Raw genomic sequence first — 57,671 nt, 5'->3', positions numbered from 1 at the left:
AGGGTTAACGGTTTCGTTATACGCATTAGGGGTTATGTTTGGGGCGCCAATTTTGACTTCCTTAACATCAAATATGTCTAGGAAGTCGTTGTTGCTTTGGATTATGGTGGTATTCATTATAGGGAATAGTGTTGCGGCTATCTCTACTTCGATCGGTGTATTATTAGTGGCGCGTGTTATATCGGCGTTTTCACATGGTGTTTTTATGTCCATAGGTTCTACTATTGCAGCAGATTTAGTTCCTGAGAATCGTCGAGCTAGCGCGATTTCCATCATGTTTACAGGTCTTACCGTAGCAACTGTAACTGGTGTACCCTTTGGAACATTTATTGGGCAACATTTTGGATGGAGAGCAGCGTTTCTAGTTATTGTCATTATTGGTATTATCGCACTAATTGCAAATAGCGTTCTCGTTCCGTCCAATTTACGTAAAGGTATGAAGGCTACGTTTGGTGACCAGCTTAAGCTGGTGAAGAATGGGCGATTATTACTTATATTTATTATTACTGCATTGGGATATGGTGGGACATTTGTAGTGTTTACCTACTTATCTCCCTTACTTCAAAATATAACGGGGTTTAAAGAAGGCTCTGTAGCGGTAATCTTATTAGTTTATGGAATTGCAATTGCCATCGGGAATATGGTTGGTGGAAAATTATCCAATCAAAATCCAACGCGTGCATTGTTTTATATGTTTATCGTACAAGCAGTTATCTTATTTATTTTACAATTTACAGCTCCATTTAAAATGGCAGGATTAATCACTATCTTGTTAATGGGTTTATTAGCGTTTATGAATGTGCCTGGGCTACAAGTGTATGTCGTGATGCTAGCAGAGAGATTGGTGCCAGGTGCAGTGGATGTAGCTTCTGCTTTAAATATTGCTGCATTAAACGCTGGAATCGCAATTGGCTCCTATGTAGGCGGACTTATTACGGATTCCATTGGTTTAATTCATACGTCATGGATTGGGGCAGTAATGGTTATCATAGCTGCTATTCTCACAGGAGTAAGTAGATTATTAGAACAAAAAGATCAAGTGAAACTAGCATCCTAAATGGGGCTAGTTTCTCAAGAAAAATTGGAGGTTTTATAGAATGGTTAAACATTTGCAAGATAGTACAACATTGCATAATGGTGTAGAAATGCCATGGCTTGGTATTGGGGTATTTAAGGTTGAGGAAGGTCCAGAGTTAGTTAATGCTGTGAAAACAGCTATTGCTCATGGGTATCGTAGTGTGGACACTGCAGCAATCTATGAAAATGAGGAAGGCGTTGGCAAAGGGATTTCGTTAGGCCTAAAAGAAGCACAAATTTCTAGAGAAGACTTGTTTGTCACGTCTAAAGTCTGGAATTCTGATTTAGGTTATGATTCTACGATAAGGGCTTATGAGAAAAGTTTGGAGAAGTTGGGCTTAGATTATTTAGACTTATATTTAATTCATTGGCCAGTTGAAGGGAAATATAAGGATGCCTGGAGAGCACTTGAAACACTTTATAAAGAAGGTCGAGTAAAGGCAATTGGTGTTAGTAATTTCCAAATTCATCATCTAGAGGAGTTAATGAAAGATGCTGAAATTAAGCCAATGGTGAATCAAGTAGAATACCATCCTCGATTAACGCAAGAGGAGTTGCGTGCATTCTGTGAGGAAAATGATATTCAGCTTGAAGCATGGTCACCTTTAATGCAGGGGCAATTACTAAATCATGAGATTTTGCAAGAGATTGCGAATAAGCATAATAAATCAGTAGCGCAAGTCATCGTACGTTGGGACCTGCAAAACGGAGTAGTAACGATTCCAAAATCGACTAAGGAGCATCGTATTGTGGAAAATGCATCTGTGTTTGATTTTGAATTGACGAAAGAGGAAATGGAAATCATTGATGGATTAAATCTTAATCATCGAGTGGGACCAGATCCGGATAATTTTGATTTTTAAGGGTAATCCTGTGCTTCGCTGATTGTATGGTAAATGTACATCACAAGATATTGCGCTCCTCATCATGTTGTTTCATTAATTTATGTTATAAAAACATGATGAGAATGCGCCTCATCATCAAAATTTACGATTTTTGCTGGAAAAACATGATGATAGCTTTCCTCATCGTGTTTTTCCGCTGATTTATGTTATAAAAACGTGATGAGGATGCGCCTCATCATCAAAATTTATGATTTTTGCTAGAAAAACATGATGATAGCTTTCCTCATCGTGTTATTCCACTAATTTATGTAATAAAAACGTGATGAGAATGCGCCTCATCATCAAAATTTACGATTTTTGCTAGAAAAACATGATGATAGCTTTCCTCATCGTGTTTTTCCACTGATTTATGTTATAAAAACGTGATGAGAATGCGCCTCATCATCAAAATTTACGATTTCTGCTGGAAAAACATGATGATAGCTTTCCTCATCGTGTTTTTCCACTAATTTATGCAAAAAAACATGATGAGAACAGTCCTCATCACTAAAAAATCCAATTTTAATTGAAAAAGCATCATGACAACGCTCTTCAGCATGTTTTCCATAGTTTGTCCTAAATAAAATTAAACCAATAGTCATTGACATTTAAATCTTGCTTCGCTATTATTTAACTAATTTAATAATTAATTCTATGACGAGAAAGAGTAGTTATGTTTATCTTATCTACAGAGAGTTGACGAAGTGCTGAAAGTCAATGTTAAGACCATAATGAAAATCCTCTCCGAGAAGCAAGGTTGAACGATATTAAACCTTGACGGCATTCTACCGATATCCAGGACACGTATGATAGTACGTAGTGTAATAATTTGATAAAAACCACTACTATGGTTTTTTTTATTTTGTTAAAGGTAGATTATATTGGTATATAAACTCGCCTCCTATGTACAGGAGGCGAGTTTTTTAATTTAAATTGAGGTGATGGTGTTGAAGGAGACTAGTGTTGAGAGAGAATGTAGAATTCGAAATCAGTGGGAAGAAGAAGGTACATTCCAACGTTCGATAGCTAATCGAGAAGGTAAACAGACGTATGTATTTTATGAAGGACCACCGACTGCTAATGGTTTACCACATGCAGGTCACGCGCTTGGAAGAACGATAAAAGACTTTGTGGCGAGATATAAAACGATGTCTGGCTATCAGGTGTTACGAAAAGCTGGTTGGGATACCCACGGATTGCCTGTGGAATTAGAAGTTGAAAAGCAGTTGAATATTCGTGGGAAGGATCAAATAGAAGAGTATGGGGTTGTAAACTTCATTGAAAAATGTAAGGAAAGTGTCTTTACGTATGAAAATGAGTGGAGGCAGTTTACAGAAGCTCTTGGTTATTGGGTAGATATGGATGATCCTTATGTTACATTAACCAATGACTATATAGAATCGGTGTGGAATATTTTATCGAACATTCATGATAAGGGTTATTTGTATAAAGGTCACCGTGTTGTTCCGTATTGTCCGCATTGTGAGACGTCTCTAAGTTCGCATGAAGTTGCGCAAGGTTATAAGGATGTATCTGATTTATCTGCGACTGTTAAGTTTCCAGTAAAGGGTAAGACAAATGAATACTTTTTAGGCTGGACGACAACGCCATGGACATTACCGGCAAACGTTGCTTTGGCAGTTAACCCCAATATGGATTACGTACGAGTGAAGCAAGGCGAAGAGGTTTTTGTTCTGGTAGAATCTTTAGCCCCTGTTGTACTAAAGGGAGATTGTGAGATTTTAGAAAGATTTAAAGGAAAGAATCTAGTTGGAATTGAGTATCTCCCGCCTTTTCCATATGTGACGGTTACCAAGGGGCATCAGGTGTTAGGGGCAGACTTTGTAACAGATACTAGCGGAACAGGGATTGTGCATATCGCACCTGCTCATGGTGAGGATGATTATAAGGCAATACAGGATCATGGATTTGATTTTATCAATGTAGTAGATTCTAAAGGTCGTTATAAGGACGTTGTTACACCTCTTGCTGGGCGGTTTGTGAAAGATTGCGATGTGGATATCATCAAAATGCTGTCTAAGGAAAATCTATTATTTGCTAAACAAAAATATGAACATAGTTATCCGCATTGCTGGCGATGTGACAGTCCACTACTTTATTATGCGATGGAAGGCTGGTTCATCCAAACAACCGCAGTCAAAGAAAAGATGCAAGCGAATAATCAAGCGGTCGAGTGGTACCCTTCTCATATGAAAGATGGGAGATTTGGGAACTTTTTAGATAATATGGTGGATTGGAATATTGGGAGAAACAGGTACTGGGGAACTCCGTTAAATGTATGGGTTTGTCAGGAATGTGGTAGTGAGATGGCCCCTAATTCGATTAAAGAATTAAGAGAGCTTTCGTTAGATGCTGTTCCAGATGATATCGAGTTGCATAAACCATATGTGGATAATATCTATTTACAGTGCTCTTGTGGCGGACGAATGGAGCGAACTAGCGAAGTAATTGATGTGTGGTTTGATAGTGGCTCCATGCTTTTTGCACAGTATCATTATCCGTTTGAGAACGAAGCTTTGTTTAAGAAACAATACCCTGCTGATGTTGTTATCGAGGGAGTCGACCAAACACGTGGTTGGTTTTATAGCTTGCTTGCAGTTTCTACGCTTTATACCGGACAATCACCGTATAAGCGTGTCCTTTCCTTAGGGCATATTTTAGATGAAGACGGGCAGAAGATGTCTAAGAGTAAGGGGAATGCATTGAACCCGACGGAATTAATACAGGAATTCGGTGCAGATGCGTTGCGTTGGGCACTTCTTGCGGATAGTTCACCTTGGAATAATAAGCGTTTTTCTAAGAAAACGGTTAGCCAGGCTAAATCAAAAGTAATCGATACGTTGTTAAATGTGTATTCCTTTTATACGATGTACGCGGACATTGATCAGTTTGATTCGAGGCGTGATTTAGGTGGGGAAAAGACAACGCTTGATAAATGGGTGTTATCTCGACTGAATTCTGTGATAAAAGAAGTAGTTCAAAGCTTGAATGACTATGATATCACACGGGGAGCAAGGGCTATTACGATTTTTATCGATGAATTAAGTAACTGGTATGTACGTCGTTCTAGACAACGCTTTTGGAGTAGTGGAATGAGTGATGATAAGCGGGCAGCATTTACTACGTTGTATGAGGTATTAACAAAGTTAGCTCAACTCATGGCTCCGTATACACCGTTTGTTTCAGAAGATATATATTCCAGTCTAGTAAAGGAAAGTGTCCATCTGTCTAACTACCCTGTCGCAGATGAAACGCTTATGGATGTATCATTAGAAAACGATATGAGTGCGGTGCTGGAGATAATTGAATTAACAAGATCAGCGAGAAATACAGCCACAATTAAAACAAAACAGCCTTTAGCTAAGCTAGTGGTTATACAAAAGGATAACTCGACTGTCTATGAGCTTGATCCATACACCTCTATCATAAAAGAGGAAATGAATGTGAAAGAGGTAGTTATGGGGGTAGATGTTCATGATTTATTACAGCTTACCTTCAATCTTAACTTTGCCGTAGCAGGACCTAAATTGGGTAAATCGTTAGGTGAAGTTAAACAGAAAGTTGAAAATCTATCCGAGGCTGAAAAGACTAAATTCGTTCGAGAAAGAGAGCTAGTACTAAAACTAAATTCTGGTGACTCAGTAACGCTAACGCCAGAAGAAGTCTCGATAGAAAAACGTGCTAAGGAAGGTTATGCATTATCGGAGGGAAATAATTTCACGATACTATTAGATACGGTCTTAACGGAAGAATTAAAGGAAGAAGGACTAGTTAGGGAATTCGTTCGTGCTGTACAAACGTATCGGAAGGAGTTGAATCTCCCTGTGGATTTACGAGTCGACCTTTATGTCGAGACAAATCCACTGGTTCAAAAAGTATTGAAGAAGTTTGAAGAATTAGTTCATAAAAACCTAATTATCAATGCCGTTCATTTTGAGAGTAAACCGACTATGAAAGACTTCCAAGTAGAGGATGATAATGTTAGATTGTACATTCAATCATAGTTATTTCTTATACTTGGTGGATCTTAAGTATTTAGGATAAGGAAAGAACCACAATAATTATTGTGGTTCTTTCCTTTTTATAATTTGCTAAAACATTCTTATTCCTGCTTTTTTCTTTTGAAAATAATGGTAGCAATTATGATGGAGACTATCATCAAAGAGCCAAACCACAATAGAGCTAGATAGGCGCTATTCCCTATTGGAGTTCCTGTTAAAATTCACGTAATGTTTCAATTAGAGGAGTCATTGGTTGATGTTCAGCGAAAGAATGTAGCCATTTCGGCATTGTCTCAGTAGGAACAAAGGCACTGCTTATATAAGGTAAAAACATGATGAAAAAGGTAAAAGCACTCGCTGATTCCACACTTTTAGCAATTAACCCAAAAACTACAGCTAGCCAGCTAATGGCAAGTAAAAATAAACTTAGATATCCTACAACACCAAGCCAATCCAAAAGTTCTGCATTTGGCTCGAATCCAATTAGTACTGCTACAACAAAGACTATAATCGCACCAATTGCATTACGAACAAAGCTACCGATAACATGACCTACTAGTAAAGAGGAGGGTTTTATCGGCATACTGCGAAGTCTTTCAAATATACCACCAACCATATCTTGAGCAACGCTTCCGGCTGTCATGGAACTAGCATATCCTACACAGGTTATAATAACACCAGGAACAACATAGTTAATATAGTCTGTGCCAGTATTAATCGCACCACCAAATACAAAAACAAACATTAACATTAGAACAACGGGTAGACCGATACTTAGAAATAAAGCGTCAGGAGATCTTAAAATGTGCATAAAACTACGTCGTGACATGGTCCATCCATCCTTTACAACCCACTTCATCTCATCCATGTTTAACTTCTCCTTCCTGTTTTTGACTAGTAATCTCCATAAAAACATCTTCCAGTGTAGGGTTACGGAAATAGATATCAATTGGCATGCTCTCGTGTTCATGTAACGTATTTAATGTACTTCTTAAATCTTCCGTAGAGTCTTTTGCTGAAAGGATAATGCTATTGTTTTCACGATCCATCTGTCCACCTAGTATGTTATGTGCCTTAATGAGGTTGGCTTGAGACTGGAACTGTAGTACTAGCTTTTCCTCGCCTATCATCCTTTTTAGTTCTTCGGCAGTACCTTCAACTACAATTTTTCCGCTATGGATAAGGGCAATTTTATCTGCTAGCTGGTCAGCTTCCTCTAAATATTGTGTTGTTAAAAAGATTGTTACACCGCTCTTAGCAAGTTCTTGAATCAATGTCCACATATTTAATCGACTTCTTGGATCTAAACCTGTTGTAGGTTCATCTAGAAAGATAATCTTTGGGTTTGCAAGTAAACTTAGTGCAATATCTAATCTTCTTCGCATTCCACCAGAGTAAGATTTCGCTTGTTTTTTAGCAGCATCTAACAAATCAAATTGTTTTAGTAAAGTGGCTGTACGCTTTTTGACAGTACTTCGGTCAAGGTGATTGAGACGTGCCATCAGCTGAAGATTTTCTTCTCCTGTTAATAGCTCATCTACTGTAGCGTATTGGCCAGTTAAACTAATAATCTTCTTAACATCGCTGGCTTCACGGTATGTGTCTAGACCGTCAATCCTAGCTATTCCTTCATCCGCCCTAATCAACGTAGATAAAATTCGAATAGTTGTTGTTTTACCCGCACCATTTTCACCTAGTAATGCAAATATCTGGCCACGTTCCACTTCAAAATTAATACCATCCAATACTTTCTGACTTCCGTAAGACTTTCTAAGATTTTTAACAGTAATAATCTGGTCACTCATCATAGTTCACTCCTTTTAATTTTATGATTGACTCATTCAGTCAAAATCAAGGTAAAAAATAACTAAATGAATTATGATTGACTCATTCAGTCAATAATATAATATGATAAACTAATAGAAGTGTCAATAAAAAATATTAGGGATTTATCGAGTGGAAAGCATTCTTAATAGAACATCAACTTTTCGTTCGATATTATGATTCCAAAAAGCAAGATCATCAGCCATTATACCGGAGATAACGTTTAGAAAAATCTCTAAAAGTTCTTGTGGATCGCCTTGGATAATTTCCCCGATTTCTTGACCTTCCATAATCCAAGGGAGTAATGACTCCAAATACACTTTTCCACTATTGAAAACGAGTTCCTGGACGTGTTCGGGCATTTTATCAGAGCTTCCTAAATGCTGTATAAGTCTAAAAATATCACTGTTACCTTCTTTTAATCCAAATGTCGCAAAAGCCTTTAACTTTTCAAGTGGGGAGAGATTGGTTTTATTCATTTCATCCAATCTTTTTTTCGTATCGGCTGTTTCCATCGCCCATTCTAAACTTTCAAACAATACTTCTTCTTTAGAACTAAAATAATGGTATACTAAGCCGTGACTAACACCAGCTTCTTTTGCAATCATACTTATTTTTGTTAACTTGACACCATTTTCAGCAAATACTTTTATAGCTGCATTCATAATTTGTTTTTTACGTTCATCCCGTATGTCTTTTAACTGTTCTTCATTTAAAGGGGCCATAGAGAAGTATCTCCTTTTATTTTGATAGTACGTCGTGTCGTTATTATACCATGTTGTTTGCGGAAATTTTAGTTTCTAGGTGCTTATAAAAGAGGATGCTATACTTATAGATAGATTGTTATAAATTACCACTATACGTAAAGCCTCCTTTAGAATCCTCAAGTAGGAACCAATAAATCCATATAAATAAAGAACATAATTAGGAGAGATTATATGTTTAAAATTATGATAGTAGAAGATGATGCGAAAATAAGGAATATCGTAAAAGATACGTTAAGCAAATGGCAATATGAAGTTGTGGAAACAGAGCGGTTTGAACAAGTATTAGATGATTTTAAACGGGCCGATCCACACTTAGTATTGCTTGATATTAATTTGCCAGTTTTTGATGGCTTTTATTGGTGCCAGCAAATACGTAGCATTTCAAAAGTACCGATTATTTTTCTATCATCTAGGAATCAAAATATGGATATTATTATGGCGATCAATATGGGAGGGGATGACTTTGTTCAAAAACCATTTGATTTGGATATCCTCTTGGCAAAGATAAATGCATTGTTACGTCGCAATTATACCTATCAGGATAACGAAGATTCAAAACGATTGGTATATCGGGATATTATATTATACTTATCGAATTCAACTTTCGAGTATAAGGGAAAGAAAACGGAATTGACTAGAAATGAGTTTATTATTTTACAATTGCTTATGCGTAATGTTGGTGAAATTGTTTCTAGAGAGGACCTAATGCAAGCTCTATGGAATGATGAGCAATTTGTTGACGATAATACATTAACAGTGAACGTTAATCGCTTGCGCCGAAAAATAACTGATTTAGGACTGAATGATTTTATAGTTACACGTAAAGGATTGGGGTATATCGTGGAATGAGATTTATTCGATTTTTAAACTATGAAAAACTGTATATATTCTTATATTTCTTAGGCTTTTTTATTGTTTGTTCCGTCTATTTCATCGATCCATATAACCAATTCAGATGGAGTACCTTTCTCTATGCGTTATTCCTTACCATCATTCCGTTAATCTTATTTTTACTCTTTCGTTTTTTTCAAAATGTCCAAGCAATACGCCATATGGATGCGGACGACCAGGAACCTTTATCGCTGGAAGCGAATGCGTATCTTAGGCGCATGGAAGAAATGGAAAAGGAACATATTCGTGCGCTAAATGACATTAGGGAAAAACAAAAGGAATACTATGACTTTATCATGTCTTGGTTTCATGAGATTAAAACACCAATATCTGTATTACGATTAATGGAACAAACCGATTTGGATAAAGATAGCGTTCGAGAGGAAGTAACTAGTATAGAGCATTACGTCGATCAAGCTTTATATTATGCTAAATTAGATAGCTTTAATCAAGACTATGAAATTCGAAATTGTGATTTAGAAAGATTAATCAAAGATATTATTAAGGACCATTCGAAAACATTTATATCCAAAAAAATCCGTATCGAATTAAACTTAGATTCTACTATTGTTCAAAGTGATTCGAAATGGTTAGGTTTCATTATAAATCAAATTGTAACCAATAGTTTAAAATACACAGAAGAATACGGACAAATTCTGATTACGACAGTTGAAACAGATAAGGACAAACAGCTTATCATTAGAGATAATGGAATAGGTATTGAAAGAAAGGATCTCCCTCGTATCTTTAATAAAGGATTTACTGGTACGAATGGAAGAATAAATACAAAATCTACTGGTATGGGGTTATATTTAGCGCAAGAGTTATCCAATAAATTAGGGCATTATATTACATGTGAATCAGAAGTGGATGTCTATACGGAATTTATCATTCACTTTCCAAAGAACCACGATCCATTTTTAAATACATATAAAAGCATAAGTGATTGATAATTCACTTATGCTCTTCTTTTACAACCTTTGATTGGCAATTTTATAGTATATGTTAGTAGAAGATAGATAAAGTAACACATATATAACAAAGTAAACAGCTATGGTTCCTAGTATAATACTTGTTAAATGCGGAAAGTCTCGAACACTATCTAATATATAATTTTCTAAAATAAACCAACTTATCAATAAGCCCAGAACTAATGGTGGGAAGAAAACAAATAGTAATTGTTTACGTATGACATTTTTCAATTTGGTTGTTCCTACTCCTATTTTTCGTAGGATAGTATAAAGTTCCTGCTGTTCTGTAGCCTCGCGTAGCTGTTTAAAATAAATTACGCTAACAAGAGCAAAGATAGCAATAACAGCGAGGAAAGCGACTGCAAATAACATTAAAGCGGAACTTTCAATTTGTTTCGAGTAGACATCAGCAAAGGATGAATAATAAACATCCGGGTTCGCTGTGACTATAGCATGAATCTCTTTAGACAAGGACTCGGCATTACCTGCGTCAGTGATATCATAAATTTCAAAAGTACGTATGGTGTTACTATTCTCTAATGAATAATATGTTTCATCGGAGATAACGAGTACCGCTTCTTTCTTTACCATCGAAGTAACAGGGTCACTTGCCCAGCCAAGTAATGCATAATCTTTCAGCTCTACTAGTTTAAATGTATGAAGAGCGTCCGTCATAACCGAGAAGTTTTGCTGATCGTCTATAGCATACCGTTTTGGAAAGTCAGAGCCTTGCGAAAGCGAAACTACCTCGTTTTCCTGTAATTCAACTTCTTGCTTATCTCCTCGATGGGCAACCATGTCATTAAATGTTTTTTCAGAAACTAATAATACAGTCTCAGTGAAGTTCTCCGGATTGTCAAATGCAATGTTCATATCGGATTCTGGTTTGGCAACGATTCCTTCTATCGTGTTATGAGATGTAATACTGTGGTTTGATTCTGAGATATGCTTTTCTATTTGCTCATTCGTGCTCTCATCGAGTGATTCAAAGGCAATATCATTTGGTAAATTTCTACCGACAGCGTCAAATTGCACGGCATAATTAACCGAAACAAACCCGATGAAAAAGATGATTGCTGCACTAAACAAAGAAATAAACGTTAAGTTTAATGTATTTCCCTTCATTTGAAAGCGAAGGGAGGATGTCCAAAGTACTTTGTCTCCTACATGATAGTTTTTGCTACTACTCATTCTTTTTAAAATCCAGCCGATAAACTGACGGAAAAATAAATACGTTCCCCCAATAATACCGATAGCAATTCCGATCATCGCTAGGGTTGAATAATCTTGCCAAACAACAGACTCTCCTCCTAGATTCATTAATACGAAAGCTAATCCTAATAAGATAATGGAAGAAATAGCTAAAAAGATAGAAGACTTAATCGGTTTATCCATCTTTTCTTTCGCATGAAACAGTTCTACTAACTGAACTCTTCGAATGGAAATATGACTTTGAATGCTAATGATAATCGCTAATAGTAAAAACAATAGAATGGTTGAAATAATAGCTGGTAGTGGTAGGGCAAACGTAATAACTTGATCATATTGCATTAAGTTCATTAACAGCATTCCAAAAAATTTTGATAACAGGCCTCCGACGAGAATACCACTAACTAATGAAATGGCTCCAATTAACAATGTTTCATAGAAAACCATTAAAGTAATTTGCCTTTCACTCATTCCAAAAAGCAAATACATCCCAAATTCTTTTTTTCGTTGCTTCATAAAGAACGTGTTGGCGTAAAGGATAAAGAAAATGATAAATAGAAATACAGCAACCGAAGCAATCGTTATCCCTTGTTGAAATCCTTCTTTATTTTCAATAGCCTTTAAAATATCCTCATTAAACATTAAGGATGAAAAGGTAAATTGTATCACAACACCAATGATCATGGAGAATAGATAAATGGAGTACAGCCTGAAATTTCGTCTAACATTCCGCCATGTTAAATCAAATAAACTCATTTCCGTTCTCCCCCTATCGCACTCTGCGTAAGAAGCAGCTTATCGAAGAAGTCTTTTTGTAATAAGTCCCCTCGAAATAGTTCATTGACGATTTTTCCATCTTTTAAGAAGACAATACGGGAACAGTGACTTGCCACATAAGGGTCATGGGTAATCATGAGAATAGTTGTTTCGAATTGTTGATTTAAGAAAACAAGCTGTTCCAACAACTGCGTGGCTGATCTCGAATCGAGTGCCCCTGTTGGTTCATCTGCAAATACAATCGATGGGTTCGTAATAATGGCACGAGCAGATGCTGCACGCTGTTTCTGTCCCCCAGAAACCTCGCTCGGGTATTTATCTAAAATCCCTTCAATGGATAATGCTTGAACAATTGGTTTTAAACGTTTCTCCATCTCTTGCGATTTTACTTTTCGTAAAGATAATGGTAATAAAATATTTTCTTTCAGTGTTAACGTGTCTAATAGGTTGTAATCTTGGAAGATAAATCCCATTCGTTCTTGGCGGAATTCTCGTAACGACTTTTTATTTAAGTCGAGTAAAGATTGTTCCTCTAACCAAATCTCTCCACCTGAGAATTTATCGATAGTAGATAAAACATTCATTAATGTTGTTTTCCCTGATCCTGATGGTCCCATAATGGCAGTGAATTCACCAGCTTTTATCGTTAAATCGATATTTTTTAGTACGGAAGTTTTCCCGTAGTTTTTCGATACATTTTTGGCTTGAATAACTGTATTCATATTAGTACCTCCTACTCTTGATAAATTCACTATAATCCGTATGTAGCTTACGAACCATCGATTTAACTGTATGTAATGTGACATTTCTGTCATGTTGGATTAAAGTAAATAAAATCCTCGTTGAAAGAGGCAAATCCTATCGCGCAGCTTTTAGGGTTTGCCTCTTTAAGTAATGGATTAGTGATTATCCGGATAACGGATTTTGATCTTGGAATTGCTTTGTTAGTAGTAAAGATACCATAAATAGAACTTCTAACACATTCATTATCGGAAAATTATTGATCCAACTAGCTAATATACCACCAGATATCATGGTGGTTGTCCCGATAAAGAGCCAAGGAAAACAAAATTTCTTCATAAGAATGAACCCGACAATACCAATGACGACCGTAATTACGACTACCATGATGGCATTACTTGAAGCTCCGTATGTCAAGACCCCATTTTTCCAGATCGGTTTAAGGTCAAGTCCAGCTATCGTGGTAAATAATTCATATAAAATCAATCCAATCGTCGAAACTGCCGCTATGACTTTCCAAATCGTTTTCTTAGCTGAAGGTAATCCAGTACGATAATAAGTACTCCAAGCAAATAAAATAAGCGTAGGGGTAAACAATGCATGTAGCCAGTAACGTACAATGCTTAAACTTTCTAATGTTGTTCCCTCTCCAATATACCTTCCCAATGCAATCATGACGTTATCATATACTAATCCAAGTAAAACAAAGAGGATGACGTTACCGATAGAAGAAAATCCATATTTTCTTGCAAGGTAAATTCCCCAAAGTAATAAAAAGAAATTTCCAAGCCCAAGTAAGAAGTAAATGATCGTATTCAAGAAGATCACATCCTTTTTTTATATGTTCCCCCATTATTGTTTAGATACCATTTTTTCATAAGAATAGTTATCAAAGACTTGGTAGAAAGTGCAAAGAGGGTTTTATAAGGTTCAGTACGTAAAAAACCATCTATATATGATCCACATATAGATGGTTTATTGATAATTTTACCTACGGTTGGCAACATAAATTGCCTTCCCCTTTTTCAAGAGCAGATTTTAAACTATCCAGGACACCTGACCATGCCACATTGTGCCAGTTAATAGCTTCATTCCATTTCGGATGATTTTTAAATCCATCATGTTCAACGAGGACCTTTGTTGAATGGTCATTGATCGACTCGAAATACACCTTAACAGTGGTTAGTTCGTTTTCGTTGTTCATTAATGCCTCAAATTCGTCTGGCCCTCTCCAAGTAAAATGTAGCTCTTTTTCATGAATAAGTTTAGTGATTGTACATCCTTTCGTGTTCATACTAGATTTATTTCCAGGTATAAAATAAAGTTCGAATGCACCACCTACTTTAGCTTCTACTATCACCTCGGGGGCAAACCATTCGGAAACTCTCTCGGAGATTGTCCAAGCAAGCCAAGCTAAGTTTAAGGATGCTTTAATTGTTATTTCTTTCTTAATAGCTTTGTTATTTGTAGTAGTTGTCATAAAAATCTCTCCTCTAGAAAAAGTAGTACAATTAAATAGTAGCATTATTAAAAAAATTATGAAACACTTAGTAAAAAGTATTTAATTTAGTAATCTTCTTCCGAGAGATAAGGTTACTAATCAAGCAGGAGGTCTATCATGTCAGTAGAAAGGAAATACCACCGAGCATTTGGGGTTTATGGGATATATGTAGAAAACAATAAGCTCTTGGTAATCAATAAAAATGGAGGACCCTATATCAATCGCTATGATCTTCCAGGAGGTAGCTTGGAAGAGGGAGAGAGCTTAATGGAAGCGATGGTTCGGGAGTTTAGAGAGGAAACAGGTATCGATATTGAGGTGGATAAAAACATAGGGATAGTGGATTTCTTCCTTCCATCGAAGTGGAAAGAGTTTACCGATGTTCATCATATTGCAGTTTTTTATCAAGTGAGGAAAGTCGGTGGGGAGATCACCGTCCCGGAAATCTTCGAAGGACAAGATTCTCTAGGTGCTGTTTGGGTAGATAGAGAAGAGATTACTAGAGGTAATGCATCCCCTCTTGTATGGAAAGCCTTCGAATGGCTCGAAACGAAAAGCCTTGGACTAGACGCGGTAAGATATACCGATTGGGAGGTTAAGAGGAGTGCTAAAAGCAGTAGTATTTGACTTAGATGGGACGTTACTGGATAGGGATGCCTCGCTCAGACGATTCTTAGAGAATCAATACTATCGGCTAATTCACCACTTAAGCCATATACCCAAAGGACAATATATTTCAAGGTTTATAGAGTTAGATTGTAAAGGGTATGTGTGGAAAGATAACGTGTATCAACAACTTGTGCAAGAATTTAAGGTACAAGGTATTTCTTGGCAAGATTTACTGGAGGACTACATAGAAGAATTTCAACATAGCTGTATCCCTTTTCCAAACTTAATAAGCATGTTAGAGAATCTAGAAAATAACTCTATAAAACTAGCTATGATCACAAATGGTAAAGGGCAATTTCAAATGGATAATATAAGGGGTTTGGGAATGGAACATTATTTTGACTGTATTCTTGTTTCGGAACAGGAAGGAATGAAGAAGCCCGATCCTGCTATTTTCCATAAAGCTCTAGAATTATTAGGAGTTTTACCTCATGAAGCAATGTATATAGGAGATCATCCGGAAAATGATGTGAAGGGTGCGAAAAGTGTAGGGATGGTAGGGGTTTGGAAGAAGAATGAGGCTTGGGAATGTGAGGATGCTGATTTTACAATAAAAGATTTAGGTGAGATTCCGTTAATTGTGTCAGGACTTCAATAAGGTGAAGTACATGAATTCCTTTAAAAAAGGCCCAAAGTACACATGCCTAGTCCTTTGCATAGAATAGGTAAGAAATTCTATGAAAGGATGGAAATAAATGTACTATGTCCCTTATCCTTATCCATACCCTGTTACTTTCTATGTCCCACAATATTACTCTGTGAGAACACAGCCTGATGTTTTTTTACCTGATGAAAGATTTTTTGGAGCTTGGCAAACACAAAAAATGAAAGCAAGGATTCCACTGAAAGATTATGGTCCGAACCCATTTGTTGTCGATATAGAAGCGGCTACGACTCAAAATAAACACTATCGAACTGCGCTTTGGACAGGCGGACATCTCCAAGTTACCGTAATGAGTATAGACGTTGGTGGAGATATTGGTCTAGAAGTGCATCCGAATACCGACCAATTTCTACGTATCGAACAAGGAAGAGGAGTTGTCCGAATGGGCAACCGTAGAGATAATTTAACTATAGAGAAAAAAGTAAAAGAGGATTCTGCTATTATGGTGCCAGCTGGTACGTGGCATAATGTCATAAACACAGGTAATGTTCCATTAAAGTTGTACTCCATATATGCTCCGCCACATCACCCACGGGGAACGGTTCATCCTACAAAGGAAGTGGCATTGGGGGAAGAAAAACCGGAATAGAGTATAGACGCTTGGATATCCAAGCGTTTTGTTTTCTCATTTTTTATTGTTTAGCTTCTGAAATAAGGTCGTCTATATATTTGGTTGCACTTTAGATCTTCATACAATACAGACGAACCTTTTCTTAGTTATGTTTCGACTTTTTATATTTTCATTCAAGTTGTTATTTTCCGTTAAAGTAAGTATGATAAAAGTAGAGATGTATGGAAAGGGGAATATAATTCTACATGTGGCAAACTCTGTAATGAAAAATAGTTAAAGTAAATAGATTGCATAAAATTCTTTTAGGGGAGTAGTGTGTCTATTTAGTTGAATTATAATCATTCCAGGGATGTGTGGTGTGGAGTTATAAATATCCATAGACTAGGCAGATTCCATTTGGGGGTCTGCTTTTGTTTTTATGAGAAGGTTCATCTCTATTAAACCTACCACATTGTCCCTAAAAATTGGGGGAATTGAAATGGGTCATCTTCAAAATAAAACGGCACTAATTACAGGAGCAAGTAGTCAAAGGGATATAGGTACCGCTATTTGTCGCAAATTAGCCTCTCAAGGGGTTAATATCTTTTTTACTCACTGGAACTCTGATAAGGATTGGGTAGAAAGTTTTCAGAAAGAAATTATCCACATGGGTGTTACCTGTAAGGAAATGGAAATTGATTTATCAGAAGCTAATGCTGCATATACCATACTAGATACCATTACTAAAGAGCTTGGTTCTCCATCCATTGTAATCAATAATGCAGCACATTCCACTAGAGATGGTTATTTGAAGTTGGATGCTCAAATACTGGATGACCATTATTTCGTAAATATGAGATCAACTTTTCTTCTTTGTGTGGAATTTGCACGTCGTTTTGAACAAGCTAAGTTAGAATCCGGAAGAATAATCAATATGACCTCAGGACAGGATTTAGGTCCGATGCCTGGTGAGTTAGCTTATGTAGCAACTAAAGGAGCTATTTCTGCCTTTACTAGATCCCTATCTCAAGAGCTTGCTCCATTGGGAATAACCGTTAATGCGGTAAATCCTGGTCCAACTGATTCAGCGTGGATGACAGATGAAATAAGAGAATTTCTTTTACCTAAATTCCCACTGGGACGTATAGGAACACCAGATGATGTAGCGCGGATAATTGCTTTTCTTGCAAGTAATGAAGCAGAATGGATTACAGGACAAATTATACATTCTGAAGGTGGATTTATTCGAGGATAAGGAATTTGAACGGAAAGTTAATCATTGGATACTGTTGTTGAATATGCTAGGGGAAAGTCCTTCCTCTAGCTTTTTTATTGATGTTGTAGCGGACAGGGTTGAAACGACGGTTAAAAGGAGGATTCCGCTATTATGATACCGGCTAGTTGTGGCATAATGTTATAAATAAAGTTGTAATCCTTTTATTCTTTGATGTATCTTCTGTATGGAACATAACTATTAAAAAAATTTTTTACCCGTATCTTTTTTTCATTTTTATCCGTTATAAGATTGAGAGGAAAAAGGAGTGATTCATGTGCGTATGGGCCCAAGCGCAAAAGTGGAACAGTTAAGGAAAGCGGAGACGTTTGAAGAATTGGTGACTAAGCTGAATCGGTATTCCCATTTTCTAACGAAGAATAAATGGGATGGTGAAGATATTGCCCAAGAAGCCATTACGAAGGCATTGAAACACTATGAGGGTGAAGAACATCTAAGTCCAGCTCTACTGAAAAAGATTGCGTATCATATATGGATAGATCACCTTCGCAAACAAGAAAATGAAACACTTATTTCTCAAGAAAATTTACCTGAAAAAGTGACGGATAAAACGAGCGAAGTATGCTCAGATTTAGTTGATACATTGATGAAGTTGCTTACACCTAAGCAACTAATATCCTATGTTCTAAAGGAAGCCTTTCAATATAAAATAACGGAAATAGCAGACCTTCTTCATATGTCTGAAACAGGGGTAAAGGCTTTATTAAACCGATCACGTTCAAAGATTAAACAAACTTCCAAAAATCATCCGAATATATACTGGACGGCGGAAAATCGAGAGATAGTATATCCTATCTTGGTTAAGGCAATTCAATTACAGGATCCAGCTATCCTGATTAGAATAATTCCAAGACTCTTCAACCACTCCATTGTTCCTAACAAATTTCATTCTTCTCCTAGCAATGTCCTCTCATTAGCAGCATAAGTGACAGTTTGAAGGAGGAAACGGGTATGAATACCATCCCTTATGTAATTGAACAAACGAACAAGGGTGAACGTTCGTATGATATATTTTCACGATTACTAAAAGATCGTATTATTATGGTTAGTGAAGAGATTAATGACCATATGGCAAATAGTATTGTGGCCCAACTTTTATTTTTATCAGCAGAAGACCCTGACAAAGATATTTCCTTATATATTAACAGTCCAGGTGGTTCTACTAGTGCTGGCTTTGCCATTTTTGACACGATGCAATATATCAAACCAGATGTCCGAACCATATGTACTGGAATGGCTGCATCATTTGGAGCGATGTTATTGTTAGCTGGAACGAAAGGAAAGCGATTTGCTTTGCCAAACAGTGAAATTATGATCCACCAACCTCTAGGAGGAGCGAGGGGGCAGGCGACCGATATTGAGATTTCAGCAATACGAATATTGAAATTACGTAGCCATATTAATGAAATAATTGCTGAGAAAACAGGGCAGCCGTTCGATAAGGTTGCGGTCGATACGGATCGGGACTACTTCATGAGTGCAGAAGAAGCAAAGGAATATGGGATTATTGATGAAATAATAGCAAACGGTCGTTAAAAAAGCATTATAGTAAAATGCTCTTCTTAATGAGTCAGATTGAAAAATCATGGCTGATTGAGGAGAGTATTTTTATTTTTAAAGGTTTCTATCACTAACATAAAAAAACAAATTACATTATAATTTAATCAATACATAAAAAAGGAAGTGCTTCTATGAAACGAAAAGTATACTTAAACCATGATGGTGGAGTAGATGATTTAGTCTCACTATTCTTATTATTACAGATGGATGATGTAGATTTAATTGGGGTAGGCGTTATTCCAGCTGACAGTTACTTAGAGCCTGCTGTCTCAGCGAGTAGAAAGATAATAGACCGTTTTAGTAAGGGTGAGCAAATTGAGGTTGCTGCTTCTAATTCGCGTGGAAAAAATCCTTTTCCAAAGGACTGGCGTATGCATGCTTTTGTTGTAGATGCTTTACCGATTTTAAATGAATATTTACCAGTGAAGACTCCTGAATCAAAACTCCCTGCGCATAAACATTTAATTGAGTCATTGCGTAACAGTTCGGAAAAAGTAACGTTAGTATTTGTCGGACCATTAACCGATTTAGCTCGTGCACTAGAAGAAGCTCCTGATATTGAAGAGAAAATTGAAAGACTTGCTTGGATGGGTGGAACTTTCCTAGAAATGGGTAATGTGGAAGAGCCAGAGCATGATGGAACAGCTGAATGGAATGCTTTCTGGGATCCAGAGGCGGTAAAAGTAGTATGGGATTCTACTATTCATATTGACCTAGTTGCTTTAGAAAGTACGAATATGGTTCCATTGACGTTAGATGTAAGAAATCGTTGGGCGAAAGAGAGGAAGCATTTAGGGGTAGATTTTCTTGGCCAATGCTATGCTGCCGTACCACCACTTGTTCATTTCCAAACGAATTCAACATATTTCTTATGGGATGTATTAACAACCGCAACAATAGGAAAAGAAGAGCTAGTGAAAAGGAAAGAAGTAAAAAGCATCGTACATGCGGATGGTCCAAGTCAAGGGAAGACAGAGCTATCTGAAAACGGACGAGCTGTTGAGTTAGTGTATGAAGTAGATCGAGATGCATTTTTTGATTACATCACCGAATTAGCAAAACAGGCATAGGGGGAAGACAGATGAGGAGAGTTATTATTGACACCGATACTGCAGGGGACGATACAATTGCCATATTAACTGCACTCCATCATTTTAAAGTAGAAGGAGTCACCATAACTGGCGGAAATGTAGATTTTGATCAAGAGGTTGAAAATGCATTATATACGATACAAGTGTTTCATCCGGATTATCATGTCCCTGTTTTCAAAGGGTATGAAGGTCCGATATTAGGTAATCAGGACGGGCATGTGACGGTAGAAGATGTTCATGGGAGTGATGGGATGGGAGATTCCCTTTTCCCAAAAGCAACCCAACGTCCAGAGGAAAAGCATGCTGTTGACTTTATTATTGAAACGGTAAAAGAAAATCCTGGAGAAATCGCATTATTAGCTATTGCACCTCTTACAAATATCGCGATGGCTATCAAGAAGGATCCAACTATTGTAAAGGATATTCCTCATATTTATATAATGGGTGGAACCAATAATTCCCTTGGAAATATTACTGCTGCAGCGGAGTATAATTTTTATGTGGATCCAGAAGCTGCTAGGATTGTACTCCATTCTGGTGTCCCGATTACAATGGTAGGCTGGGATATGTGTACCGAGTATTCTGTAATGGCTGATGAGGATCATGCAGAGATTGCCAAATTGAATACCAATCTTTCTAAGTTTTTTATAGATATCAATCGTGTTGTGTTGAAGTTTAACCGAGAAGTACATAAAATAAACGGAACAACACATCCCGATACATTATTAGTGGCAATCGCTGCGAATGAAGAGTTGATGACGGAAGCCGGGGAGTATTATGTGGACGTGGAGACTACGGGGAATATTACTAGAGGCTATAGTATGGTAGATATTAATAACCGAAGTGGTAAGAGTCCGAATGTTAGAGTTTGTGAAGTGGTGGATAGAGCAGGGTTTAAGGATACGTTATTCAATGTTTTAAAAGGTAAGTAAAAGATTAGCCAAGAAATAGACTATTACTTTACTCTATCTTTTTTAAGTAATATTAAATTTTTAAAAAAATTGAAGGTTGGGTAAGTGACGGAATTATGGCATGGTCTAAATAGGGAAAAAATGGTACTCTGATATTCAGGGTACCATTTATTTTGCTGTAATTTCATAGAAAGAAAATTGTAAAAACGGTTCTAATTTTACAAAAGATACTGTAAAATTTGTGTTAAATTTACCTTTTTCAAAAAAACAAACAAGTTCACTCTTGTATACTTAAATCGTAAAGAGGGATGAGGTGACTAACTATGAAAATATTAATTACATCCGAATGGTACGCACCTACCATTAATGGTGTAGTTACATCAATAGTTAACCTAGAAAAAGAGTTAAATAGATTGGGACACGAGGTGAGAATTCTTACCTTATCTAATAGACGTCGTTCGTATAGAAGAGATCATGTTACCTATATTAGCTCAATTGGAGCAGGGAAAATATATCCAGGGGTAAGGGTTACGTTTTCAAAGGATAACCGATATATAGAAGAAATCGCAGAATGGAAACCTGATATTATCCATTCGCAATGTGAATTTAGCACTTTTCGTATTGCGCGTCATATAGCGAAGAAATGTGCTATTCCGATTGTTCACACTTACCATACCGTTTATGAGGATTACACGCACTACTTTTCACCAAATAAAAAATGGGGAAAAGCAATGGTTGCATTGTTTTCTAAAAAAATACTAAATCAAGCATCCTGTGTCATTGCGCCAACTGCAAAGGTATCTTCTTTACTTAAAGAATATGGTGTAACACAGCCTATCGAAGTCGTTCCAACTGGAATTGATATGAATAGATTTGCAGTTGAAATGTCAAGCTATGAGAGAAAGCTTTTAAAGGAAAAACATCATATACCGGAACATCATAAAGTGCTTCTTTTCGTCGGTAGGCTTGCAAAAGAGAAGAACTTAGAGGAAATTCTAACTTTTGTTTCTAAAATAAAAAACGAAAATCTTACCCTGTTGATTGTCGGTGATGGACCATACCGAAATGAGCTGGAAGAAATGGCGGAAACATTAGGGATTAAAGAGAATGTCATTTTTGTCGGAATGATTACCCCAGAGAAGATACCTTTTTATTACCAGTTAGGGGATATTTTTGTAAGTGCATCAAATTCGGAAACACAAGGATTAACTTATATTGAAGCATTGGCAAATGGTCTTCCAGCATTATGTCGGAAAGATGCGTGTTTAGAAAATGTTTTAGAAGATGGCGTGAATGGCTGGCAATATGAAACATTTGACCAGTTTAAAGAAAGACTAGATGCCATGTTAAGTGTCCCGGAATTATATATGCGTTTATGTGCTAATGCGAAGGCAGGTGCCATACGTAAATATTCCTCAGTTACTTTTGCGAAGACATTAGAGGATCTTTATGAACGTACTATCCAAATGTATCAAGATACAGAAAAAGTTCCAGCACTATCAAAGTAGAACAGACTGAGGTAATAAAATGGAAAAACCTAGAATGCGTAAAATGATTAACATACTCACCATAATTTTTACGATAGCATCCATCGCTTTCTTAATTTATGGTATAAAGACGGATATTTTCTACTCGGAAAAGGCACTACGGCATTTTATGGGTCAATTTGGCATATGGGCTCCAACGATCTTTATCATTTTTTCTGCAATTCAAGTGGTTTTTCCAGTCATTCCTGGTGGATTAGGGTTGCTCGCGGGAGTGTTGCTCTTTGGGCCAGGAATGGGCTTTGTTTATAATTATATAAGTGTCTGCATAGGTTCTATTGTGGCTTTCTTAATAGCGAAGCAATACGGAAAAAGCGTTATTAAATTGTTGTTTAGTAAAAAATTACAAGAAAAGTATTCCAAATGGACAGAGCATGAAAAGTTCTCAAAAATCTTTACAATCGCCATTTTCTTCCCGTTAGCTCCGGATGATTTTTTATGTTATTTAGCAGGAACTACGAAAATGAAAATACATAAATTTACAACTATTATCTTACTAGGAAAACCTTTGGCAATCGCACTCTATACGTTTGGGTTAGATTTTATTGTGCGCAACCTATCGATGTTAATTTAACTAGACTTAAAGGGGAACTTTACATCATGCAAATGAAACAAAAGAAGGTACTGTTATATTCTGGTTCACTAAAGCTAGTAGAAAAAAGCGGTGTTGGACAAGCAGTGCGACACCAACAGCAAGCTCTCAGCATAGCCGGAGTACCATTCACGATGGATAGTAAGGAAGATTATTCAATCGTCCACCTGAACACGATATTTCCGGACTCCGTGCTAAAAAGTAAACGGGCAAAACGAAAAGGAAAAAAAGTTGTGTATTATGCACATTCCACGATGGAGGATTTCCGTAATTCTTTTCGTGGTTCGAATGTCATTGCTCCACTGTTTAAAAAGTGGATCACGTATTGTTATAACAGTGGTGATTTAATTATTACGCCAACGGACTATTCGAAGGAGTTATTAGAGGGATATGGGCTAAAGCGTCCGATTATAAGCCTTTCAAACGGAATAGATACAGATTTTTTCAAGTGGAATAATGAAGCAAGAAGGCGTTTTCGTGATAAATATAATATCCCGGATGAGGAAAAGGTAGTGATTTCGGTTGGGCACTATATTGAGCGTAAAGGAATATTAGATTTCGTCAAACTCGCGAAGAGAATGCCTAACTATCAATTTTATTGGTTTGGTTATACGAATTTAAATTTGATTCCACAAAGAGTAAAAGAAGCGATAAAACAGTCGTTACCCAATCTGCATTTTCCTGGATATGTGACTAGAGAAGAAATCCGGGATGCGTATTGCGGTAGTGATTTATTTCTATTTCTTACACATGAGGAAACAGAAGGCATCGTTTTACTGGAAGCCCTAGCTGCAAAAATTCCGGTATTAGTTCGGGACATACCGATTTATAAACATACATTTAAAGACCGAGAGACGGTTTATAAGGGAACAACCACTGAGCAATTTGAGGAGTTAACTTCTCAAATATTAGAAGGTCAACTGCCTGATTTAACGGAAAATGGCTATCAGTTGGCATTAGAACGGGATATTAAGGTTATCGCACAGAGGCTTTTAGCGATTTATGAGCAGGGTTAGATCTGTATAGCTAATCGAATAGAGTGAAAAGGTGTCTGATCTAAGTCAGCACCTTTTTTATTCTTTACGGACGGTATTCGGTTTTATTGTTAACATGAAGATAGAGCCGATTAATAATAGAACGCCAATAGCCTTCAACCACGTGATTGTAATGGGGAAGAAAGGATAGGAGATAATGGCAAGTAATACGGGGCTAAAAGCTCTCGTTACATTTGCGATTGAAAATCGTAAATATTTAAGTGCTTGGTACAAAAGAATTGTCCCTAGAAATCCGGTTAGGAATGAAGATAAAACAATCAAGCCTATCCCACCAAATTGTCCCCAATCAGTAGTAAGCTCTCCCGAAAAAGTGGCATAGATCATCACGAAGATCAGTGTTATACAATTATTAGTGAAAAGAATCGAATTTGAACTTTTTTCTTTAGCCATCGATTTTTTAATATAAATATTGGTTAAGGCAAAGAAAAACGTATAGAAAAGAGCAAAGATACCACCAAACAAGTTTGTGTATTGACCGCCCTTATCCACAAACAGAAAACCACCGAGAATGGCTAATAGGATAAAAGCAGACTCTCGTAACGTGATTTTTTCTTTTAATAGAAAAATAGATAATAAGACCGCGAACACCGTGTAAAATCTCCCTAGAAATCCGACTTCAACAGGTGAAAGTAAATTCATTTTAAGAAAAGAAATATAACTCCTAATGAGTTAAACAGTGCTAACATCATAATCTCTTTTTCTAAATAAAACTTCACGTGCTGTTTTGCGATCATCCCAAATATAACACTTGCTATGATAATGGTTAGTACATTGATAACGGAAGCCTTTGCAGGGCTTACATGTGCTAATCCGAACTTAGACACTAAAGGTCCAATTGCCATTGTTAAAACGGAAAATAAGTTACATATATGTCCTTTTTGTATATCTGTCATCATTCTTCTCCTCTTCTGTTTTGTTTCTATAGTTAATTGTAGTTGTTAAAAGGAGAAGAAAAAGTGTAAGTTAGTATTAAGAATTTCACCTTTTATAAGGAGGAACGGATGAGATTAATATACTACTACATACATTTGTTCATTCAGTTTTCAAGTAGCAATACGAATAAACCTATTAAACTAACGAGAAATCAGCTAAGTAAAGTGCTGCAGTGTTCGGAACGAAATGTTATTCATATTTTGAATAACATGGAAGAAAAGGAGTGGATACGTCGAGAGAGTGGGAAAGGTAGAGGAAATAGAACGGTTATTATTTTTCTTAAATCGTTGGAGGAGATGTTTGGATTTCTGCAATCATCCTCAGCGAAGTATCATGATATTAATGGACTTATTTCTTATTTGGATCAGAATGATTTATTAAGTAATTATAGTCATGTTTTAGAGAGCATTTGGAAAGAACTGTTTGGGGTAAAAAAAGGATTGCCCAAAAAGGAGGAAGAAGAGTACTTACATATTCCATATTTCCGGCCGCTGCAGTCGCTTGATCCATCACTAATTGAGCGGCAAACAGAAAGGCATATGGTGGAACAAATATTTGACACACTCGTTAAGTTTAATATGGATAGAGAAGAAGTAGAGCCTAGTATCGCTCATTTTTGGGAAAGGGACGAGAGTGGTAAGCGATGGACTTTTTATCTTAGAAAAGGAGTTACATTTCATAATGGAAGAGTCTTAGATGCGGAAGACGTGAAATTTACCTTTGAAAGGTTGAGAGATTCACCTGCGAAATGGATGGTAGCGTATTTGGATGAGGTGGTATGTATTGGGCGAAGTGTCGTTCATTTTTATTTTTCCATTCCCGTGTTTAATTGGTTATATATTTTATGCTCACCTAAAGCTTCGATTGTTCCAACGGATTTTAATGGACTAAAACCGGAGGAGTTTTCTCAGAAACCTATTGGTACAGGGCCATATAAAGTGAAAACACATCATGCGAATCTTTTATCCCTTTCCGTACACCAAGCCTATTTTAAAGAGCGAGCACATATAGATGGAATCTCGATTCATATTATGCCATCCGTTGAAAAGTACATAAATATACGAAAAATTGAACAGGAGCCACTTTTTTATATTCCATTTACGTGGAACACAGAAAAAGATGCGGATTATAAAAATATAGAACGAGGGAATTTGTCCATTAAGTATTTAATGTGGAATATGCGAAAGGAACAGGTTAGGGATAATTATTTGTTGAGGGGAAAAATGGCGGAGATTCTAAATAAGCAAAAGATGATTGATACCCTTGGTTACCCTAGGTTTGAGCCAGTGAGCACTTTTTATCGGCAAGAAATATTGGAATATGAGCCGGATAACCAGTCTCCGGCGTTCCATTTACGTGAACCGTTACTATTAATGACATATGAGCTTACGCCGAATGAAGTGGATATCAGGTGGATTCAGAACGAATGTAGAAAACAGGGGATTGATGTGGAACTAAGAATCGTTCCATTTTCGGACTTTTTTGAGGAATCTAGGAATGCGGATTTGGTGTTATCTGAATATGTGGCGGAAAATGTGGAAGAGATTGCACTCTTAAACTTATTTCAATCAGAAACTAGTGTTTTACATAATCTATTGGATCGTGAGAATGGGGAAAAACTGTATGATTTATATGAAACGGTTCTTCACGAAGAGTTTCAAGAGAGACGATTTCAGGTTATCAAGCAAATGGAAGAATTGTTATTAACAAATCATATTGTTTTGCCTTTGTATTCTACGTATCAGAAGGCGTTGTATCATGAACAGTTAATGGGGATATCGCTTAGTACGATTGGTTTAGTACCGTTTAAGGATTTATTTTATCGGAAGGAGAATTAAGGGCAATATCGGCTTTTATCAATATTGCCCGCTTGCTTATGAATTTTCAAATGTTTGTCCGATTTCCTTCTCAGCAATAATCTCATTCGCAGCCTCTAATTCTTTATGCTCTTTTACCGAATCCCCAATCATTTTATTTAAAAAATCGAACGGATAATTTTGTCTAAGACCATTTTGTGCACTTATTTTTCCATCAATATTTGCTTGGGTAGGTAGGTCGAATTTTTGTTTTCCGGTATCTTTTGTCATGACAATCACCTCAAGTAGTATCCTTCCTTATCACATAAGTTTTATACGAGAGCATATTTTTTCCGTTCAAATTGAAAATAAATTAGACTAGGAATACGACTGAAAATGAGGGGATATTATGTTACCAGTATATAGTGATGTCATTCAGTTTCGGGGAAGTCATTACGATTTTGGGTATTATCAAGGGGAATTGCTAAAAGATTCTCCAATACTTGTAAATAGAGAAAAGCAGTGGGGAACGAAAAGGAAATACCATTTTACAATAGATGAGAAATTGGTAAGAACTGCTATTAAGCGGTTTGCTCCTGAAATATGGGATGAAATGGAAGGATTAGCCGATGCATTGAAATGGAATATGCATGATGCGATTCGGGAGTTTGGTGGGTATTATTTGGAGTATGGAAGAAGCGGGTGCTCTATTTTTACCGGGGAAGATTATCTCGTTCGGAACTATGATAATCATCCTGCTTCTTATGAAGGGCGGTATATGTTTTATCAGCCAACTGACGGGGGTTATGCAATGGTCGGGCCGTCGATGCAAATTACGGGTCGGATAGATGGCTTAAATGAAAAAGGACTGGCCATGGGGTATAACTTTGTTAACCGTAAAAAATCTGGCAGTGGCTTTATTTGTAATATGGTTGGGAGGTTAATTCTGGAGGCTTGTGCAACGGTGGAGGAAGCGGTAGATTTACTAAAAGAGATTCCGCATCGTCATTCATTTAGTTATATTTTGCTTGATCAAAAGGGTAAAACTCATGTAGTTGAGGCCTCACCGAGAAGGGTGGATGTACATCACGGTAATGCTTGTACGAATCATTTCGAGAAATTGTCGGAGGAGAATCGTTACAGGATGGATGAGTCAGTGGAACGGCAAAGTACGATATTGAACCAAGGGAAAAATGTCATCAATCCTTATCAAGCGTTTCACATGATGAATGATATGGATAAGGGGGTATTTTCCCCGAAGTATGGTGCGTGGGCAGGTACATTGCATACGGCAGCATATTTTCCACAGGATTTGAAAGCTTGGTTCTCGCTAGGTGGGAATCAGCAGCCAATTGTATTTGATTTTAAAAAGTGGCTAGATGGGGATAGAATGATGGTAAGGAAAATAAAGGGTAAGCTTGATGTGAAAACGCCTTTCGTGAATATGGAGTATTTTACGGAGCCAGAGTTCTTGATATAAGAAGCCCAACCGATCTTTTTAGATTGGTTGGGTCTTCTTGTTATGATATAGATTTACCACGAGAGGCAATGGCACTGGCATATTGATTAGCAACGTTTTCACCAATATCCTCCCACTTTGATTTATTATGAATCTGGCCATCCTTATCTAATGGCTCCTGAAATTGATTAATCCCAGTAGCTGCAAGCAACGAATGCTCATCTTTATCTAGGCCAATATGTACAATATGTTTAATGACGAAAGGTTTACCGAATTGAATAAAGGCTCCATCACGATCTAATTCCCCTTCTAAAACATGAAATGGCATTCTTAAATAAATGGTTTCCCCGCCTTCGCGGTGAAGAGTTGCATCTAGAAACGCTCCATCATATTCCCAACTCCCACAAAGGGTAAGCCCAAATTGTTTTGCAATTGTACGAGCTTCCCCAAAATATGCAGTTTTACCTTCTATTTCTGACTGAAGTTCTATCATCGAACCACTCCTTCAATTAATCTTTCTAATAGCATTTACATAATTTGGTATAAAATACCTTCTTATTGTTGATTACTTGGTTTTTACGGTAAAATGTTGTTTATACTAAGGACAAGCGGTGAACAGAATGTTAAAGGATACAGGAGAACGAGTTATTCCTGAAAAGATGAAAGTATTAAACGGTTTATTGATTGAACATATTGCGAGGTATCATTTTGCTACGGAATATGTATACGGTAGGGTGTTAGATTTTGCAAGTGGATCAGGATATGGAAGTCATATTATGGCAAAGACATGTAAGGATAAGGTTCATGAAGTAGTTGGTGTTGATATCGATCAAGAAACGGTGAAATATGCAAGGGCTACTTATTATCATCCGATAACAAAATTTGAGATTGGGAATGTAGTAGATCCAAGATTACCGGAAAAGCTTGGGCAATTTGATTGTATTGTGAGCTTTGAAACGATTGAACATATTCGAGAAGAAGAACAATTTATGCGTAATATTTATAATATGTTAAAACCCGGTGGTACGCTGATTTTATCTACTCCATTTGGTAAGGGTAGGGGTATACCAAGTGGCCAGGAGTTTCATGTTCATCAGCTTACATTGGACGAGTTTAAAGGTTTATTTAAGGACTACCAATCTACAGATTATTATTATCAAAAGGGAGCACTCATTCAGCCAGAATTTGCTGCAGAGAAAAAGGAGTTTCCTCTTGGGATAGCAATTTGTAAGAAATAATTAATTTCTTTATTGGGAAGTTTAAATCAGAAGTAAAGCGCAGGGAGATTCCTTGCGCTTTTTTTAGTTGTTGAAGTTGGGGGATGAGGGTGTTAATACTTTTTTGTGTTATAGGTAAGAGAGATTTTTTTCAATACCCTATTTAGTGCCATGATTAGTAAAAAGGTAAGAGAGAGGCGTTATCAAAGCCCGATTAAGTGTTGTGGAGAATGAAAAGGTAACTGAGTGATGCTATCAGAGCCCAATGAAGAGCTTTGGAGGGTGAATAGATTATAGAACTAGGATCCTTTGAGATCTAGGGTGAAGGGAAATATAGTCCTGTCACACCACACTATGCATATTTTTACCTAATGGGGGTATCCTTCTATTGATATTTCTAAATGAATGCATAGATGTTGACATATATACTCTAGGGGGGTATAGTATAGTTAAAGCGAAGGAAAGAAGGTGTTCAGATGGACCATTTTTTACATGATCACCCAGTTAACCCTAGAACAGATTCGGAAAAACAAGCTGCGGTTAACCGGCTGAAGCGAATTGAAGGGCAGGTTCGGGGTATTCAGAAAATGATTGAAGAAGATCGTTATTGTGTGGATATTTTAGTGCAAATTAGTGCGATAAATGCGGCTTTGAAGAAGGTGGGATTTCAAGTTGCGGAAAGACATGTAAAGCATTGTGTGAGTCATGCAGTTAAGTCTGGTGAAGGCGAAAAATCCATTGAAGAGTTAATGGAAGTATTAAAGAGATTTTCTAAATAAGGGGGGTATCCTATATGAGCGAAACCAAACAAGTGACGGTTGGTGTCACCGGGATGACCTGTGCAGCATGTTCAAATCGAATTGAAAAAGTTCTTAATAAAATGGATGGTGTCGAGGCGCAAGTGAATTTAACTACGGAAAAAGCGAATGTTCATTTCGACCCGGACGCCGTATCAGTGCAAGACATCACATCTAAGATAGAGAAGCTTGGATACGGGGTTGAGCTTGAAAAGGTTGAATTTGATGTATTCGGGATGACTTGTGCAGCGTGTTCAACAAGAATTGAAAAGGTATTAAATAAGCAAGAAGGTGTGAAGCAAGCAACCGTAAATCTTGCTACAGAAAGTGCCTCCATTGAATATAATCCTGGGTTAGTTCAGGAATTAGATTTGATTGGGAAAATTCAAAAGCTAGGTTACGATGCTAAGGTAAGGGCTGACAAAGCAGATAAACAGACACAGAAGGAAAAACAACTGCAAAATATGAAGACGAAATTAATCATATCTGCCATTCTTTCGGCACCGTTATTACTAACCATGCTCGTTCATTTAGCTGGGGTTAATATTCCAGATATCTTCATGAATCCATGGTTCCAGTTCGCCCTTGCAACACCTGTACAATTCGTTATTGGCTGGCAATTTTACGTAGGGGCGTATAAGAATCTTCGTAACGGTGGTGCTAACATGGATGTGCTTGTTGCGCTTGGTACGAGTGCGGCGTATTTCTATAGTCTTTATGAAGCGCTAAAAACGCTAAGCCATCCGGGGCATATGCCACATTTATATTTTGAGACTAGTGCTATCTTGATTACATTAATTCTATTTGGTAAATATCTAGAAACAAGTGCCAAAAGCCGAACTACTGTCGCGATTTCAAAGCTACTCAACTTACAAGCAAAACAAGCAAGAGTATTACGTAATGGTGAGGAAATGATGATTCCAATTGAAGATGTTGTCGTTGGGGATCGTCTGATGGTTAAGCCAGGGGAAAAAATACCCGTAGATGGTATCGTGGTGAAAGGTAGAACATCGGTTGACGAGTCCATGATTACAGGGGAGTCTATTCCAGTTGAAAAGGATATAGATGCAAGTGTTATTGGATCCACTATTAATAAAAACGGTACGATTGAAATGGAAGCTAAAAAGGTCGGTAAAGATACGGCCTTAGCATCGATTATAAAAGTAGTGGAAGATGCACAAGGTTCAAAAGCTCCGATTCAACGATTAGCGGATATTATTTCAGGTTATTTTGTACCGATTGTGGTCGGCATCGCATTCATAACATTTCTAGTCTGGATTATGTTTGTTACTCCAGGTGAATTTGAACCGGCATTAGTGGCAGCAATTGCTGTATTAGTCATTGCTTGTCCATGTGCGTTAGGGCTTGCTACGCCAACGTCGATTATGGTTGGTTCTGGTAGAGCTGCTGAAAGTGGGATTCTTTTTAAAGGTGGAGAACATTTAGAGCGTACCCATCAGCTAAATGCGATTGTATTAGACAAAACGGGTACCATCACGAAAGGTAAGCCAGAGGTTACGCATTTTACTGCGGATGAGGAAACGTTATCGCTTGTAGCCAGTGCAGAAAAAGGATCTGAGCACCCGTTAGCAGAAGCAATTGTTGCCTATGCTACGGAGAAAAATGTTCCGTTCGTAGAGACCGAACATTTTCGTGCGATACCTGGCCACGGTATAGAAGCTGTCATCAATGGTAAGAACGTATTAGTAGGTACGAGAAAATTAATGCAAGACCATCATATTAACATTACGCATGTAGAAAACGAGCTAGTGGATTATGAAGTGAAGGGCAATACTGCTATGCTGATTGCAGTTAATGGTGAATTTAAAGGTATTGTAGCGGTTGCGGATACGGTAAAAGAAACTGCTGCAGAAGCGATCGAAGAATTGAAAGAGCAAGGTCTAGAAGTGATAATGCTTACTGGTGATAATGAGCGAACTGCAAAAGCAATTGCGGAGCAGGTAGGAATTGACCGTGTCATAGCGCAAGTGTTACCAGAGGAAAAAGCTAATCGGGTAAAAGAAATACAGTTACAAGGGAAAAAAGTAGCAATGGTTGGGGATGGTGTAAACGACGCTCCAGCTCTTGCAGTAGCAGATATTGGCATTGCGATTGGTACTGGTACAGAAGTTGCGATTGAAGCGGCGGATGTGACGATCTTAGGTGGAGAGCTTTTACTAATTCCGAAAGCAATTAAGATCAGTAAAGCAACAATAAAAAATATCCGTCAAAACCTGTTTTGGGCTTTTGCTTATAATAGTGCAGGAATTCCAATTGCAGCACTTGGACTACTTGCACCATGGATTGCAGGGGCGGCTATGGCGTTTAGTTCGGTAAGTGTTGTAACGAATTCGCTTCGGTTGAAACGTGTAAAAATATAAGTTTTCATTGGGGACGGTAGATAGTCCTGTCCCCAATAACTATATAAATTTCATATTAGAAAGGGGATATAAATATGCAATCATTAACACTAGATGTAAGAGGTATGACTTGCGGGCATTGCAAAATGTCAGTAGAAGGTGCACTTGAACTTTTGGAAGGGGTAACCAATGTAGAAGTGGATTTATCTACTGGTAAAGTAACCGTGTCTTATGAAGAGTCAAAAGTATCTCTAGAAGAAATGAAGGAAGCAGTTGAAGAACAAGGCTATGATGTAGCTTAATAAAGAAAGCAGGCACGTTGTATGTGCCTGCTTATTTATTGTTTAAATGCATGATAGGTTTCCATTTGTTCCTTATACGTTGCCATAGGTGTAAAAGTCCAGTTATGTTCTATTGCAATACGTTCATATTTTTCCATTAGTTCTAATTGCTGCATAGCCATTTTCACATGGGCATCCCTTACGTTTTTATTTTGCATCATTAATGCAGACATAAAATTCCGATTGGACATGCTTTTGGCCGAACTAAGTGCTTCTAATGTAATCCATTTATTATTACTACCATTGGATTGGGATTGATTATTGGTGATTTGTTTTTTCAATGACTCTAGGCTAGGTACTTCTACGTAGCTAGTATTGTTTGGATTGATTAATTGAAGCATTACGTTAACATGAGCTTCCATTATCTTTCGCTGTAATTGTAATGTCTTTCTTAGTTCTGGCAAGGATACATTGTGCTCATATACACGCAATTTTGAAATTGCTCCCTGATGAGAAGATAAATGCTCTGCCATAAGACCAAGATCTACTGCTGGTAATCGAGCCATCTTGATAACCTCCTATTTAAACCATACGATAGTATATGTTAGAAGGTATCATGATTGTGAACGTTGCCTATCCGGCTGTAGTTGAGGCATGTTCGTTTTTTGCTTTTATCGAAATGAACATCGTACCTAATGAAATTAAGATTAATAATCCGCCAATAAAAGCATTTGCGTTCGAAGAGGTTTGCCCAATTATTAGCCCCCCAACAAAGGCGCCAAAGGCAATACCAAAATGTAAGGCGGAATTACTCAAGCTCTGTTGAATCTCTCCTGTTTCAGGTGAACTGTCAATTAAGTAACTTTGCATGGCAGGCGAAATTGCCCAGCTCATAATCCCCCAAATGATTAGCGTGATAAAGAAAATTGGTAATATACCGGTTGTAAAAGGAATTGCGATGATCGCAATACTAAATAGGATAATAGATGATACGACCGTTCGTTTCGTTCCTAGTATATCGGCAAGGGTTCCACCAATTCCACCACCACTGACAGCTGCAATTCCGAAGATAAGAAAAAGGATGCTGATCCATGCAGCACTTAAGTCTATTGTTTCTTGAACAAATGGTTTTAAATACGTATAAAGTACAGAGTGCCCTGACATATATAAGAAAGTCGTGATGTGGGCAAACAGTATTTTTCTGCTTTTAAGCGTAGCTAGCTGGATTTTTAATGGAACTGCTGGGCTTGGCTTCACCTTATCCATCCAGAAATAAACCCCAATAATAGAAAGTGCTGTCAGGATTGCGATACAAATGAAAGGTGCTCGCCAGCTAAATGTTTCTCCGAGCAATAACCCAACTGGTACCCCAAGTACAAGTGAGCCACTAACTCCCATCGAGACAATGCCAATTGCTCGTCCACGATATTTAGGCTCCACGATCCTAGGTGCCATCACAAGGCAAAGAATTATAAGTAAAGCCCCACTTAGTGCTGTAATGATACGACCAACTAGTAGGATACTATACGTTGGGCTAAATACAGATATGATATTTCCTATTAAGAAGAGAATAAGGAAGATTAAGGTTAACTTCTTTCGCTCCATTTTTGCCGTCATAAACAATAAAATCGGTGAAGCAATAGCAAAGATTAGAGAAAAAATCGTAACTAAAAACCCTGCTGCTCCAATCGAGACATGTAAATCTTCCGCTATTAAATCTAATAAACCACTTATAATTAATTCAACCATTCCGACGATAAACGATACGATCATTAAGAAATATACACGTTTGTCCATTCTGTCCGTCCTTTCTAAGCTCCATTACTAATAGTAAACTTGCTAGGTGATGAAAACAAGCGTAAGATTACCATATAAACGAGCAGGGAGAATGGTGAAATGAAAGAGTACTACTATGATAAGCTCCTTAATATCCATACCAATGGTAAACGCGTTGCAAATAATCACATCAAGCACTACTATCCGTATGAACCAACGCCATATCAAGCATTAGAGGTTCTTTTTGACCAATATGAGGTGAAGAGTACCGATCAATTTATCGATTTTGGCTGTGGATTAGGTAGGTTAAATTTCTTCATTCATTACCACTTTCATGCGAGGGTAACTGGAATTGAAATGAATGAGGCTTTCTATAAAAGGGCTTTAGATAACCTGGAAAACTATCGTAAAAAGATAAAGATACCAACAGACAAAGTGGAGTTCGCCTATTGCTTGGCAGAAGACTATGAGATTAAAAAAGGGGATAATCGTTTCTACTTTTTTAACCCGTTTTCTGTACATATTTTTCAACGTACCATTAATAGTATCCTACTATCTGTTGAGGCGGACCCCAGGGAAGTGGATATTATTTTGTATTATCCTTCGAAGGAATATATCTTCTACCTGGAGAATCAGACGAATTTTCAATTAGAACAAGAAATCGAATTACTGTATGAAAAGAATCCTAATGAGCGATTTTTAATTTATCGTTTGAAATATTGAAGGTTAGGAAGGTTTTTGCAAGATGTTGGCGAATAAGGTAAAAACGGATTATTTTTTGGGGAGCTTTAAGACATGAAGGATTTAAATCAATTAAGTGATGAAATAAGGAATATTGAAAGGGAATACAAAAAGAAAATAGAACCTTTTCGAACAGATTTATGGAGATACTGTTATCGATTAACGGGCTCGCCATGGGATGCTGAGGATTTAGTACAGGAAACGTTAATTAAGTCTTTATCCATCTTAGCAAAACTGTTTCAGCCAGTTGATACAAAAGCATATTTATTTAAGATTGCTACTAATCAATGGATAGATCAAAATCGTAAAAGAAAAGTCCAACAGTTGCCGCTAAAGGAATTCTTTGTGGAAGAGGATAAATCTAAATTCGATTATTTACTCTACGAAAATCTGGAGCTACTAATTCAGGAACTTTCACCTATACAGTATGTTAGTTTAATTCTGGCTGATGGTTTTGGTTATAAGGCGAAAGAAATTGCGAGTATTGTAGGATCTACTGAAGGAGCAATTTTTACTGGGCTTAGTAGATCTCGAAATATGCTAAAGAAAAATAATGGAATATCGCCTAATCCAAGTCATGCCAATCAGATCAAGACTAACGAGGTGATAGATACTTTATTGGATGGTTTTCGTAAGAAGGATCCGGAGCTTATTGCCTCATTACTAGATGATCATGTAACAATGGATATCGTTCATTCGGGCTTAGAGATTGGTATTGATGAAGTTAAGAGAAATTCATTGAAGGACTGGAAGGAAATTGTGGATGGACAACATATAATCGAACCTATGTATATAGAACTTTGGGGAAGACAGGTCCTCATAGAATTAGAGAAGAAAGCAAATGGAGACCTGTATTTGAGTAATGTCCATGATGTGGAATTTTATGAGGATAAAATTGTTAACTGGAAGTTTTATTGTTTCTCGTATGATTTAATGAAATTAGTGGCAAATGCATTAGGCGTTAAATTAAATGCAGCATATTTTTATCATATTTTTTAAATTAGCTGTAAGGTTTTCTCGCTTTTCCTCGTTATTTATAGTGAATAGAAATAATTAGGAGAGTGATATGATGACTAGCCCAATTCAAAACAAAGTAAATACCATTTTTATCCACGTAACTGATTTGAAACGTTCGGTAAAATGGTATAGTGAGTTGCTTGGACAATCCTATGATTTATCTACTGTTTCAAGGCCGGTTTATAACATACCTGTTAATCAGGAAGTTGGGATTACTTTAGATGCTGGACCGGAAAGTGTTAGGAAAACAATTGGGGAATTAGATTACCCATTATTTAATTTCCATACAGAGGACATTGATCAAGCATATCAATATATAAGACAACTAGACTATGATGTTGCATCGGAAATAACTAGATTTGAAGATTTTTCGTTTTTTACTGTTCGTGATCCTGATAGGAATGTCATTATGGTGTGTACAGGATAAAGGAAATAGGTGATTTATATGAAGGTAACATTTGAAAACATTGATACGATTGGCCATGTCATAGAGGAGAATGCGTTATATAAGCATTATCATTATCCAGAGATGCTCATTCGATATGACAGTAATTTTATAGCGTTTAAGCGCATGCCTACATTAGAAGAGTTTAAAGGTGCTGAAGCTTTTCTGAGGAAGTATCACCAGAAAAATGGACAAGAACATGTGAAATTTCAATTCCCACAGGATGAAAAGCTGACAGATGACCTTCTACGATATTTACAAGACCAGAAATATGTAACCGGGACTAATGAGTTGTATGCGATAAATCCAATTGATTTTCCTAAGGTGTCCATAAATCCGGATATTCATGTGGAAGAGGTTAATGCTAGCACTTTTGACGAATATGTAGCTCTACAGTATGAGCAGGACTTACTGTTCGGTGAAAACTATGCGAAAACAAAGAAGTTACTACTTCATGAAAATTTTCATAATGAAAAGGTAGTTCAAATTATTGCGTTTGATAAGGATACTGCTGTTGGAGCGGTGGATGTTATTCTAAAGGACACTACTGCTGAAATTGATAATTTATTTGTAAAAGAGTCCTATCAGCGGAAGGGAATAGGCAGTAGATTGCAACGCTTTGTCATGGATGCTTTTCGTGATAGATTGGTAATTTTAATAGCGGACGGGGAAGATACCCCTAAAGAGATGTATCAAAAACAAAATTATACGTATTTAGGTTTTCAGATAGAAGCACTGAAAATTTTTAAGTAGAGAGGCTGGGACATAACAAAATTGTACAGAAGTAAAGCCGAATGATTCACCATACTAGCACCGGAAATATACGGAGACTCCAGCGGGAGGAAAGGCATCGGTGAGACCCCGAGTATGCACCTGCGTCTGCTAGTATTGCTACGCAGCAGGTTTCCTCGGTGCAAGGCTACAGAGAAGATTATTCAAGTAGCAGCCTGGCTCACCAGCCCCCCGCGGCAAAGAAGACACAGCGAGGTTCTTTCGAGCTGATGTCGCACTTGTACTGTGAGGTGCAAAGAAGACACTTCGAGGTCTTTTCGAGCAGATGTCGCACTTGTACTGTGAGGTGCAAAGAAGACACTTCGAGGTCTTTTCGAGCAGATGTCGCGCTTGTGCTGGAAGTGAAAGTGCAGTATATTTCCAGTGCGTCGTAGGTGCACTACATTCGGTTATTCATTTGACTAAAAAACTTTTGTCTCAGCCTCTTCTTATATACTTCATTAAATATTCGGCATCGTAGCCTACCCCTTCAAGTAAAGCAGAACCTCTTCTAGATTGCCATGGTAAACCGATGAATAATAGTCCTTCACTATTTGTAACACCTCTATCATGTATCGGTCTTCCACTACGGTCTAGTAAGCCATGGATATTGTTTACTATGCGATAATTGGGTTTAAAACCTGTAGCCCAAATAATGTTTTGAATTTCTAGTGCACGATTGTTTTTGAATAGGAGCGATTTATTCTTAGAATCGATGACTCGATCCACTACTTTAATCTTATTTTTAGAAATGGCATCTTTTAATTCATATCCGAAAATAGGGTCCCTTTTTGATTGTATTTTTTGGCCTAGCCATGAGTTCGTACTTGCCTTTAAAATTCCCGTTTTATCAAACCACCAAAATATACTTCTTTCGCCGATAGTTAGTGGCATATATTTGAGTTTCTGACTAATGGATATGAATGTCTCTCTTGTTTCTGCGAGCTCAACCGCTATTTGAGCACCACTATTACCACCACCTACCACCAGTACATTCCCCTCTTTTAATTGATTTGGATTTTTATATTCTGACGAATGTAGTTGCAGTACATCTGGTGATAAGTTTTTGACAAAGGAAGGGATATTGGGGTGATGAAAAGGGCCAGTAGGAATAATCACATTTTTAGTAATATATGTATTTCCGTTTGTAAAAACGGAATAATGTTCTCCGGTCTTCTCAATCTTTGAAACTTCCGTATTCAGTTTAATTGGTAAGGAAAAATTCAACGCATAACGTTTTAGGTAATGATAAATCTCCTCTTTAGTTGGAAGCGTATTAGGTTTACCGTCTATTTTTAAACCAGGCAAGGAACTAAATTGTTTAGAAGTAAATAGAATTAAAGAGTCATAGCGTTCCTTCCATGCTAGTCCAACTTCATTTCCTTTTTCAAGAATAAGGAAATTATCTGTTTGTTTAGCAAGATAATATCCAGTAGATAGCCCCGCCTGCCCTGCTCCGACAATAATTGTATTATACATCCTAATTCCCCTCCATAAACATTCAAATATTCATTTGAATATTATTGACATTATTTTCTGTTATATCATACAATATTATTATAATCAAATGAATATTTGAATGAGGCGATAAAATGGTAGAATCAGCAGTTAAGAAGAATAATAGAGATACGTGTGAGACGTTTTGTTTTGATGAGGAAAAGGTTAATCGAATTAAGCCACAGATAGATGAAGTGATTGGGGTAGAGATGATTTTTAAAGCATTATCTGATCTAACGCGGTTAAAAATTGCCTATTCGTTAACAATTGAAAATGAACTATGTGTATGCGATGTAGCGAATATAATCGGTTCTACAACGGCCACGGCATCGCACCATTTAAGGCTATTACGTAATATGGGTCTAGCAAAATATCGTAAAGAAGGAAAATTAGTGTTCTATTCGTTAAAGGATGAACATGTGCACCAATTAGTATCGATTGCTATGGAACACTCGAAAGAAGGTGTTGGAGTTGGAGGGAAATAAACAAGTCTACCGGTTACAAGGGCTATCTTGTACGAATTGCGCAGCAAAGTTTGAAAAAAATATACGGGATATTGAAACCGTCGATGATGTCCAGCTGAACTTTGGGGCAGCTAAGTTAACGGTACAAGGTTTAGTATCTGTTGAACAGTTAGAAGCTGCAGGGGCTTTTGATGGAATTAAAGTTCTTCCAGAGCGGAGTAGAGAGCCAGTTAAGAAGGAACCCTTTTGGAAAAAACGTGAAAATATAACGACTAGCATTTCGCTATTATTCACCATTATTGGGTATGTATTATACTTCAGTTTAAGTGAAAGTCACCCTGTTACAATTGGGGCATTCTTAATAGCCATTGTCGTTGGTGGACTACCTTTATTTAAAGTAGGAGTGAAAAATTTAACGAAGCTACAATTTGATATGAAGACGTTAATGACGATTGCCATTATCGGGGCAGCTATCATTGGAGAATGGGCTGAAGGTGCAGTTGTTGTCTTCTTATTTGCTTTAAGTGAAGCGCTTGAGAGTTATTCGATGGATAAGGCGCGACAATCTATAAAGTCACTGATGGATATTGCACCGAAACGAGCTACCATTCGACGTGGCAACCAAACGATGGAAATAGATGTAGAAGATGTGCAAATCGGTGACGTTCTAGTCATTAAACCTGGGCAAAAGATAGCGATGGACGGGAAGGTTTTAACAGGTCAATCCTCTGTTAATCAAGCAGCTATTACAGGAGAGTCAATCCCTGTTCATAAGACGAGCGGTGATGAAGTATTTGCTGGAACAATAAATGAAGAGGGATCATTAGAAGTTCGGGTCACAAAACGAGTGGAAGATACGACGATTGCGAAAATCATCCATTTAGTGGAGGAAGCGCAAGCAGAAAAAGCGCCATCCCAGCAATTCGTGGATAAATTTGCTAAATATTATACACCTGCCATTATGATCATTTCTTTCCTAGTTGCCGTTATTCCACCGTTGTTCTTCGGCGGGGATTGGAACAATTGGATTTATAGTGGTTTAGCGGTATTGGTGGTTGGTTGTCCTTGTGCATTAGTCGTATCAACTCCGGTAGCTATTGTAACCGCAATCGGAAATGCGGCTAGAAATGGTGTTCTGATTAAGGGTGGCATTCATCTTGAGGAAGCGGGGCGTCTTGAGACAATTGCCTTTGATAAAACAGGAACATTAACGGAAGGGAAACCAGAAGTAACAGATATTGTAACCTTTGCGGATAAAAGTGAAACGGAGATGGTTAGTATAGCTACTGCTATCGAAGAGTATTCTCAGCATCCACTCGCTACAGCTATAAAGAGGAAAGCAATCCGCCTTCAAGCTATAGAATATCAAGCAGAGAATTTTTTATCCTATACAGGTAAAGGGGCAAAAGCTACCGTACAAGGTGAAGAATATTTCATTGGTAATCCAGCATTATTTTCAGAAATGCTAACGATAGATAATGAGGCACAAGATAGAATTAACCAGTTACAAATAGAAGGAAAAACGGTAATGTTGTTAGGGACTAATCATGAATTGCTTGGTCTAATCGCAGTAGCCGATCAAATTCGCAAGTCTAGTAAGTCGATTATTCAGAAGCTCCATAAATTAGGTATTAAACAAACCGTTATGCTGACTGGTGATAACCAATCAACTGGCGTGGCAATTGGTTCGAGTCTTGGACTATCTGAAGTAAAAGCGGAATTATTACCGGAAGATAAATTGACGATTATTAATGGCTTAAAAGCAAAGCATGGTCATGTGGCGATGGTTGGTGATGGTATTAATGACGCACCTGCTCTTGCAACTGCCAATGTCGGAATAGCGATGGGTGGCGCTGGAACGGATGTAGCACTGGAAACGGCTGATATTGCATTAATGGCAGATGACCTAGAGAAATTGCCTTATATGATTTCTCTAAGCAGAAAAACTTTAACAATCATTAAACAAAATATCTCCTTTGCCCTTGCGTTAAAAGTATTAGCACTGCTATTAGTTATTCCTGGATGGCTGACATTGTGGATTGCAATTTTTGCGGATATGGGAGCAACACTTATTGTGGTGCTGAATTCAATGCGACTTATTAAGAAAGGTGCAGTATAGAGAGGGGTAGAGGAACTTTATGAGAAGCATACCAATTAATATATTGGTATGCTTTTTTGTTTAATAGAAAAACGTTGAAGAGCTATTTTAAATGTCTGAAAAGGTGACCAATGCGGAGGGGGATATTAGCTTTTATGAATCGACGAATATCCGATTAAGCCATTTACTCAGGTATGTCGGTTTCTCATCATGAAAGGATTTAAGGGAATGATTGTCCCAAAACGAGTGCTTTTTTCTGAATTTTAATAAAATAGTGTATCATAAGAGGTAATTATATAGTATGATGTACTTGTCTAAAAAATTAAAACTTTTAATTTTAGAGCCAATCGCGTTTAAGGGGGTTGATATTATGATAAACAAAACTGTAAGTATTGCCGTAATAATCACGAAGGGGAGTACGTTAAATTAAATAGAGCTGTTTCCCAAATTTGGAAGGGGAAAATTATTTGAAGCAAACGTTATTAATCATTGACGCCCAGCAAGAATTAATTGATGGGAATGAACAAGAAAGTGCAGTTTATAATAAAGACCAACTAATTAAAAACATTAATGTAGTGATTGAAAAAGCGATGGAGTCTAATGTTCCAGTAGTATTTGTTAGAGATTTGGATGTTGCTGGTGGTGAAGGGAAAGGATTTCAAGTTCATGAAGAAATTCATACACCTTCTGATTCAAAAGTATTTGATAAATCGGCAACTAATGCCTTTCACGGGACAGGGCTTCTAGAGCATTTGAAGTCCCTAGAAATTGGGCACATTGTGATTATGGGATGTGCAACCCAGCACTGTGTAGATAGTGCAGTTAGAACTGCCACCATTAATGGTTTTGATGTCACGTTAGTAGGTGACGGGCATTCCACAACAGATAGCAATGTGTTACCTGCGGAGCAAATTATAAAGCATCATAACAGAACCTTACATGGGCATTACAATGTTGAGCACTTTTCTATGGTAAGAAATACAGAGGAAGACTTATTTATGCCAACACATGATTCATATAGGTAAGATTATGTTCCAATTTAATTGATTGAGGACATTAACTAAATATTGATTAGTTAAATACATACGGGTGTTAATCCAAAATGGGTTAACGCCCTTTTGATTGATTAATATATAAACGATATTGTAATATGTTTATATATAGTTAGACGAAAGGGTGTTTTGTTTATAAATGGGAATCGAAGAGCGATTTTGGAGTGCTACAGTTGAAGAACTTACAGCAGGATACACTTGTGCAAATGATGCATACATATGTCTTCTTTGTGGGGAAAGCTTTGTAGATGGAATTATATATCCGATGGATGGAGTCCTATACGAAGCGAAAAAAGCTGTAGTGCAACATATAGAGATTAGTCATGGTTCTGTGTTTGAATATTTGCTTTGCCTAGACAAAAAATACACTGGGTTATCCACTCACCAAAAAGAATTACTACATCACTTTAAAAAAGGGTTAAGTGATAAAGAAATTATTAAAGAACAAAATGGTGGGAGTCCATCAACCATTAGAAGTCATCGATTTAAGCTGAAAGAAAAGGAAAAACAAGCGAAGGTGTTCCTTGCCATAATGGGACTTTTAAACAAGAATTCTGATGAAAAGGAATATGATAACTTTGTTAGTTTTCATAAGGGGGCGAAAATGGTGGATGATCGTTATGCGATAACTGAAGAGGAAAAACAAAAGATATTAACTACGTATTTTAAAGAAGGTTTGGAAGGTAAATTAGATTCTTTCCCAAGTAAAGAAAAGCGGAAATTAATTGTTCTACAAAATATAATGAATCGATTTGAATTGACTAAAATTTATACGGAAAAGGAAGTTAATGAAATTTTAAAGTCGATTTATTCGGACTTTGCAACTATTAGAAGATATTTGATTGAATACGGTTTCTTGGGCCGTAGTAAAGATTGTACAGAATACTGGGTGAAACATTAATATGAATGTGGAATTAACGAGATTCAGAGTAGTAGATGGTAAAACAGAAAAAGTGGATGAATGGATGAAGTTTTTAAACGACAATATGGAGGATGTTCTTGTTACGTTAGAGGGAGAGAAGATGTACGTGGAAACGATACTTAGGGAGGTCCTCAACGGAAAGGAATATTTGTATTGGTATTCGGTAAGTGGTGAAGGCGGTCAGGATGTCGAAGAATCTACTCATTGGATTGATAAAAAGCACTTGGAATATTGGGAAGAATGTATCGATAAAACCTTTCGACCAGTAGACATTTCTGTAGAAGTGGTAATGATACCAGAGAAGGTTAGAAGTACTATGGTTAGTAGGCATTAACTGTTATGAATTGAGAGGTAAAAGGAAAACATGGGAGAATTGTATTTTAGAGATATTGATAATACGAATGAAGCTATTGTTAAAAATATAAAATTAAAAGCTGGCCAAGAAAACTATATTGAATCCGTAGAAGAATGTTTACAAGAAGCTGAAACTTATGAAGAATGGCATCCTGTGGCTATATATCATGATGAGGAAATTATCGGATTTGCTATGTACGGTTCCTTTGGGGTAAATAAGGATACGTGGATCGATAGAATCATGATAGATGAAAAATATCAAGGTAAAGGCTTTGGTAGAAAAGCAATGTTAAAACTTATTAATATCGTTTCAAAAGAATATGGAGTTAATACTATATATTTAAGTATTATTGAAGAGAATGAAGCAGCCTATAATTTATACAAAAGTATTGGATTTAAGTTCATAAATGACAGGGATCCAAATGGAGAACTTATATTTAAGTATACGATTAAATAGATTGAACTGACGGTCATAGACAAGGGGTTAGTTTGATAAGTGGTATTAAAGTTTGATGTCAAATAAAGGCTCAGAATTTAATCTGAGCCTTTATTCTGGCTAATTTGAAAGACCATTAATTCACAATCGTCTGTTCCTTCAGCTGATTCAATATATATTGCACCGTTTCCTTATCAGAGTTAGTAGCTAATTCGAAATCGTGTTTATAGCTTTCATGGCCTTTCCCGGTAATAATAACCCAATCCTCATCACTAGCCATTTTAATAGCCTTTTGAATAGCCATGGTACGATCTGGGATGACGCTACCTTTCTGGTTACCAAATTTCCGATTGACTTCTTCCATCGTTTCAATCATTTCTGGCCGTTTGGATTTATCACGTCCACCTCTAAATCCAAACACATGGAAAATTCGTTTTGCACCATACGTTTTAGCGGAGGCAATGCAATGGAATATCGCATCTGGTGTATGAGCATAATCCACCACAACAGTTGGTAAGTTATCGTGTTTATATGTTTCGAAACGCCCATTTACTCCAGTAAATGACGTTAATGCTTGCTGGATGGACTCGCGTGATAGATTAATATGTCTTGTTGTTAAATAAGCCATCATCGTATTATACATGTTATGAATACCTGGTATTGGACAGATAACCTCAAAGGTTGTTTCTTTTTCCTGTACCGTCACAATCGCATTTTTAACAGAGTAATCAATCAGTTGCACATCGTTTTCAGCGGATTCTCCAATTGAAAATGTTGAAATTCCATGATGGGTTAAGATGTCTTTTAACTTTTCTCCCCAACTGTTATCCGTATTTGTAATTGCTATACCATTCTCTTTTAAATGATCAAATAGTAGTAGCTTTGCCTGGAAATATTCTTCCATCGTTTGATGATAATCTAAATGTTCATGATATAGGTTAGTAAAAATCCCTATATCGAATTCGATTCCCTCCACACGACATTGGTCTAACCCATGAGAGGAAACCTCCATTACAACAACGTCATCCGTACTCTCGGCAAGTAGTCTATTTATCATGAGAGCATTTGGTGTTGTAATAAAGCTAGGTAAGGTTCTTCCGTTAATCGAATTTTGTATCGTTCCAATCATGGAACAAGTTTTCCCGCATTTTTCTACTATATGCTGGATTAAATAACTAGTCGTTGTTTTGCCATTAGTACCAGTAATCCCAATCATGATTTTACCTTTTGACGGATCATGATAGTAGTGCTTAGAAATGATACCTAATGCTTTCCGGCTATTTTCAACCCTTATATAAGGCACGTCTGATATGTTTAATTCTTGCTCGCCAATAATAAGTACCGCACCATTTTGAATGGCGTCAGAAATATAATCATGGCCATTCCTTTTACATGTATATCTTCTATATGTTTATCTAATTTTACGTTTAGTGTTTTTAAAAAATCTCCAATTTTCATTTATGGATGGGCTCCTCTTAGATGTACTTCAACCTGAGTCCGAATCATAGTATTCTTAGGATGTGGGTTTCAATTAACCTTCATGAATGGAAAAAATAGTTAAATCTACCCTATTATAATAGAAAATCATAATACTTTACGATATACTAAATTAAACTTCAATACAATAAGTAAAAGGATTGATATTCATGGTTAATATGAATCATTTTAGTGAAGATCAAGAAACTTCACTGAAACTTTTTGTTGTACTAACTAGAGCAATTCAGGCGATTGAGAAACAAATTACCCAGAATGTGAAGGGGTATGGATTAAATTTAACGGAGTTTGGCGTACTGGAATTGTTATATCACAAGGGCGAACAACCAATACAAAAAATTGGCCAAAAGGTTTTGCTTGCTAGCAGTAGTATTACATATGTTGTGGATAAATTAGAAGAGAAACATTACTTAACTCGTAAAGCTTGCCCTACAGATAGAAGGGTAACGTTTGCTGTAATTTCGGACTCGGGTAAGCAACTGATGGACGAGATCTTCCCGCAGCATGCGGCAGCGATAAGTGAAATTATGGGTGGATTATCTGTGGAAGAAAAGAAAACAGCGACTGATTTAATTAAAAAATTGGGTCTTTATGCTAATAGCCTAGAATAAAAAGGTATTGCTAAAGTGTAGCAATACCTTTATTCGTTCAGCTTTATTTTCTCCATAAACTCTTCCCAGTCTAAAATCCGATTAAATGTAACGTCTTGATTATAAGGCTGATCTCTTAAATATAATTCGATTGGTTCATTAGTTAATGTATCTAGAATATCGGGTTTGTCGTCAACATAATAATTTAGTTGAAGATCTTTAATAATATGGATCTTCTCATGGTCTTGCATGCCATAGAAAAAGTGGTCATCTATAACAGGGAAGCCTTGTTTTTTCATCCAGTCCTTTGTCCGCTCCCCATGATTTTTCGGTCTTGCGGTAATGTAGAAGATTTCATGACCAAGCTGGACTAGTTTATTTAAAACTTCAACCGCCCCTTTATAGGGTGGGCAATCCGTGTAATAGATATCCTCAAGGGAGCTATTCCACATGTTGCTACCTTCTTCATCACTTAAACCAAAAGGTTCATGTATTTCAACCCGATTTAAAGCATGAAATTCTTCTAGTGGAATGTTCTTGTTAAGTTTCTTCTTATAAATATGAAATGCGTGCTCGCGCAAATTAATTAACGTATCATCTATATCAAAACCAAATCTCATGTAATCCCTCAATTTTTATAAACTGGATATCCAGTAAACTTAAAGTCTTTGCCGATCTTTTGGATGTCTGTATCGATTAATTCAACAGCATCTTGCATGTGAGTAATTCCAGTACCTTCTAAGAAGGATGGAGCGTTTTTACCACCAACTAACTTTGGAGCGAAATAAAGGACGACTTTATCCACTAATTGATGTTCTAAGAAGGAAGCGTGAATATTACCTCCGCCCTCAATGAATAACGAAGAGACTAAATGTTCACCTAGAGTTTCTACGACTTCTGTTGGGTTAACAGTATTCTCTCTTGATGTTACAAACACACGTATGTCTCTTTCTTCCAGCTGAAGCTTCTTCTTTTCATCATGTTGTTTACTAGTGAAAATCCATGTTTCTGCTTCATTGTCATTTACAACATTAGCATCTAAAGGAATCTTTAAGGTAGAATCCATAACGACTCGAACAGGATTACGACCATTTGGAATTCTTGCTGTTAATGAAGGATTATCTTCTAGCACGGTATTAATCCCAACCAGAATGGCCATATTTTCACTTCGAAGCTGATGAACATCTAGTCTTGCTTCTTCTGATGTAATCCATTTACTACTAAAGGTGTGGGTTGCTACTTTTCCGTCTAATGATGTTCCAGCTTTTAGTGTCACAAATGGCTTTTTCTCTACTATAAATTTATTAAAGACTTCGTTCATTTTAATGGATTCTTGTTCTAATATTCCTGTGACAACTTCAATTCCTGCGTCTATTAGGATTTTTACACCATTTCCTGCAACGATTGGGTTTGGATCAAGAGTGGCGATAATAACTTTTTTGATTCCCGCTTGGACGATAGCCTCCGCACATGGGCCAGTTCTGCCGTGGTGAGAGCATGGCTCTAAGGTGACATAAATTGTCCCACCCTTTGCTTTATCACCTGCCATGCGTAAAGCGTGAATTTCTGCATGAGGCTCTCCAGCCTTTAGATGGGCACCTACACCAACGATACGATTATCATTTACAATAACAGATCCTACAAGTGGATTCGGATCGGTTTGTCCTTTCATCGCTTTCGCGTTCTGCAAGGCTAGCCCCATATAAAATTCATGATTACTCATTGGAGCAGGATCCTTCCTCGCGCATGTGACCAGATTTTTCAACCTTCGTATTTAAATAGCGCTCGTTGTATTCTGACACATCCCCCCAAAGTGGAACACGCCCTGTTAACGTTAATCCGGCCTTTTCCATCGCTTCAAGCTTTAATGGATTGTTCGTAATAAGGGTGACTGGTTTTGTGCGCAAACGCTTTAGAACACGGATTGCATCATCGTAATTTCTAGAGTCATTTACAAACCCAAGTGCTTCGTTAGCCTGAACGGTATCAAGACCATTTTCTTGTAAAATATAAGCCATTGCTTTGGAAAATAATCCGATACCACGCCCTTCGTGATTAGCAAGATAAAAAATTGCCCCTGTTCCATGCTCGGTAATCTTATGCATGGATTCCTTCAATTGGAAGCCACAATCACAACGTTTACTTCCGAAGATATCCCCAGTATGACAAATCGAATGCATCCGGATTAATGCATCATCGTCATTTTCGAAGTCTCCGTAAACTAAGACACTAGATTGTTGGAGGTCTGCTAAGTTTTGTGAAGATAGATTATCTATAATTGTTTGGTAATCATCGGTTACCTCGCTTGAATTTAACCAGCAATACCATTTAAATTCAACCGTCTCTCCATATAAATTAACAGGAAGGCGGATTGGCCCTACTAAATAAATCGCACCCTCATCTGTAGATATCGTTTGTATTTTATCTTTTAATATGGACATTACTTTTGATTCTAATTTTGTTTGTTCCATGGTACATACCCCTTTCACTGCCACTAGTATAATGAAAAATCATCATCGCTTCAATTTATCTTTCTCGAAACTCGAAATAATTAATCTTTTATTAGTAAATTATGAAGAAGCATGAAAGTGGATTGTGTTTTATAAAAAAATTGAAAAACATTATTGCAAGAAAATAATATCCGTGTTATTATATCGACATACGATATATCGGGTGTTGATACATCGAGTAGTGATATAAAATGGGTGGTGAACTATGGTGAAGCAAGCGGAATCGTTTTTGCCTTTATCCCAGGCTACTTATTACATTCTTCTATCTTTAAGGGAAGTCCGTCATGGATATGGAATTATGCAGGATGTTGAAGAAGTAAGTAAAGGTGAAGTAACCATGGGACCGGGGACGTTGTACGGCGCGTTAAGTAAATTAGAAAAACAAGAAGTGATTATGAAGACCATCGTACAAGATGATGAGCGTAGGAAGTATTATCAGTTAACCGATTTAGGTAAGGTAGTTTTACAGTTAGAGTATAAAAGACTGAAATCGCTAGTGGAGAATTCAAAGGGAATAATTGAAGAGATGGAGGGGCAGTAAAATGGCAATTAAAAAATTTAGGTTATCACTTTCGTTTAACATTGAAAAGGAAGAACAGTGGTTAACAGAAATGTCTCAAAAAGGATTACATTTTAAAAAGCAAAAATTCGTATGGTATGAATTTGAAGAGGATCCAACTAAATCTTATGTGTACCAAATCGATTTTCGCCAGAATGCAAAGAAGGATTATTTTCAGTTATATGAAGATGCAGGGTGGGAATATGTATCTGATTCCATCGGGATCTTCCACTATTTTCGTACAGATGCTGCAAATACCAATGTTCGAAAACTGTACTCCGATAATGAGTCGATTCAAGATTCATATAGAAGAATGCTAGGCTTTTATTTACTCATTTTCTTCCTTTTCCTTGTATCCCAGATCGGCATAGTAGTTACCTGGAAAGGTTATTGGATTCAGTATCTAGTAGTTGGGTTAGACGTGGTTGTAAGTGTGTTGTATCTATATATGTTTTATATGTTTAATAAAAGGATTAATTTTTATAGGAAAAAGTAGTAAGGGATTAGACTATAAAAGCTAGGGAGAAGCCTAGCTTTTATTTTTTTAGTATTTTTTTATAATAGTACCTTGCATTGAACAGTAGTGTATGTTAAATTATAGCTGTAGGAATTAATTATAAATAGGTACTATATAATATATAGTAGCAAAATTGAGGTGGAAGATTTGAACGTACAGTTTAAAAAAGGTGTGCTGGAGCTTTGTGTGCTCGTTCTTTTAGATAAACAAGATCGATACGGTTATGAATTAGTTCAGAAAATATCAGATCAGATTGCGATTTCAGAAGGCTCGGTATATCCATTGTTAAGAAGGTTAACCAAAGAAGGATATTTTACTACTTATTTAAAAGAGTCTTCAGAGGGGCCGTCTAGAAAGTATTACGCATTAACAGAAGAAGGTAGAGCTTACTTACAAGAGCTACTTGCCGATTGGGAGAAGTTCACCGATGGGGTGAACGAACTTATAAAGGAAGGTGTTGGATATGAATAAGGAACAATTTTTAACGAATTTGCATGACGCTTTGAAGCGGCTGCCTTCTTCAGAGCGAGAAGATATTTTACAAGACTTTAGAGAGCATTTTGAAATTGGTATTAGTGAAGGAAAAACGGAAGAGGAAATTGCAAAAGGACTTGGAACTCCTCAGCAAATAGCGAAGGAATTGGTTGCGACTTTCCGTTTGGAACAAGTACAGGAAACTGCAACTACAGGGAATGTATTACGTGCCGTTTGGGCAGTAATTGGACTTGGTTTTTTCAATCTAGTCATTGTATTAGGACCATTTATCGCGCTTGCAGGAATTGTATTCTCTGGTTGGGCAGTTGGGGTCTCTTGTTTATTAAATCCTATTTTGTATTTAATCAATGTCGCCATCTATCCAGAAATATTTGAATTCTATCAATTTTTCTTGACAATTGCATTTAGTGGAGTAGGGATATTTGTGATTATTGGAATGTATTATGTAACAAAATGGTTCATGAAAGGCTTTGTTCGATACCTTCAATTTAATGTACGTATGGTAAAAGGAGGAATTAAAAATGCCTAAGCAAAAACTATTGATTATTATTGCTTCTTGTCTATTCGTTTTAGGTGTCGTTGGTAGTTTGATCACGTACCAAACTGCCGGAGCATCCGATGAGGACGTGAAAGAAACAAAGATTGTGGAAAATCAAAGTATCTCTAAGTTTGAAATAGAAACAGACAATGCAAGAGTAGATGTCCTACCAACGACAGATGAAGAAATTACAGTAGAATTTACAGCACCTGGTACTAACAAAAACAAGTATAAGTTCAACGTAGAAGAAGAGGGTGACTTGCTTTCAGTAGAAGTAAAGGAGAAGCGACTACAATTTCTCTCTGTTGATTTAGATTTTAGCTTCAAAGGTCCCAATGTCATTATCTATTTACCTGAAAAACAGTATGACGAACTAGGTATTGATGTGATTAACGGTAGAGTTCATGTGGAAGATATCGAAATTGCTAATGTCGACATTGAAACAGTCAATGGCCGTGTTGAATTAGAGGGGCTAAAAACCAATACGACTACGGTTTCGTCTGAAAACGGTGGTGTTAATCTTACACATGTTGATGGTGATATTATAAGTGAGGTTGTTAACGGTAGAACAACAATGATTACGAATGATTTAGATCGTTCGATTAACTTAGAATCTGTTAATGGGAAAATTGACATTCAAACATCTAATGAGCCTACTAATGCTAGCATAGAGGTTGATGTGGTAAATGGGAAGGTAGACATATTTGGAGATAGTTCAAGAAGTGCAGTTGTTGGAGACGGAAAGCATAAAATTAAACTGAAAACGGTAAATGGTAGTATTACAGTGAGCAAATAATAAAGTTAGGGGTAGAGATAATTTGTCTCTACCCTTTTTCACTGATATATTAGTGGGATGCGCTGATTTAATGCAAAGAACCGCTAATATCTTAGCAAAAACACTAATAAAAATGTAGATGTGCTGATATAAAATCCGAAACAGCTGATATTTGTCATGTTTAGACATCATAATTATTTTCGTACTTTCCAAGATAACGTGATAGAATAATAGTCGTCTTGAAACGATATATGGAATTAATTAACAGAAAAGCCTGAGAGGAGTTTCTTCATGAACAATACCGAGTTAAAACAGATTACTCCAAAGTATGATCCTTGGGAAGCTTACTATGATGTAGAAGAACATGGAAAAATGACACTATCTAATGTGGAATTTACGACAACATACATGTGCAATATGCGTTGTGCGCATTGTGCAGTTGGATATATGCTTCAGAATCATGACCCAGATGCATTACCTATTGAACTATTAATCCAGCGCTTGGATGAGATTCCCCACCTCCGGACGATGAGTATTACTGGTGGAGAGCCTATGATGAATAAAAAGTCTGTCCGAAACTATGTGATTCCACTCCTGAAATATGCACATGAACGAGGTATCCGGACGCAAATTAATTCTAATTTAACCTTGCCCTATGAACGATACGAAGAAATTATCCCGTATTTAGATGTTTTACATATTTCACATAACTGGGGAACGGAAGATGAATTTGCTGATGTTGGTTTTGCCCATATGGAGCGTAAACCATCAGTAGAAAACCGCAAAAAATACTTTGCAAGAATGGTAGAAAACGCACAAGCCTTATCTAAACAAGGGGTAATCGTATCTGCGGAAACGATGTTGAACAAACGCACCTTCCCATACCTAGAAAAAATCCATGATCATATCCTTGAAATGGGGTGTGCGCGTCACGAGGTCCACCCTATGTATCCAGTGGATTTTGCTAGCAATCTCGAAACGTTAACACTAGATGAAATACGAACTGGAATTACAAGATTACTGAACCATCGAAATCAGGAAGTTTGGATGTTATTCGGGACATTGCCATTTTATGCGTGTAGTTCTTCACCTGAGGAATTGGCTTTAATCCAACGTTTATATAAGGAGAAGAATGTAACGGTTCGTAATGATCCAGACGGTAGGTCGCGACTCAATGTCAATATTTTCACTGGAGATATTATCGTTACTGATTTTGGTGATGAAGAGCCATCTCTAGGCAATATTAAAGGTACAACACTGGAAAGTGCCTTCAACAAATGGATGGACTCTAAGACAGCGAAAAGCTTGAATTGCCATTGTCCAGCAGTAAAGTGTTTAGGCCCTAACCTGTTGGTGAAAAATGCTTATTATAAGGATGTTGATTTTCAAAAGCGTAGTGCAAATATTCATCTATAAATATCATTAAAGTAGTACAAGTTGTTTGCTTACCTTGTACTGCTTTTTTAATATTACGTTTTGACCAAATCAAGAGTGAAAGAACAATAGGAAACACATGGAGTGGAAACTAATTTATGTTGACCTAGGGAGTGAATTTCTTGAATAGATTCGCTTCGTATTCCGTATGTTAGTAAAGTATAATGGAAGTATGAGTAATGAAACCATATAGATTGGTGTGGTTTAAACGATGAAGGAATATGAAATGAAAGTTTATCAGGATTTACAACAATGGCGGATGAAGCTGCTAAAACCACCGAGTTTAGTCAATCGGATGGGGAAAAAAGCTCAGAATAAAATAAATGGACTGATTCCAGAAAAGGCTCATCATATTATGACAGAAGCGATTAAGAACATGGTGAAAGCAACTCTAGTTGGCTCTGATATGACGACGAAGAAACCGAAAAGTGGCATGTCATTATATGAGAGAGATGAACTGTTAAAAGAAAAACTTTCTGCATATCGGAAGACTGCAACTGTAGAAGGTGCTGGAACTGGTGCAGGTGGTATATTCTTGGGGCTTGCTGATTTTCCATTATTATTATCGATAAAGATAAAATTTCTATTTGAATCAGCTGCTGTTTATGGTTTTGATACGAAAGCGTACGAAGAGCGACTTTTTCTTTTACATGTGTTTCAGTTAGCATTTTCTAGTGAAGATAAAAAGAAGGAAACGTTATTTGTCATTGAAAATTGGGATGAACAGAAAGAAAAGCTAATCGATATGGACTGGAGAGTTTTTCAGCAAGAATATCGAGATTATATAGATTTGGTGAAAATGCTACAATTAATTCCAGGATTTGGAGCTATTGTAGGAGCTTATGCCAATTATAATCTTCTAGATCAATTAGGTGAGACAGCAATGAATGCTTATCGTTTAAGGGTTTTAACAGAAGTACCAAAGGATTATTAGGCTGAACAGGGGAGATGAAATATCTTTTCTTGTTCAGCCTTTTATTTTATATTTTAATAGGTTAAAATTATCTAAAAAATCTATGTAATATATTGCATATTACTTAGGAAGATAGTATGATGAGTTTTCATATAAAATATTTAAAAGTTGAAATATGATAATTATGTAATTGACACAAGGAGAGATAGAATTGAAGGATAAGCTACCGAATTCTTCACATTTAATCATAGGCGTTATGCTTTTTGCGCTCTTTTTTGGGGCAGGGAATTTAATTTTTCCGGCACAACTTGGACAAGCTGCAGGTGATAATTTATGGCCAGCTGCTATTGGCTTTTTGCTTACTGGCGTCGGATTACCACTGTTAGGAATTTTAGCGATGGGGTTCTCGGGGAGTAAGGATCTTCGTGATTTAGCGAGTAGGGTTAGTCCTGTTTACGGCTTATTATTTACAACGATATTATATTTAACAATCGGTCCGTTTTTTGCCGCACCTAGAACCGGGGCAGTAGCATTTGATATTGCCATAGCTCCACATTTAGAGGGCGGATCTTCCTCACTGACGCTTTTCTTATTTACGTTAGTCTTTTTTGCGGTATCGCTTTGGTTCTCATTGAATCCTGCTAAAATCGTGGATAGGGTTGGGAAGCTATTAGCTCCTGGTATTGTAGTGTTACTTGCGATTCTTTTAATCATGGTTTTCATCAATCCGATGGGAAATGCTCAACCACCTTTAGGAACGTATCAAGGGAAAGCTTTTGTGACAGGCTTCTTAGAAGGCTACAACACAATGGATGCCTTAGCCTCATTAGTATTCGGTATTATTGTCATAAATGCTATTAAAGCATTTGGGGTAACAGCTCGAAAAGAAATCGTATCTGCAACCTTTAAAACGGGTATTATTGCGATTTCACTGTTAGGACTAATTTATGTCGGAATTGCTTATTTGGGAGCTGTAAGTGTTGAAGAGTTCGGGCTTTTTGATACTGGTGGTCCAATTTTAAGCAGTGCTGCAGAATACTACTTTGGAACATTTGGGACAGTATTACTTGGATTGGTAATTATTTTAGCTTGTTTAACTACGAATATCGGATTGATGACGGCGTGTGCGGAATATTTCCAGCGGTTGATGCCTAGGTTTAGTTATAAAGTACTTGTTACATTCTTTACTTTCATCACATTCATCATTGCCAATTTTGGATTAGCAAATATTATTATGTTTTCCATACCTGTTTTAATGTTTTTATATCCACTTTCCATTGTTTTGATGATGTTGGCATTTTTATCGCCGTTGTTTAACCATTCACGTAGCGTGTATGTATCCACCATTGCGGTGACATTCTTCATTAGTATAATAGATGGGTTAAAATCATTGTATGTTTCTCTTGGTATAGAGGGCTATGGATTTTTCGGGCCGGTAGTTTCCTTATATGAAAAATGGCTGCCGTTTTACGATGAAGGGCTAGGTTGGTTAGTTCCTGCTGTAGTTATGATGGTGGTAACGGGGATTATAGGCAGAATGCGAAAAGCTTCCGTGCCAGTAAACATATAGAAAAAGTCGGTTTCCTAAAAAGGATACCGACTTTTATTTTTGACTGACTGCACCGGATAATTTGAAATCCTTTAATATATCTTGCCAATTTTGTTTCATTAATGCGGATGCATTTTCTTTATCTCCATCTTCTATGTACTGAATAATCGTGTCATGTACTACTATGGAGCTTTCGGAAAGGATAATGGAGTTATGGAAAAAGAGCCTCCTAACATGTGCCTGTAGATTTTCTACGATACTACTAATGTAAGGATTATCTGCAGTATCTACAATTACTTGATGAAATTGCTCGTCTATGTTTAAGGCAGCATAGAAATCTTCGTTATAAAGAGCGTTAGCGAAATCCTGATTAATGCTTTTTAACGTAGCTATTGTACTCTCTGTAATATGATCGATGGCAAGCTCTGTAGATAAAGCTTGTAGTACGGCTAATGGTGGAAGTAAATCTTTGATGGATTCTCTCTCTACTTCAGTTACTTGAGTAGCTTTGCCAGGATACATTTTCACAAGTCCTTGCGATTCAAGCAGTTGTAAAGATTCTCGTACCGGTGTCCTACTAACACCTAGTGCTTCTGCGAGTTCTGTATCATTTAATTTTTCCCCGGGATATAAAGTCCCATCAATAATCCAATGAAGGATCTGTTTATATGCGCTCTCTTTAGCTGTCGTTCGGATAGGCTTAGAATGATTCGCAGGTATCGGCATAACTTTTCCCTCCTCTGTAGACTGTCTATGTCTAGTATACATGAAATCTGCTTGCATGAGTATTCACATAGGTATTCAGGATGTTTAATTTGTGTTTTTTCGCGAAAACTGAAACAATATAGAAGAAAATTTTAATAAAAGGGGCTACTAATGATGCAATGTAAAATAAATCGAAATGCAGCAAAATATTTAAAAAGCTTACTAGAAAAAGAAGATGCGCAAGGTAAAATGATCCGTGTTCTAGTAACACATCTGCATGGCGACCATGCTCATTATGATATCCGTTTAGACACACCTTCCGAAAATGATGAAGTAGTTAAAACAGACAAGGATATAGATATTATCTTGGAAAAAGATAATGAATGGTTAGACGGTATTTGGATTCAATACTTCCATGTTCCGCAAGAGGAATTGGTTATTACGAATCCAAAAAAAGGACATCATCATTAATTTAGTAGAGGCAAGGACATAGGGTCCTTGTCTTTTTTTAATGTTTTTGAAAACCCCTTGCTATGCGAGGGGTTCTGGAAAGCTTTCAGCGTGGGACAAAAAAAGCCTCAC

The 57,671-nt window shown here is 37.0% G+C and carries 61 protein-coding genes and 1 pseudogene (1 of these 62 running past the window's edge); 42 read left to right on the top strand and 20 right to left on the bottom strand.

The genetic code is table 11. The features are described from left to right. Positions 1-1,057: the 3' portion of an MFS transporter gene (locus tag AB1K81_RS16825; protein ID WP_412977841.1), read on the top strand. The gene continues 140 nt to the left of window position 1, outside the view; only the last 1,057 of its 1,197 coding nucleotides appear in the window; its start codon lies beyond the left edge, outside the window; it ends in the stop codon at positions 1,055-1,057. A 40-nt stretch (positions 1,058-1,097) separates the two neighbouring features. After that, the gene (locus tag AB1K81_RS16820; RefSeq protein WP_412977840.1) at positions 1,098-1,940 is read left to right on the top strand and encodes an aldo/keto reductase; all 843 of its coding nucleotides are present in this window, start codon (positions 1,098-1,100) and stop codon (positions 1,938-1,940) included. A 389-nt stretch (positions 1,941-2,329) separates the two neighbouring features. Here AB1K81_RS16820 and AB1K81_RS16815 read toward each other — a convergent pair whose 3' ends face one another. Beyond that, positions 2,330-2,569 (bottom strand): hypothetical protein, encoded by a 240-nt coding sequence (locus tag AB1K81_RS16815; RefSeq protein ID WP_412977839.1) that lies wholly within the window; start codon positions 2,567-2,569, stop codon positions 2,330-2,332. Between the two features lie 333 nt (positions 2,570-2,902). Between AB1K81_RS16815 and ileS the strand changes: the two genes are divergently transcribed. After that, on the top strand, positions 2,903-5,986 hold the full coding sequence (gene ileS / locus AB1K81_RS16810; protein ID WP_412977838.1) for an isoleucine--tRNA ligase: 3,084 nt from the start codon (positions 2,903-2,905) through the stop codon (positions 5,984-5,986). 211 nt (positions 5,987-6,197) lie between these two features. Here the strand turns inward: ileS and AB1K81_RS16805 are convergent, their stop codons facing one another. From AB1K81_RS16805 to AB1K81_RS16795, 3 genes are all read right to left on the bottom strand, one after another. Then, on the bottom strand, positions 6,198-6,851 hold the full coding sequence (locus AB1K81_RS16805) for an ABC transporter permease (protein WP_412977837.1): 654 nt from the start codon (positions 6,849-6,851) through the stop codon (positions 6,198-6,200). Further along, complete coding sequence (locus tag AB1K81_RS16800) at positions 6,844-7,788, bottom strand: ABC transporter ATP-binding protein (protein ID WP_412977836.1); 945 nt, start codon at positions 7,786-7,788, stop codon at positions 6,844-6,846. The genes AB1K81_RS16805 and AB1K81_RS16800 overlap by 8 nt, the downstream gene beginning before the upstream one ends. A gap of 144 nt (positions 7,789-7,932) precedes the next feature. Further along, positions 7,933-8,532, bottom strand: a complete 600-nt coding sequence (locus AB1K81_RS16795) for a TetR/AcrR family transcriptional regulator (RefSeq protein ID WP_412977835.1) — start codon at positions 8,530-8,532, stop codon at positions 7,933-7,935. A 213-nt stretch (positions 8,533-8,745) separates the two neighbouring features. Here AB1K81_RS16795 and AB1K81_RS16790 point away from each other — a divergent pair, with 213 nt between their 5' ends. Together AB1K81_RS16790 and AB1K81_RS16785 are read left to right on the top strand one after the other, a co-directional pair. Next, complete coding sequence (locus AB1K81_RS16790; protein ID WP_412977834.1) at positions 8,746-9,423, top strand: response regulator transcription factor; 678 nt, start codon at positions 8,746-8,748, stop codon at positions 9,421-9,423. Next, the gene (locus tag AB1K81_RS16785; protein ID WP_412977833.1) at positions 9,420-10,415 is read left to right on the top strand and encodes a sensor histidine kinase; all 996 of its coding nucleotides are present in this window, start codon (positions 9,420-9,422) and stop codon (positions 10,413-10,415) included. The genes AB1K81_RS16790 and AB1K81_RS16785 overlap by 4 nt, the downstream gene beginning before the upstream one ends. A gap of 21 nt (positions 10,416-10,436) precedes the next feature. Here the strand turns inward: AB1K81_RS16785 and AB1K81_RS16780 are convergent, their stop codons facing one another. The 4 genes from AB1K81_RS16780 to AB1K81_RS16765 form a co-directional block, all read right to left on the bottom strand. Beyond that, the gene (locus tag AB1K81_RS16780) at positions 10,437-12,401 is read right to left on the bottom strand and encodes an FtsX-like permease family protein (protein WP_412977832.1); all 1,965 of its coding nucleotides are present in this window, start codon (positions 12,399-12,401) and stop codon (positions 10,437-10,439) included. After that, positions 12,398-13,144 carry an ABC transporter ATP-binding protein gene (locus AB1K81_RS16775; RefSeq protein ID WP_412977831.1) on the bottom strand — a complete coding sequence of 249 codons (747 nt, stop codon included), beginning with the start codon at positions 13,142-13,144 and terminating at the stop codon, positions 12,398-12,400. The genes AB1K81_RS16780 and AB1K81_RS16775 overlap by 4 nt, the downstream gene beginning before the upstream one ends. Before the next feature lie 184 nt (positions 13,145-13,328). Next, positions 13,329-13,982 carry a hypothetical protein gene (locus tag AB1K81_RS16770; RefSeq protein WP_412977830.1) on the bottom strand — a complete coding sequence of 218 codons (654 nt, stop codon included), beginning with the start codon at positions 13,980-13,982 and terminating at the stop codon, positions 13,329-13,331. 172 nt (positions 13,983-14,154) lie between these two features. Beyond that, positions 14,155-14,643, bottom strand: coding sequence for an SRPBCC family protein (locus AB1K81_RS16765; protein WP_412977829.1), 489 nt, complete (start codon positions 14,641-14,643; stop codon positions 14,155-14,157). A gap of 138 nt (positions 14,644-14,781) precedes the next feature. Between AB1K81_RS16765 and AB1K81_RS16760 the strand changes: the two genes are divergently transcribed. The 11 genes from AB1K81_RS16760 to AB1K81_RS16710 all read left to right on the top strand — a co-directional run bounded on the left by AB1K81_RS16760 (position 14,782) and on the right by AB1K81_RS16710 (position 24,555). Beyond that, positions 14,782-15,291 (top strand): NUDIX hydrolase, encoded by a 510-nt coding sequence (locus tag AB1K81_RS16760; RefSeq protein ID WP_412977828.1) that lies wholly within the window; start codon positions 14,782-14,784, stop codon positions 15,289-15,291. Next, positions 15,269-15,931: an HAD family hydrolase gene (locus tag AB1K81_RS16755; RefSeq protein WP_412977827.1), complete on the top strand. Its 663-nt coding sequence runs from the start codon at positions 15,269-15,271 to the stop codon at positions 15,929-15,931. Before AB1K81_RS16760 ends, AB1K81_RS16755 begins: the two co-directional genes overlap by 23 nt. Positions 15,932-16,028: 97 nt before the next feature. Beyond that, positions 16,029-16,586 (top strand): cupin domain-containing protein, encoded by a 558-nt coding sequence (locus tag AB1K81_RS16750; protein ID WP_412977826.1) that lies wholly within the window; start codon positions 16,029-16,031, stop codon positions 16,584-16,586. Positions 16,587-17,046: 460 nt separating this feature from the next. Then, positions 17,047-17,802, top strand: coding sequence for an SDR family oxidoreductase (locus AB1K81_RS16745; RefSeq protein ID WP_412977825.1), 756 nt, complete (start codon positions 17,047-17,049; stop codon positions 17,800-17,802). Positions 17,803-18,103: 301 nt separating this feature from the next. Then, positions 18,104-18,766: a sigma factor-like helix-turn-helix DNA-binding protein gene (locus AB1K81_RS16740; RefSeq protein ID WP_412977904.1), complete on the top strand. Its 663-nt coding sequence runs from the start codon at positions 18,104-18,106 to the stop codon at positions 18,764-18,766. A gap of 8 nt (positions 18,767-18,774) precedes the next feature. Further along, complete coding sequence (gene clpP / locus AB1K81_RS16735; RefSeq protein WP_412977824.1) at positions 18,775-19,377, top strand: ATP-dependent Clp endopeptidase proteolytic subunit ClpP; 603 nt, start codon at positions 18,775-18,777, stop codon at positions 19,375-19,377. 155 nt (positions 19,378-19,532) lie between these two features. Then, positions 19,533-20,471 (top strand): nucleoside hydrolase, encoded by a 939-nt coding sequence (locus AB1K81_RS16730; protein ID WP_412977823.1) that lies wholly within the window; start codon positions 19,533-19,535, stop codon positions 20,469-20,471. 11 nt (positions 20,472-20,482) lie between these two features. Further along, a complete protein-coding gene (locus tag AB1K81_RS16725; protein WP_412977822.1) occupies positions 20,483-21,424 on the top strand; it encodes a nucleoside hydrolase in 942 nt (313 codons plus the stop codon). A 302-nt stretch (positions 21,425-21,726) separates the two neighbouring features. Continuing rightward, positions 21,727-22,911, top strand: coding sequence for a glycosyltransferase family 4 protein (locus tag AB1K81_RS16720; RefSeq protein WP_412977821.1), 1,185 nt, complete (start codon positions 21,727-21,729; stop codon positions 22,909-22,911). Positions 22,912-22,930: 19 nt separating this feature from the next. Further along, complete coding sequence (locus AB1K81_RS16715) at positions 22,931-23,521, top strand: TVP38/TMEM64 family protein (RefSeq protein ID WP_412977820.1); 591 nt, start codon at positions 22,931-22,933, stop codon at positions 23,519-23,521. A gap of 26 nt (positions 23,522-23,547) precedes the next feature. Then, positions 23,548-24,555 carry an LTA glycolipid anchor biosynthesis glycosyltransferase, IagA/BgsA family gene (locus AB1K81_RS16710; RefSeq protein ID WP_412977819.1) on the top strand — a complete coding sequence of 336 codons (1,008 nt, stop codon included), beginning with the start codon at positions 23,548-23,550 and terminating at the stop codon, positions 24,553-24,555. A 57-nt stretch (positions 24,556-24,612) separates the two neighbouring features. Here AB1K81_RS16710 and AB1K81_RS16705 read toward each other — a convergent pair whose 3' ends face one another. Together AB1K81_RS16705 and AB1K81_RS16700 are read right to left on the bottom strand one after the other, a co-directional pair. Beyond that, on the bottom strand, positions 24,613-25,182 hold the full coding sequence (locus tag AB1K81_RS16705) for a DMT family transporter (RefSeq protein ID WP_412977818.1): 570 nt from the start codon (positions 25,180-25,182) through the stop codon (positions 24,613-24,615). 47 nt (positions 25,183-25,229) lie between these two features. Continuing rightward, the gene (locus AB1K81_RS16700) at positions 25,230-25,487 is read right to left on the bottom strand and encodes a hypothetical protein (RefSeq protein WP_412977817.1); all 258 of its coding nucleotides are present in this window, start codon (positions 25,485-25,487) and stop codon (positions 25,230-25,232) included. Between the two features lie 108 nt (positions 25,488-25,595). Here AB1K81_RS16700 and AB1K81_RS16695 point away from each other — a divergent pair, with 108 nt between their 5' ends. After that, complete coding sequence (locus AB1K81_RS16695; protein WP_412977816.1) at positions 25,596-27,365, top strand: ABC transporter substrate-binding protein; 1,770 nt, start codon at positions 25,596-25,598, stop codon at positions 27,363-27,365. A 36-nt stretch (positions 27,366-27,401) separates the two neighbouring features. Here AB1K81_RS16695 and AB1K81_RS16690 read toward each other — a convergent pair whose 3' ends face one another. Further along, positions 27,402-27,614 (bottom strand): hypothetical protein, encoded by a 213-nt coding sequence (locus AB1K81_RS16690; RefSeq protein ID WP_412977815.1) that lies wholly within the window; start codon positions 27,612-27,614, stop codon positions 27,402-27,404. 118 nt (positions 27,615-27,732) lie between these two features. Between AB1K81_RS16690 and AB1K81_RS16685 the strand changes: the two genes are divergently transcribed. After that, positions 27,733-28,803, top strand: coding sequence for a C45 family autoproteolytic acyltransferase/hydrolase (locus AB1K81_RS16685; RefSeq protein WP_412977814.1), 1,071 nt, complete (start codon positions 27,733-27,735; stop codon positions 28,801-28,803). 40 nt (positions 28,804-28,843) lie between these two features. Here AB1K81_RS16685 and AB1K81_RS16680 read toward each other — a convergent pair whose 3' ends face one another. Continuing rightward, positions 28,844-29,275: a YugN family protein gene (locus tag AB1K81_RS16680; RefSeq protein ID WP_412977813.1), complete on the bottom strand. Its 432-nt coding sequence runs from the start codon at positions 29,273-29,275 to the stop codon at positions 28,844-28,846. A 127-nt stretch (positions 29,276-29,402) separates the two neighbouring features. Between AB1K81_RS16680 and AB1K81_RS16675 the strand changes: the two genes are divergently transcribed. The 4 genes from AB1K81_RS16675 to copZ all read left to right on the top strand — a co-directional run bounded on the left by AB1K81_RS16675 (position 29,403) and on the right by copZ (position 33,458). Beyond that, positions 29,403-30,020, top strand: a complete 618-nt coding sequence (locus AB1K81_RS16675) for a class I SAM-dependent methyltransferase (RefSeq protein ID WP_412977812.1) — start codon at positions 29,403-29,405, stop codon at positions 30,018-30,020. A gap of 455 nt (positions 30,021-30,475) precedes the next feature. Next, the gene (locus tag AB1K81_RS16670) at positions 30,476-30,778 is read left to right on the top strand and encodes a metal-sensing transcriptional repressor (protein WP_412977811.1); all 303 of its coding nucleotides are present in this window, start codon (positions 30,476-30,478) and stop codon (positions 30,776-30,778) included. 14 nt (positions 30,779-30,792) lie between these two features. Further along, positions 30,793-33,177, top strand: coding sequence for a heavy metal translocating P-type ATPase (locus AB1K81_RS16665; RefSeq protein ID WP_412977810.1), 2,385 nt, complete (start codon positions 30,793-30,795; stop codon positions 33,175-33,177). Between the two features lie 74 nt (positions 33,178-33,251). Further along, a complete protein-coding gene (gene copZ, locus AB1K81_RS16660) occupies positions 33,252-33,458 on the top strand; it encodes a copper chaperone CopZ (RefSeq protein ID WP_412977809.1) in 207 nt (68 codons plus the stop codon). 35 nt (positions 33,459-33,493) lie between these two features. On the opposite strand, the gene AB1K81_RS16655 is transcribed toward copZ, so the two are convergent. Together AB1K81_RS16655 and AB1K81_RS16650 are read right to left on the bottom strand one after the other, a co-directional pair. Further along, on the bottom strand, positions 33,494-34,003 hold the full coding sequence (locus tag AB1K81_RS16655) for a hypothetical protein (RefSeq protein WP_412977808.1): 510 nt from the start codon (positions 34,001-34,003) through the stop codon (positions 33,494-33,496). Positions 34,004-34,070: 67 nt separating this feature from the next. Continuing rightward, positions 34,071-35,234 (bottom strand): MFS transporter, encoded by a 1,164-nt coding sequence (locus tag AB1K81_RS16650; RefSeq protein WP_412977807.1) that lies wholly within the window; start codon positions 35,232-35,234, stop codon positions 34,071-34,073. A gap of 99 nt (positions 35,235-35,333) precedes the next feature. On the opposite strand from AB1K81_RS16650, the gene AB1K81_RS16645 reads away from it, so the two are divergent. The 4 genes from AB1K81_RS16645 to AB1K81_RS16630 all read left to right on the top strand — a co-directional run bounded on the left by AB1K81_RS16645 (position 35,334) and on the right by AB1K81_RS16630 (position 38,169). Next, entirely contained in the window at positions 35,334-35,936 is a 603-nt protein-coding gene (locus AB1K81_RS16645) for a class I SAM-dependent methyltransferase (protein WP_412977806.1), read from the top strand. A gap of 72 nt (positions 35,937-36,008) precedes the next feature. Continuing rightward, positions 36,009-36,953: a sigma-70 family RNA polymerase sigma factor gene (locus AB1K81_RS16640; protein WP_412977805.1), complete on the top strand. Its 945-nt coding sequence runs from the start codon at positions 36,009-36,011 to the stop codon at positions 36,951-36,953. 70 nt (positions 36,954-37,023) lie between these two features. After that, positions 37,024-37,398, top strand: a complete 375-nt coding sequence (locus AB1K81_RS16635; RefSeq protein WP_412977804.1) for a VOC family protein — start codon at positions 37,024-37,026, stop codon at positions 37,396-37,398. A gap of 18 nt (positions 37,399-37,416) precedes the next feature. After that, positions 37,417-38,169, top strand: coding sequence for a GNAT family N-acetyltransferase (locus AB1K81_RS16630; RefSeq protein ID WP_412977803.1), 753 nt, complete (start codon positions 37,417-37,419; stop codon positions 38,167-38,169). A gap of 456 nt (positions 38,170-38,625) precedes the next feature. Here the strand turns inward: AB1K81_RS16630 and AB1K81_RS16625 are convergent, their stop codons facing one another. Continuing rightward, a complete protein-coding gene (locus tag AB1K81_RS16625; RefSeq protein WP_412977802.1) occupies positions 38,626-39,666 on the bottom strand; it encodes a flavin-containing monooxygenase in 1,041 nt (346 codons plus the stop codon). A 113-nt stretch (positions 39,667-39,779) separates the two neighbouring features. Here AB1K81_RS16625 and AB1K81_RS16620 point away from each other — a divergent pair, with 113 nt between their 5' ends. From AB1K81_RS16620 to AB1K81_RS16595, 6 genes are all read left to right on the top strand, one after another. Next, positions 39,780-40,169, top strand: coding sequence for an ArsR/SmtB family transcription factor (locus AB1K81_RS16620; protein ID WP_412977801.1), 390 nt, complete (start codon positions 39,780-39,782; stop codon positions 40,167-40,169). Beyond that, positions 40,156-42,267: a heavy metal translocating P-type ATPase gene (locus AB1K81_RS16615; RefSeq protein WP_412977800.1), complete on the top strand. Its 2,112-nt coding sequence runs from the start codon at positions 40,156-40,158 to the stop codon at positions 42,265-42,267. Before AB1K81_RS16620 ends, AB1K81_RS16615 begins: the two co-directional genes overlap by 14 nt. A 446-nt stretch (positions 42,268-42,713) precedes the next feature. Further along, on the top strand, positions 42,714-43,271 hold the full coding sequence (locus tag AB1K81_RS16610; RefSeq protein ID WP_412977799.1) for a cysteine hydrolase family protein: 558 nt from the start codon (positions 42,714-42,716) through the stop codon (positions 43,269-43,271). Positions 43,272-43,437: 166 nt separating this feature from the next. Beyond that, on the top strand, positions 43,438-44,199 hold the full coding sequence (locus tag AB1K81_RS16605) for a DUF2087 domain-containing protein (RefSeq protein ID WP_412977798.1): 762 nt from the start codon (positions 43,438-43,440) through the stop codon (positions 44,197-44,199). Between the two features lies 1 nt (position 44,200). Then, the gene (locus AB1K81_RS16600) at positions 44,201-44,554 is read left to right on the top strand and encodes a DUF6176 family protein (RefSeq protein WP_412977797.1); all 354 of its coding nucleotides are present in this window, start codon (positions 44,201-44,203) and stop codon (positions 44,552-44,554) included. Between the two features lie 30 nt (positions 44,555-44,584). Then, positions 44,585-45,031, top strand: a complete 447-nt coding sequence (locus AB1K81_RS16595) for a GNAT family N-acetyltransferase (protein WP_412977796.1) — start codon at positions 44,585-44,587, stop codon at positions 45,029-45,031. Between the two features lie 115 nt (positions 45,032-45,146). Here the strand turns inward: AB1K81_RS16595 and AB1K81_RS16590 are convergent. Then, positions 45,147-46,385: pseudogene (locus tag AB1K81_RS16590) on the bottom strand (Mur ligase family protein); the annotation flags it as partial. 271 nt (positions 46,386-46,656) lie between these two features. On the opposite strand from AB1K81_RS16590, the gene AB1K81_RS16585 reads away from it, so the two are divergent. After that, positions 46,657-47,115 (top strand): MarR family winged helix-turn-helix transcriptional regulator, encoded by a 459-nt coding sequence (locus AB1K81_RS16585; protein WP_412977795.1) that lies wholly within the window; start codon positions 46,657-46,659, stop codon positions 47,113-47,115. Between the two features lie 29 nt (positions 47,116-47,144). Here the strand turns inward: AB1K81_RS16585 and AB1K81_RS16580 are convergent, their stop codons facing one another. Genes AB1K81_RS16580 through AB1K81_RS16570 form a run of 3 tightly spaced genes read right to left on the bottom strand, consistent with a single transcriptional unit; the run spans position 47,145 to position 49,565 of the window. After that, positions 47,145-47,714, bottom strand: coding sequence for a 5' nucleotidase, NT5C type (locus tag AB1K81_RS16580; RefSeq protein WP_412977794.1), 570 nt, complete (start codon positions 47,712-47,714; stop codon positions 47,145-47,147). 8 nt (positions 47,715-47,722) lie between these two features. Further along, complete coding sequence (gene ribD / locus AB1K81_RS16575; RefSeq protein WP_412977793.1) at positions 47,723-48,817, bottom strand: bifunctional diaminohydroxyphosphoribosylaminopyrimidine deaminase/5-amino-6-(5-phosphoribosylamino)uracil reductase RibD; 1,095 nt, start codon at positions 48,815-48,817, stop codon at positions 47,723-47,725. Continuing rightward, the gene (locus AB1K81_RS16570) at positions 48,810-49,565 is read right to left on the bottom strand and encodes a GTP cyclohydrolase II (RefSeq protein WP_412977792.1); all 756 of its coding nucleotides are present in this window, start codon (positions 49,563-49,565) and stop codon (positions 48,810-48,812) included. The genes ribD and AB1K81_RS16570 overlap by 8 nt, the downstream gene beginning before the upstream one ends. 244 nt (positions 49,566-49,809) lie before the next feature. Between AB1K81_RS16570 and AB1K81_RS16565 the strand changes: the two genes are divergently transcribed. The 8 genes from AB1K81_RS16565 (at position 49,810) to brnQ (ending at position 56,405) form a co-directional block, all read left to right on the top strand. Continuing rightward, positions 49,810-50,145, top strand: a complete 336-nt coding sequence (locus AB1K81_RS16565) for a PadR family transcriptional regulator (RefSeq protein WP_412977791.1) — start codon at positions 49,810-49,812, stop codon at positions 50,143-50,145. Between the two features lies 1 nt (position 50,146). After that, positions 50,147-50,659 (top strand): DUF2812 domain-containing protein, encoded by a 513-nt coding sequence (locus tag AB1K81_RS16560; RefSeq protein WP_412977790.1) that lies wholly within the window; start codon positions 50,147-50,149, stop codon positions 50,657-50,659. A gap of 168 nt (positions 50,660-50,827) precedes the next feature. Then, positions 50,828-51,151: a PadR family transcriptional regulator gene (locus AB1K81_RS16555; RefSeq protein ID WP_412977789.1), complete on the top strand. Its 324-nt coding sequence runs from the start codon at positions 50,828-50,830 to the stop codon at positions 51,149-51,151. Further along, positions 51,144-51,704: an HAAS signaling domain-containing protein gene (locus AB1K81_RS16550; protein ID WP_412977788.1), complete on the top strand. Its 561-nt coding sequence runs from the start codon at positions 51,144-51,146 to the stop codon at positions 51,702-51,704. Before AB1K81_RS16555 ends, AB1K81_RS16550 begins: the two co-directional genes overlap by 8 nt. Continuing rightward, positions 51,697-52,509, top strand: coding sequence for a DUF4097 family beta strand repeat-containing protein (locus AB1K81_RS16545; protein ID WP_412977787.1), 813 nt, complete (start codon positions 51,697-51,699; stop codon positions 52,507-52,509). The genes AB1K81_RS16550 and AB1K81_RS16545 overlap by 8 nt, the downstream gene beginning before the upstream one ends. 270 nt (positions 52,510-52,779) lie before the next feature. Further along, positions 52,780-53,904 (top strand): radical SAM/CxCxxxxC motif protein YfkAB, encoded by a 1,125-nt coding sequence (yfkAB, locus tag AB1K81_RS16540; RefSeq protein WP_412977786.1) that lies wholly within the window; start codon positions 52,780-52,782, stop codon positions 53,902-53,904. 229 nt (positions 53,905-54,133) lie between these two features. Next, on the top strand, positions 54,134-54,856 hold the full coding sequence (locus AB1K81_RS16535) for an EcsC family protein (RefSeq protein ID WP_412977785.1): 723 nt from the start codon (positions 54,134-54,136) through the stop codon (positions 54,854-54,856). A 190-nt stretch (positions 54,857-55,046) separates the two neighbouring features. Further along, a complete protein-coding gene (gene brnQ, locus AB1K81_RS16530) occupies positions 55,047-56,405 on the top strand; it encodes a branched-chain amino acid transport system II carrier protein (protein ID WP_412977784.1) in 1,359 nt (452 codons plus the stop codon). A gap of 33 nt (positions 56,406-56,438) precedes the next feature. Here brnQ and AB1K81_RS16525 read toward each other — a convergent pair whose 3' ends face one another. Beyond that, positions 56,439-57,110, bottom strand: a complete 672-nt coding sequence (locus tag AB1K81_RS16525; protein WP_412977783.1) for a GntR family transcriptional regulator — start codon at positions 57,108-57,110, stop codon at positions 56,439-56,441. Between the two features lie 153 nt (positions 57,111-57,263). Here AB1K81_RS16525 and AB1K81_RS16520 point away from each other — a divergent pair, with 153 nt between their 5' ends. Then, on the top strand, positions 57,264-57,560 hold the full coding sequence (locus tag AB1K81_RS16520; protein WP_412977903.1) for an iron-sulfur cluster assembly accessory protein: 297 nt from the start codon (positions 57,264-57,266) through the stop codon (positions 57,558-57,560). The last annotated feature ends 111 nt before the right edge of the window (positions 57,561-57,671 follow it).

Origin of the sequence: Ornithinibacillus jepli, from assembly GCF_047228935.1 — a bacterium.
GTDB lineage: Bacteria > Bacillota > Bacilli > Bacillales > Amphibacillaceae > Ornithinibacillus.
This window is presented reverse-complemented; position numbering and strand designations above follow the sequence as displayed.

Coding starts and splice junctions, on each gene's coding strand:
- AB1K81_RS16640 (WP_412977805.1), top strand. CDS start 36,009: ATGAAGGATTTAAATCAATTAAGTGATGAAATAAGGAATATTGAAAGG.
- AB1K81_RS16650 (WP_412977807.1), bottom strand. CDS start 35,234: ATGGACAAACGTGTATATTTCTTAATGATCGTATCGTTTATCGTCGGA.
- AB1K81_RS16680 (WP_412977813.1), bottom strand. CDS start 29,275: ATGATAGAACTTCAGTCAGAAATAGAAGGTAAAACTGCATATTTTGGG.
- AB1K81_RS16780 (WP_412977832.1), bottom strand. CDS start 12,401: ATGAGTTTATTTGATTTAACATGGCGGAATGTTAGACGAAATTTCAGG.
- AB1K81_RS16560 (WP_412977790.1), top strand. CDS start 50,147: ATGGCAATTAAAAAATTTAGGTTATCACTTTCGTTTAACATTGAAAAG.
- ileS (WP_412977838.1), top strand. CDS start 2,903: ATGGTGTTGAAGGAGACTAGTGTTGAGAGAGAATGTAGAATTCGAAAT.
- AB1K81_RS16595 (WP_412977796.1), top strand. CDS start 44,585: ATGGGAGAATTGTATTTTAGAGATATTGATAATACGAATGAAGCTATT.
- AB1K81_RS16585 (WP_412977795.1), top strand. CDS start 46,657: ATGGTTAATATGAATCATTTTAGTGAAGATCAAGAAACTTCACTGAAA.
- AB1K81_RS16800 (WP_412977836.1), bottom strand. CDS start 7,788: ATGAGTGACCAGATTATTACTGTTAAAAATCTTAGAAAGTCTTACGGA.
- AB1K81_RS16570 (WP_412977792.1), bottom strand. CDS start 49,565: ATGGAACAAACAAAATTAGAATCAAAAGTAATGTCCATATTAAAAGAT.
- AB1K81_RS16670 (WP_412977811.1), top strand. CDS start 30,476: ATGGACCATTTTTTACATGATCACCCAGTTAACCCTAGAACAGATTCG.
- AB1K81_RS16785 (WP_412977833.1), top strand. CDS start 9,420: ATGAGATTTATTCGATTTTTAAACTATGAAAAACTGTATATATTCTTA.
- AB1K81_RS16665 (WP_412977810.1), top strand. CDS start 30,793: ATGAGCGAAACCAAACAAGTGACGGTTGGTGTCACCGGGATGACCTGT.
- AB1K81_RS16715 (WP_412977820.1), top strand. CDS start 22,931: ATGGAAAAACCTAGAATGCGTAAAATGATTAACATACTCACCATAATT.
- AB1K81_RS16775 (WP_412977831.1), bottom strand. CDS start 13,144: ATGAATACAGTTATTCAAGCCAAAAATGTATCGAAAAACTACGGGAAA.
- AB1K81_RS16690 (WP_412977815.1), bottom strand. CDS start 27,614: ATGACAAAAGATACCGGAAAACAAAAATTCGACCTACCTACCCAAGCA.
- AB1K81_RS16605 (WP_412977798.1), top strand. CDS start 43,438: ATGGGAATCGAAGAGCGATTTTGGAGTGCTACAGTTGAAGAACTTACA.
- AB1K81_RS16815 (WP_412977839.1), bottom strand. CDS start 2,569: ATGTCAATGACTATTGGTTTAATTTTATTTAGGACAAACTATGGAAAA.
- copZ (WP_412977809.1), top strand. CDS start 33,252: ATGCAATCATTAACACTAGATGTAAGAGGTATGACTTGCGGGCATTGC.
- AB1K81_RS16630 (WP_412977803.1), top strand. CDS start 37,417: ATGAAGGTAACATTTGAAAACATTGATACGATTGGCCATGTCATAGAG.
- AB1K81_RS16600 (WP_412977797.1), top strand. CDS start 44,201: ATGAATGTGGAATTAACGAGATTCAGAGTAGTAGATGGTAAAACAGAA.
- AB1K81_RS16580 (WP_412977794.1), bottom strand. CDS start 47,714: ATGAGATTTGGTTTTGATATAGATGATACGTTAATTAATTTGCGCGAG.
- AB1K81_RS16675 (WP_412977812.1), top strand. CDS start 29,403: ATGTTAAAGGATACAGGAGAACGAGTTATTCCTGAAAAGATGAAAGTA.
- AB1K81_RS16635 (WP_412977804.1), top strand. CDS start 37,024: ATGACTAGCCCAATTCAAAACAAAGTAAATACCATTTTTATCCACGTA.
- AB1K81_RS16750 (WP_412977826.1), top strand. CDS start 16,029: ATGTACTATGTCCCTTATCCTTATCCATACCCTGTTACTTTCTATGTC.
- AB1K81_RS16565 (WP_412977791.1), top strand. CDS start 49,810: ATGGTGAAGCAAGCGGAATCGTTTTTGCCTTTATCCCAGGCTACTTAT.
- AB1K81_RS16550 (WP_412977788.1), top strand. CDS start 51,144: ATGAATAAGGAACAATTTTTAACGAATTTGCATGACGCTTTGAAGCGG.
- AB1K81_RS16745 (WP_412977825.1), top strand. CDS start 17,047: ATGGGTCATCTTCAAAATAAAACGGCACTAATTACAGGAGCAAGTAGT.
- AB1K81_RS16765 (WP_412977829.1), bottom strand. CDS start 14,643: ATGACAACTACTACAAATAACAAAGCTATTAAGAAAGAAATAACAATT.
- AB1K81_RS16805 (WP_412977837.1), bottom strand. CDS start 6,851: ATGGATGAGATGAAGTGGGTTGTAAAGGATGGATGGACCATGTCACGA.
- AB1K81_RS16645 (WP_412977806.1), top strand. CDS start 35,334: ATGAAAGAGTACTACTATGATAAGCTCCTTAATATCCATACCAATGGT.
- AB1K81_RS16725 (WP_412977822.1), top strand. CDS start 20,483: ATGAGGAGAGTTATTATTGACACCGATACTGCAGGGGACGATACAATT.
- AB1K81_RS16700 (WP_412977817.1), bottom strand. CDS start 25,487: ATGACAGATATACAAAAAGGACATATATGTAACTTATTTTCCGTTTTA.
- ribD (WP_412977793.1), bottom strand. CDS start 48,817: ATGAGTAATCATGAATTTTATATGGGGCTAGCCTTGCAGAACGCGAAA.
- AB1K81_RS16720 (WP_412977821.1), top strand. CDS start 21,727: ATGAAAATATTAATTACATCCGAATGGTACGCACCTACCATTAATGGT.
- AB1K81_RS16655 (WP_412977808.1), bottom strand. CDS start 34,003: ATGGCTCGATTACCAGCAGTAGATCTTGGTCTTATGGCAGAGCATTTA.
- AB1K81_RS16625 (WP_412977802.1), bottom strand. CDS start 39,666: ATGTATAATACAATTATTGTCGGAGCAGGGCAGGCGGGGCTATCTACT.
- AB1K81_RS16695 (WP_412977816.1), top strand. CDS start 25,596: ATGAGATTAATATACTACTACATACATTTGTTCATTCAGTTTTCAAGT.
- AB1K81_RS16760 (WP_412977828.1), top strand. CDS start 14,782: ATGTCAGTAGAAAGGAAATACCACCGAGCATTTGGGGTTTATGGGATA.
- AB1K81_RS16710 (WP_412977819.1), top strand. CDS start 23,548: ATGCAAATGAAACAAAAGAAGGTACTGTTATATTCTGGTTCACTAAAG.
- AB1K81_RS16620 (WP_412977801.1), top strand. CDS start 39,780: ATGGTAGAATCAGCAGTTAAGAAGAATAATAGAGATACGTGTGAGACG.
- AB1K81_RS16820 (WP_412977840.1), top strand. CDS start 1,098: ATGGTTAAACATTTGCAAGATAGTACAACATTGCATAATGGTGTAGAA.
- AB1K81_RS16790 (WP_412977834.1), top strand. CDS start 8,746: ATGTTTAAAATTATGATAGTAGAAGATGATGCGAAAATAAGGAATATC.
- AB1K81_RS16525 (WP_412977783.1), bottom strand. CDS start 57,110: ATGCCGATACCTGCGAATCATTCTAAGCCTATCCGAACGACAGCTAAA.
- AB1K81_RS16730 (WP_412977823.1), top strand. CDS start 19,533: ATGAAACGAAAAGTATACTTAAACCATGATGGTGGAGTAGATGATTTA.
- AB1K81_RS16740 (WP_412977904.1), top strand. CDS start 18,104: ATGGGCCCAAGCGCAAAAGTGGAACAGTTAAGGAAAGCGGAGACGTTT.
- yfkAB (WP_412977786.1), top strand. CDS start 52,780: ATGAACAATACCGAGTTAAAACAGATTACTCCAAAGTATGATCCTTGG.
- AB1K81_RS16685 (WP_412977814.1), top strand. CDS start 27,733: ATGTTACCAGTATATAGTGATGTCATTCAGTTTCGGGGAAGTCATTAC.
- AB1K81_RS16545 (WP_412977787.1), top strand. CDS start 51,697: ATGCCTAAGCAAAAACTATTGATTATTATTGCTTCTTGTCTATTCGTT.
- AB1K81_RS16520 (WP_412977903.1), top strand. CDS start 57,264: ATGCAATGTAAAATAAATCGAAATGCAGCAAAATATTTAAAAAGCTTA.
- AB1K81_RS16795 (WP_412977835.1), bottom strand. CDS start 8,532: ATGGCCCCTTTAAATGAAGAACAGTTAAAAGACATACGGGATGAACGT.
- AB1K81_RS16535 (WP_412977785.1), top strand. CDS start 54,134: ATGAAGGAATATGAAATGAAAGTTTATCAGGATTTACAACAATGGCGG.